58 protein-coding genes (2 of these 58 only partly in view) are annotated in these 57,536 nt (G+C 49.9%); 14 read left to right on the plus strand and 44 right to left on the minus strand.

The features are described 5' to 3' along the window. Positions 1-231, plus strand: partial view of an efflux RND transporter permease subunit gene (locus H6624_10720; GenBank protein ID MCB9084809.1) — the 3' end only. The gene continues 2,898 nt to the left of window position 1, outside the view; the window shows 231 of its 3,129 coding nt (coding positions 2,899-3,129); the start codon falls outside the window, past its left edge; its stop codon occupies positions 229-231. An 895-nt stretch (positions 232-1,126) separates the two neighbouring features. On the opposite strand, the gene H6624_10725 is transcribed toward H6624_10720, so the two are convergent. Further along, on the minus strand, positions 1,127-2,059 hold the full coding sequence (locus H6624_10725; GenBank protein ID MCB9084810.1) for a chemotaxis protein MotB: 933 nt from the start codon (positions 2,057-2,059) through the stop codon (positions 1,127-1,129). A gap of 33 nt (positions 2,060-2,092) precedes the next feature. Further along, positions 2,093-2,953 carry a flagellar motor stator protein MotA gene (gene motA / locus H6624_10730; protein ID MCB9084811.1) on the minus strand — a complete coding sequence of 287 codons (861 nt, stop codon included), beginning with the start codon at positions 2,951-2,953 and terminating at the stop codon, positions 2,093-2,095. 209 nt (positions 2,954-3,162) lie between these two features. Between motA and dsbD the strand changes: the two genes are divergently transcribed. After that, entirely contained in the window at positions 3,163-4,968 is a 1,806-nt protein-coding gene (dsbD, locus tag H6624_10735; protein MCB9084812.1) for a protein-disulfide reductase DsbD, read from the plus strand. 8 nt (positions 4,969-4,976) lie between these two features. Here the strand turns inward: dsbD and H6624_10740 are convergent, their stop codons facing one another. After that, complete coding sequence (locus tag H6624_10740) at positions 4,977-5,537, minus strand: hypothetical protein (protein MCB9084813.1); 561 nt, start codon at positions 5,535-5,537, stop codon at positions 4,977-4,979. Positions 5,538-5,710: 173 nt separating this feature from the next. Next, the gene (locus tag H6624_10745; GenBank protein ID MCB9084814.1) at positions 5,711-6,238 is read right to left on the minus strand and encodes a hypothetical protein; all 528 of its coding nucleotides are present in this window, start codon (positions 6,236-6,238) and stop codon (positions 5,711-5,713) included. Between the two features lie 123 nt (positions 6,239-6,361). Here H6624_10745 and H6624_10750 point away from each other — a divergent pair, with 123 nt between their 5' ends. The 3 genes from H6624_10750 (at position 6,362) to H6624_10760 (ending at position 9,426) form a co-directional block, all read left to right on the plus strand. Continuing rightward, complete coding sequence (locus H6624_10750) at positions 6,362-7,297, plus strand: hypothetical protein (protein MCB9084815.1); 936 nt, start codon at positions 6,362-6,364, stop codon at positions 7,295-7,297. After that, complete coding sequence (locus H6624_10755; protein MCB9084816.1) at positions 7,270-8,052, plus strand: rRNA pseudouridine synthase; 783 nt, start codon at positions 7,270-7,272, stop codon at positions 8,050-8,052. The genes H6624_10750 and H6624_10755 overlap by 28 nt, the downstream gene beginning before the upstream one ends. Before the next feature lie 156 nt (positions 8,053-8,208). Further along, on the plus strand, positions 8,209-9,426 hold the full coding sequence (locus H6624_10760; GenBank protein ID MCB9084817.1) for a hypothetical protein: 1,218 nt from the start codon (positions 8,209-8,211) through the stop codon (positions 9,424-9,426). 3 nt (positions 9,427-9,429) lie between these two features. Here the strand turns inward: H6624_10760 and H6624_10765 are convergent, their stop codons facing one another. Next, positions 9,430-10,095: a hypothetical protein gene (locus tag H6624_10765; GenBank protein ID MCB9084818.1), complete on the minus strand. Its 666-nt coding sequence runs from the start codon at positions 10,093-10,095 to the stop codon at positions 9,430-9,432. A 213-nt stretch (positions 10,096-10,308) separates the two neighbouring features. On the opposite strand from H6624_10765, the gene H6624_10770 reads away from it, so the two are divergent. Continuing rightward, positions 10,309-10,959 carry a hypothetical protein gene (locus H6624_10770; GenBank protein ID MCB9084819.1) on the plus strand — a complete coding sequence of 217 codons (651 nt, stop codon included), beginning with the start codon at positions 10,309-10,311 and terminating at the stop codon, positions 10,957-10,959. On the opposite strand, the gene smpB is transcribed toward H6624_10770, so the two are convergent. The 6 genes from smpB to H6624_10800 all read right to left on the minus strand — a co-directional run bounded on the left by smpB (position 10,904) and on the right by H6624_10800 (position 14,841). After that, the gene (gene smpB / locus H6624_10775) at positions 10,904-11,359 is read right to left on the minus strand and encodes an SsrA-binding protein SmpB (GenBank protein ID MCB9084820.1); all 456 of its coding nucleotides are present in this window, start codon (positions 11,357-11,359) and stop codon (positions 10,904-10,906) included. The two genes, H6624_10770 and smpB, sit on opposite strands and share 56 nt — an antisense overlap. Continuing rightward, a complete protein-coding gene (rsmA, locus tag H6624_10780) occupies positions 11,356-12,198 on the minus strand; it encodes a ribosomal RNA small subunit methyltransferase A (protein MCB9084821.1) in 843 nt (280 codons plus the stop codon). The genes smpB and rsmA overlap by 4 nt, the downstream gene beginning before the upstream one ends. Continuing rightward, positions 12,195-13,244, minus strand: a complete 1,050-nt coding sequence (tsaD, locus tag H6624_10785; GenBank protein ID MCB9084822.1) for a tRNA (adenosine(37)-N6)-threonylcarbamoyltransferase complex transferase subunit TsaD — start codon at positions 13,242-13,244, stop codon at positions 12,195-12,197. Before tsaD ends, rsmA begins: the two co-directional genes overlap by 4 nt. 83 nt (positions 13,245-13,327) lie before the next feature. Beyond that, positions 13,328-13,996, minus strand: coding sequence for a tetratricopeptide repeat protein (locus H6624_10790; GenBank protein ID MCB9084823.1), 669 nt, complete (start codon positions 13,994-13,996; stop codon positions 13,328-13,330). Next, on the minus strand, positions 13,993-14,271 hold the full coding sequence (locus tag H6624_10795; GenBank protein MCB9084824.1) for a DUF4398 domain-containing protein: 279 nt from the start codon (positions 14,269-14,271) through the stop codon (positions 13,993-13,995). The genes H6624_10790 and H6624_10795 overlap by 4 nt, the downstream gene beginning before the upstream one ends. Before the next feature lie 63 nt (positions 14,272-14,334). Then, a complete protein-coding gene (locus H6624_10800; GenBank protein MCB9084825.1) occupies positions 14,335-14,841 on the minus strand; it encodes an OmpA family protein in 507 nt (168 codons plus the stop codon). 225 nt (positions 14,842-15,066) lie between these two features. Here H6624_10800 and H6624_10805 point away from each other — a divergent pair, with 225 nt between their 5' ends. Both H6624_10805 and H6624_10810 read left to right on the plus strand, forming a co-directional pair. Next, a complete protein-coding gene (locus tag H6624_10805; protein MCB9084826.1) occupies positions 15,067-15,426 on the plus strand; it encodes a single-stranded DNA-binding protein in 360 nt (119 codons plus the stop codon). A 135-nt stretch (positions 15,427-15,561) separates the two neighbouring features. After that, positions 15,562-16,056 (plus strand): hypothetical protein, encoded by a 495-nt coding sequence (locus tag H6624_10810; protein MCB9084827.1) that lies wholly within the window; start codon positions 15,562-15,564, stop codon positions 16,054-16,056. On the opposite strand, the gene H6624_10815 is transcribed toward H6624_10810, so the two are convergent. From H6624_10815 to H6624_10910, 20 genes are all read right to left on the minus strand, one after another. Next, a complete protein-coding gene (locus H6624_10815; protein MCB9084828.1) occupies positions 16,049-16,285 on the minus strand; it encodes a hypothetical protein in 237 nt (78 codons plus the stop codon). The two genes, H6624_10810 and H6624_10815, sit on opposite strands and share 8 nt — an antisense overlap. Positions 16,286-16,290: 5 nt before the next feature. Next, a complete protein-coding gene (locus tag H6624_10820) occupies positions 16,291-17,508 on the minus strand; it encodes a DUF2802 domain-containing protein (protein MCB9084829.1) in 1,218 nt (405 codons plus the stop codon). 361 nt (positions 17,509-17,869) lie between these two features. After that, positions 17,870-18,412, minus strand: a complete 543-nt coding sequence (locus H6624_10825) for an outer membrane beta-barrel protein (GenBank protein MCB9084830.1) — start codon at positions 18,410-18,412, stop codon at positions 17,870-17,872. A gap of 57 nt (positions 18,413-18,469) precedes the next feature. Continuing rightward, positions 18,470-19,666: a pyridoxal phosphate-dependent aminotransferase gene (locus H6624_10830; protein MCB9084831.1), complete on the minus strand. Its 1,197-nt coding sequence runs from the start codon at positions 19,664-19,666 to the stop codon at positions 18,470-18,472. Positions 19,667-19,706: 40 nt separating this feature from the next. Beyond that, positions 19,707-20,180 (minus strand): pantetheine-phosphate adenylyltransferase, encoded by a 474-nt coding sequence (gene coaD / locus H6624_10835; protein MCB9084832.1) that lies wholly within the window; start codon positions 20,178-20,180, stop codon positions 19,707-19,709. A gap of 3 nt (positions 20,181-20,183) precedes the next feature. Further along, positions 20,184-20,735, minus strand: a complete 552-nt coding sequence (gene rsmD / locus H6624_10840; GenBank protein MCB9084833.1) for a 16S rRNA (guanine(966)-N(2))-methyltransferase RsmD — start codon at positions 20,733-20,735, stop codon at positions 20,184-20,186. Beyond that, a complete protein-coding gene (locus H6624_10845; GenBank protein ID MCB9084834.1) occupies positions 20,735-21,103 on the minus strand; it encodes a hypothetical protein in 369 nt (122 codons plus the stop codon). Before H6624_10845 ends, rsmD begins: the two co-directional genes overlap by 1 nt. Next, positions 21,100-21,453: a response regulator gene (locus tag H6624_10850; protein ID MCB9084835.1), complete on the minus strand. Its 354-nt coding sequence runs from the start codon at positions 21,451-21,453 to the stop codon at positions 21,100-21,102. Before H6624_10850 ends, H6624_10845 begins: the two co-directional genes overlap by 4 nt. Continuing rightward, the gene (locus H6624_10855) at positions 21,450-23,513 is read right to left on the minus strand and encodes a PAS domain-containing sensor histidine kinase (GenBank protein MCB9084836.1); all 2,064 of its coding nucleotides are present in this window, start codon (positions 23,511-23,513) and stop codon (positions 21,450-21,452) included. The genes H6624_10850 and H6624_10855 overlap by 4 nt, the downstream gene beginning before the upstream one ends. Positions 23,514-23,526: 13 nt before the next feature. After that, positions 23,527-24,153 (minus strand): hypothetical protein, encoded by a 627-nt coding sequence (locus H6624_10860; GenBank protein ID MCB9084837.1) that lies wholly within the window; start codon positions 24,151-24,153, stop codon positions 23,527-23,529. Then, on the minus strand, positions 24,128-25,645 hold the full coding sequence (locus H6624_10865; GenBank protein MCB9084838.1) for a glycosyltransferase family 9 protein: 1,518 nt from the start codon (positions 25,643-25,645) through the stop codon (positions 24,128-24,130). The genes H6624_10860 and H6624_10865 overlap by 26 nt, the downstream gene beginning before the upstream one ends. Next, entirely contained in the window at positions 25,608-25,787 is a 180-nt protein-coding gene (locus H6624_10870; GenBank protein MCB9084839.1) for a hypothetical protein, read from the minus strand. Before H6624_10870 ends, H6624_10865 begins: the two co-directional genes overlap by 38 nt. Further along, a complete protein-coding gene (locus H6624_10875; GenBank protein MCB9084840.1) occupies positions 25,784-27,445 on the minus strand; it encodes a glycosyltransferase family 9 protein in 1,662 nt (553 codons plus the stop codon). The genes H6624_10870 and H6624_10875 overlap by 4 nt, the downstream gene beginning before the upstream one ends. Further along, complete coding sequence (locus H6624_10880; GenBank protein ID MCB9084841.1) at positions 27,442-28,068, minus strand: hypothetical protein; 627 nt, start codon at positions 28,066-28,068, stop codon at positions 27,442-27,444. The genes H6624_10875 and H6624_10880 overlap by 4 nt, the downstream gene beginning before the upstream one ends. Before the next feature lie 4 nt (positions 28,069-28,072). After that, complete coding sequence (locus tag H6624_10885) at positions 28,073-29,170, minus strand: tetratricopeptide repeat protein (GenBank protein MCB9084842.1); 1,098 nt, start codon at positions 29,168-29,170, stop codon at positions 28,073-28,075. Between the two features lie 202 nt (positions 29,171-29,372). Continuing rightward, positions 29,373-29,798, minus strand: a complete 426-nt coding sequence (locus tag H6624_10890; protein MCB9084843.1) for a hypothetical protein — start codon at positions 29,796-29,798, stop codon at positions 29,373-29,375. Positions 29,799-29,821: 23 nt separating this feature from the next. Next, positions 29,822-30,211, minus strand: coding sequence for a flagellar export chaperone FliS (gene fliS / locus H6624_10895; GenBank protein ID MCB9084844.1), 390 nt, complete (start codon positions 30,209-30,211; stop codon positions 29,822-29,824). A gap of 74 nt (positions 30,212-30,285) precedes the next feature. Then, a complete protein-coding gene (fliD, locus tag H6624_10900; protein ID MCB9084845.1) occupies positions 30,286-31,638 on the minus strand; it encodes a flagellar filament capping protein FliD in 1,353 nt (450 codons plus the stop codon). 144 nt (positions 31,639-31,782) lie between these two features. Further along, positions 31,783-32,154, minus strand: coding sequence for a hypothetical protein (locus H6624_10905; protein ID MCB9084846.1), 372 nt, complete (start codon positions 32,152-32,154; stop codon positions 31,783-31,785). Positions 32,155-32,346: 192 nt separating this feature from the next. After that, complete coding sequence (locus tag H6624_10910) at positions 32,347-33,180, minus strand: flagellin FliC (GenBank protein ID MCB9084847.1); 834 nt, start codon at positions 33,178-33,180, stop codon at positions 32,347-32,349. A gap of 499 nt (positions 33,181-33,679) precedes the next feature. Between H6624_10910 and H6624_10915 the strand changes: the two genes are divergently transcribed. Continuing rightward, the gene (locus tag H6624_10915; protein MCB9084848.1) at positions 33,680-34,660 is read left to right on the plus strand and encodes an alpha/beta fold hydrolase; all 981 of its coding nucleotides are present in this window, start codon (positions 33,680-33,682) and stop codon (positions 34,658-34,660) included. Positions 34,661-34,672: 12 nt separating this feature from the next. On the opposite strand, the gene H6624_10920 is transcribed toward H6624_10915, so the two are convergent. The 11 genes from H6624_10920 to H6624_10970 all read right to left on the minus strand — a co-directional run bounded on the left by H6624_10920 (position 34,673) and on the right by H6624_10970 (position 50,043). Next, positions 34,673-35,887: a HipA domain-containing protein gene (locus H6624_10920; GenBank protein ID MCB9084849.1), complete on the minus strand. Its 1,215-nt coding sequence runs from the start codon at positions 35,885-35,887 to the stop codon at positions 34,673-34,675. Beyond that, positions 35,884-36,132, minus strand: a complete 249-nt coding sequence (locus H6624_10925; GenBank protein ID MCB9084850.1) for a helix-turn-helix transcriptional regulator — start codon at positions 36,130-36,132, stop codon at positions 35,884-35,886. The genes H6624_10920 and H6624_10925 overlap by 4 nt, the downstream gene beginning before the upstream one ends. Positions 36,133-36,397: 265 nt before the next feature. Further along, positions 36,398-37,504, minus strand: coding sequence for a hypothetical protein (locus H6624_10930; GenBank protein MCB9084851.1), 1,107 nt, complete (start codon positions 37,502-37,504; stop codon positions 36,398-36,400). Positions 37,505-37,507: 3 nt separating this feature from the next. After that, positions 37,508-39,712 (minus strand): hypothetical protein, encoded by a 2,205-nt coding sequence (locus H6624_10935; protein MCB9084852.1) that lies wholly within the window; start codon positions 39,710-39,712, stop codon positions 37,508-37,510. 435 nt (positions 39,713-40,147) lie between these two features. Continuing rightward, complete coding sequence (locus H6624_10940) at positions 40,148-41,278, minus strand: hypothetical protein (protein MCB9084853.1); 1,131 nt, start codon at positions 41,276-41,278, stop codon at positions 40,148-40,150. Positions 41,279-41,281: 3 nt separating this feature from the next. After that, the gene (locus H6624_10945; GenBank protein MCB9084854.1) at positions 41,282-42,028 is read right to left on the minus strand and encodes a hypothetical protein; all 747 of its coding nucleotides are present in this window, start codon (positions 42,026-42,028) and stop codon (positions 41,282-41,284) included. 264 nt (positions 42,029-42,292) lie between these two features. Beyond that, positions 42,293-43,693 carry a hypothetical protein gene (locus H6624_10950; protein MCB9084855.1) on the minus strand — a complete coding sequence of 467 codons (1,401 nt, stop codon included), beginning with the start codon at positions 43,691-43,693 and terminating at the stop codon, positions 42,293-42,295. A gap of 244 nt (positions 43,694-43,937) precedes the next feature. Next, positions 43,938-45,572, minus strand: a complete 1,635-nt coding sequence (locus H6624_10955) for a hypothetical protein (GenBank protein ID MCB9084856.1) — start codon at positions 45,570-45,572, stop codon at positions 43,938-43,940. A gap of 2 nt (positions 45,573-45,574) precedes the next feature. Further along, positions 45,575-47,419 carry a hypothetical protein gene (locus H6624_10960; GenBank protein ID MCB9084857.1) on the minus strand — a complete coding sequence of 615 codons (1,845 nt, stop codon included), beginning with the start codon at positions 47,417-47,419 and terminating at the stop codon, positions 45,575-45,577. A 354-nt stretch (positions 47,420-47,773) separates the two neighbouring features. Then, entirely contained in the window at positions 47,774-48,598 is an 825-nt protein-coding gene (locus tag H6624_10965; GenBank protein MCB9084858.1) for a flagellin FliC, read from the minus strand. 614 nt (positions 48,599-49,212) lie between these two features. Continuing rightward, on the minus strand, positions 49,213-50,043 hold the full coding sequence (locus tag H6624_10970; protein MCB9084859.1) for a flagellin FliC: 831 nt from the start codon (positions 50,041-50,043) through the stop codon (positions 49,213-49,215). Between the two features lie 521 nt (positions 50,044-50,564). Between H6624_10970 and H6624_10975 the strand changes: the two genes are divergently transcribed. After that, a complete protein-coding gene (locus H6624_10975; protein MCB9084860.1) occupies positions 50,565-51,284 on the plus strand; it encodes a hypothetical protein in 720 nt (239 codons plus the stop codon). Positions 51,285-51,317: 33 nt separating this feature from the next. Here the strand turns inward: H6624_10975 and H6624_10980 are convergent, their stop codons facing one another. After that, a complete protein-coding gene (locus H6624_10980; GenBank protein ID MCB9084861.1) occupies positions 51,318-51,707 on the minus strand; it encodes a hypothetical protein in 390 nt (129 codons plus the stop codon). 214 nt (positions 51,708-51,921) lie between these two features. On the opposite strand from H6624_10980, the gene H6624_10985 reads away from it, so the two are divergent. Then, positions 51,922-53,169 carry a hypothetical protein gene (locus H6624_10985; protein ID MCB9084862.1) on the plus strand — a complete coding sequence of 416 codons (1,248 nt, stop codon included), beginning with the start codon at positions 51,922-51,924 and terminating at the stop codon, positions 53,167-53,169. Positions 53,170-53,445: 276 nt separating this feature from the next. On the opposite strand, the gene meaB is transcribed toward H6624_10985, so the two are convergent. Continuing rightward, the gene (gene meaB / locus H6624_10990) at positions 53,446-54,342 is read right to left on the minus strand and encodes a methylmalonyl Co-A mutase-associated GTPase MeaB (GenBank protein MCB9084863.1); all 897 of its coding nucleotides are present in this window, start codon (positions 54,340-54,342) and stop codon (positions 53,446-53,448) included. Positions 54,343-54,535: 193 nt separating this feature from the next. Between meaB and H6624_10995 the strand changes: the two genes are divergently transcribed. The 3 genes from H6624_10995 to H6624_11005 all read left to right on the plus strand — a co-directional run. After that, positions 54,536-55,672 (plus strand): hypothetical protein, encoded by a 1,137-nt coding sequence (locus H6624_10995; protein MCB9084864.1) that lies wholly within the window; start codon positions 54,536-54,538, stop codon positions 55,670-55,672. A gap of 16 nt (positions 55,673-55,688) precedes the next feature. Next, a complete protein-coding gene (locus H6624_11000) occupies positions 55,689-56,777 on the plus strand; it encodes a hypothetical protein (GenBank protein ID MCB9084865.1) in 1,089 nt (362 codons plus the stop codon). 366 nt (positions 56,778-57,143) lie between these two features. Next, positions 57,144-57,536, plus strand: the 5' portion of a protein-coding gene (locus tag H6624_11005) for a hypothetical protein (GenBank protein MCB9084866.1). It continues 294 nt past the right edge of the window; the window shows 393 of its 687 coding nt (coding positions 1-393); the start codon lies at positions 57,144-57,146; its stop codon lies off the right edge, out of view.

A 57,536-nucleotide genomic window follows, 5' to 3' on the forward strand; every position in this document is an offset into this window, starting at 1 on the left:
ACGACCGCAACGACCGTCAGCGGCCTCTTCCCCACGGCCTACGGCGAGCACTTCCAGAAGTATCTCGGAATTGGGGGCGGAGATCCGTTTATCGTTCCTATCGCGTTGGCTCTTGGCTGGGGTCTTGCCTTCGGCGCCATTCTCACCCTGATCTTCTTCCCCTCCTTTGTCCGCATCCTCGACGACATCCGCTCCCTCACCCGCAAATTCCTCCTCCGCCGTAGCCAGTGACCATAGCTGTCCATAAATCCGTTCTCTAAATCCACCTCCCCATAAATTCGGACGCGGGCTCCTTGCCCTCGCCGGCATCGCTGCGCGAACGCGTCCCGCTTGCCGGAGGTCCTCATTTATAGAGATGCGGATTTGGGGAACCCATTTCTGGACCATTCTACTTCCTCGCTGGGAGGGAAAGAGTAATTGGGAAATCTACCTCTATATTCCTCCTTCTAAAGCAAATCTAAATCTGTCCGGCTGCAGTTTTGTTTTTTCGAATTTGTGGACCGGTCCTCTAGTTAGATGGCTGGCCTTTTTGTTATCCTTAGTTAATTCCCTACTCACTATCATTGTTCAGTTGCGGAAAAGTAGATGATGTTCAGGGAGGGGTCATTGAGATCCGTCTTTCTGTAAATGAAGACCTCCGACAAGCGGGACGCGTTCACAGACGAAGTCCGTGATGTCGGCGAGGGCAGGAGCCCGTGTCTGAATTTATAGGAAGGCGGATCTCAATGACCCCTTACTGGACGGCTACGTTCGCGGGCGAAGCCCAGCGATGTCGGCGAGGGCAGGAGCCCATGTCTGAATTTATAGGAAGGCGGATCTCAATGACCCCTTACTGGACGGCTACGTTCGCGGACAAGGTCCGTGATGCCGGCGAGGGCAGGAGCCCGTGTCTGAGTTCATAAGAAACCCACTCCTTGTATTCCTCTACCTACAACAAATCCTAATCTGCCAAACTGCAGTTTTGTTTTTAGAGTCCACGGAGTGGCTTTCCTATGAAAGAAGACCTCCGACAAGCGGGACGCGTTCACGGACGAAGTCCGTGATGTCGGCGAGGGCAGGAGCCCGCGTCTGAGTTCATAGGGAAGCCACTCCGTGGACTCTAAAAACAAATCAAAGATTGTTCAGATTATTTGTTGCGCCTTGCACGCCACCGCGCCCGCGGATCATTAGTATCGAACTTATCGCCCTTCTTCCGATCCGTCAGCTGATTGACAAAGTTGTCGTAGGGCGACTTGTCGGTATCAGATTTGCCGAAAACATCATCCAATTGCCGCGGCTTTCGCCCGTCTTTGGTGAAGTCCTTTTGCTTGACCTTAAAACGAATCACTCCATTGTCAACCTTCTGCCCAGGCGCAAGCGTACCGGCGACCTTGACCTGGGATTTCCCAAACACATCCACCGATCCGTGTTCCAAGGATGACTGAATTTTTTGGGAAACCAAGTCTAATCTCTGTTCGGCCACTCGACGAGCATCCCCTTTGTCCTTGGTGCGAACGGTTTGGTCAAAGATGGTGGAATCAACAAAGACATTTGAGTCTTCAAGTCCCGAGGTGATTGCCTTCAATTTCTCCATTACGTCTACAAAATGAGCTTGGGGCTCAGCCGTGCCATAGCCAAACAATTGGTCGGCGGGAATCTCAAAAAATACTTCGTCGGCATTGACTTCCACATTTTGCGCAATGTCTCCAAGCTGGTCGGCAATGTGGTGAAGAACGATTTTCTTTGATCCCATTCCCATAATGTTGGGGGTAAAATCCGTAGGTGTAACAAAGGCCTGAAAGAATTTGAGTGGCTCATTGATGAGGTCGAGGAACAACTTTTCCAGAGTCAACTCAACTCCATAGTTGGAGAAGTTGTACTCAATGATACTAGGGGTGGAGAAATAGTCTGCAATATTCTTTTTCACCTGCTCAGATTGACTGATTAGCCACATCACAAGAAAAAAGGCCATCATAGAAGTCATAAAGTCGGCAAAGGCCACCTTCCAGGAACCACCATGTGCTCCTGCGGCTTGCACGTTAATCTTTTTGATTACCACTATGGGCTGTTTTTCAGCCACGGTACTGACTCCTTAGTCCATTTACCCATTCAATTAGGCAGCTTTCTTTCCTTCTTTGGTCGCAGCATCCATCTCATCGAAGCTTGGGCGCTCTGTCGGAAAAACACTTCTCCGTGCGAACTCCACACAAACAAGAGGTGGAGCACCCCTCTGCAGAGCCACCAGGGCAGCCTTAATCACCGATAAATAACGTCCCTCAGCCTCGATGTCGTTGCCCATTTTGGTAGACATCGGACCAAAGAATCCATAACAAAACAAAACCCCCAGGAACGTTCCCACAAGTGCGGCAGCAACCAAGCCACCGATGGTTTGTACTCCCTGGTCCAGATAATCCATAGTGTGTACAATTCCTAAAACCGCGGCCACAATTCCTAGTCCCGGCAGAGCATCGGCAACACTCTGAACGGCATGGGCCGCCGCGTGTTCTTCTGTGTGAGCCACTTTGATGTCCTGATCCAAAAGATCATCCACGTCATACTGGGTGAGGTCTGCAGACAGCGTGATCTTCATGGTGTCGCAGAGAAAATCTACCGCATGGTGGTTCTTCAAAAATCCCGGATAGGCTTTAAAGATCTCACTGCTATTGGGTTCCTCAATGTGTTTTTCCACCGCTTGAGGACCATCCTTACGGAAGATCTGAAAGAGTTGAAACATCATCTGCAGAAGCTCAAGATACTCCTTTTTGCTGGGTGGCTTGCCCGTCAAGGCATGGATGGATTTGGAAATTGCCATTTTGACGGTGCCTATAGGGTTGGCGATGAGGAATCCACCAAGAGCAGCACCGAAAATGATGACCACCTCGAAGGGCTGCCAAATCACATGAAGATGTCCGCCGGCCGCTAGAAAGCCACCGAACACGCACACTACCACGACGATTGCTCCAACAAATCCCATAGCACTTCCTCTCCACTATATGTCGGCGCACTCACGGCCCGTATTGAGGGCCAACCCCCCGAAACTGCTGGATTTCAGGCCTTCGTCCAGGGCGCAATGCGTTTCCATAGCCTAAGCAGCAGACCTTTTCCTCGACCATGGTCCCGTGACTCAGGTATAATAAAACTTTAGTCCGTTAACTTTTTCGCTTCTGCGACGTATTAGTTTCTATGAGTGGAGTGGACCCTTTGGCGGATCAGCCATTTAAATCTTATGTAACGCCTGTGTTTTTGAGCCTGGTGGCTCTGCTGGCGATTCTTACTGCTGGATTGGGCGAAGCCCAGCAAGATGGGCTGATTAATAACAAGCCTCTAAAGGCAACTTCCTTTCTTGCCATCGATCCTCTGCCCCAGGGGGCGAATAGTGCTCTGCGCATTGATATGGAGTTGGCGCCTGAGTTCCACGCTTACTTGGATAAATTCAAAGTTCAGATAACCAACCCAGAAGGCCTGCAAATCAGCAAATTCAACATCACCCCGGTGGTGGAGTTCGAAGACGTGTTTACTAAAAAGATGAAGCAAGGGGTTAAAGGGATATCCCAGATTCACACAGTTCTCAATGTTCCTCCTGGATTTCCAGTCGGTCCGGTAGACGGAATTCTCGAAATCACCTATCAGGCCTGCACCAAAGAATACTGTCTTCTCCCTAAGCGCCTACCCGTGCCCCTGTCGTTTACCGTTGCCAAGGGCGATGCCGCTATTGGCGGAACCACATCTTCACAGGACGACAGTCTTCTCGCGCAAGCAAAGAGCAAGGGTTGGTTGTTTGTATTTTTGATGGTGTTTCTTGGCGGCGTCTTGACCTGCTTTACCCCCTGTATTTTTCCCATGATCCCCATCACTTTAGCTGTGATTGGAGCAACAGGAACGCATCACAGCCGCTGGCAAAACTTTCGGGTATCCATTTTCTACGTCTTGGGCATTGCCTTAACCTACTCCACTCTTGGAGTTGTCGCTGCCCTGACGGGATCCCTGTTTGGCTCCTTACTTGGCCACCCCTTGGTGGCCATGGGATTTGCTCTATTGTTTTTGCTGATGGCGCTCAGTATGTATGGACTGTTCGAGATTCAAGCTCCCGCCTTTGTTCGCAACCGACTGGGAACCCACCAGTCGAAGAGTCGGTACATTGGCGCTTTGCTGTCGGGACTGATTGCAGGAATTGTGGCCAGCCCCTGTGTTGGACCTGTGCTCATTGGCGTCTTAGCCTTTGTTGCCCAGAGCCAAGACCCGCTGATGGGTTTTGCCCTCCTGTTTACCTTTGCTCTGGGAATGGGCCAGTTGTTTTTGGTTTTAGGCTTTTCTTCCCAGTTGATTCAGAAAATACCCAAAGCTGGTCCTTGGATGAATTTCACCAAGTTCATTTTTGGAACAGCGATGGTGGCCTTAGCCCTATTTTATGTCCATCCCGTCGTTGGCGACCGCGTGTTTGATGGCCTGTTGGGCATTGCCTTGGTGGCCGTTTGTGCCTTTCACGGCGCCTTTTCTCCGATCAAAAAGCTCACCCTGACCAAAAGCCTCATTCAAGGAGCCATGATAGCCGGGATTCTCGTCGGCGGGGTGTTTTTGGTTCGCGCTGGCTTTCCCCAATATTTCGACGGCCTCAATCCAGATGAAACCCGGGCCCTTCATGAACAAGGGGGATGGTTGCCCTTTTCAGATGAAACACTTCAACAAGCACATATGGACGGCAAGCCCGTCATTGTTGATTTCTATGCCGACTGGTGCGCCGCCTGCAAAGAGTTGGAGTCCATCACCTTCATGGACAAGGACGTAATGGAAGAAGGCAAAAAGTTTGTGCTTATGCGCTTTGATGCCACCAAAATGACTCCTGAGTTTGATGTCCTCAAGGAAAAATTCAATATCCTTGGCCTCCCCACCATCGTCTTTCACGATGGCAAAACATGGCGCACGGATTTGACACTGACTGGGTTTGAATCGGGCCCTGAGTTTCTCAAGCGAATGAAGCAAGTCTTCTAGCGGTACCCCTAGAAAGCCAAGTTGATGACGCCCAAAAAGCTCATTAGATGGAAGGGTTTCAGCTCCACTTCCGTTGAGCCTGCTGTGGTCAATGACCGCTGCATGGCCATGAAGCTCCCTTCGATGCCAACGTTGAGCAAGGAGAAGAGTTTAAAATCATATCCAGAAACAATTCCGTAGTGGTACGGGGAAAAGATCACATCGGTGCTATTTTCAACTGTATTAAATTTGGAAACTCCGGCACGGACTCCCACGTAAACCTTTTTGTCTCCACCTGTGAGGAAACTACGAAACTCCAAACCAGTAAGGCTGAAGCTAAAGTCGCCATTATTGCGACCGGTTTCTTCCGATGAAACCATGTGGTAGCCGCCAAAACCATAGGAGTCCGAAATCTGGCTCCCACCTTTTACTCCATAAAGCTGATGAGTTTTGGTATTGGCAATATCAGGGACACTGAGGCCATAAACGATACCGACATAGCCGCCGCCTTGATTACCTGACTGAGCAACAACCCCTGCCGTGAGCATCGAAAACAACACTGTAAGGACCCATTTCGAAATCCCGTACACTCGGTTCCCTCTTTAGCCCCGAAGGGGCATTCGTCGAACAGTCGTCACCACCCCCATTATATGGGACTCGCCGCAAGGAGTTAATAGCGGTCCTGCAAAATGAAAGGGAATCTAGCCTAAGAGCGATATGGATCTATCTGATTTACTAGATTTAAGTGCAAAAACTGGCCACTTTAAAGGCGCTTAAGACGGGCAATTTCTCGACGGGCGTCTTCCAAAGAGGCCTTGGCCCCCATCAATTGGATCTCTTGTTCGTGAACCAACTTTTGAATCTGACTGAGCCGGGACTCATATCCCTGGAGCACCTGATTGTGTCGGTCCATCATCTCTTCAATCTTAGTCTCCTGAAGACGCCGCTCAGCCACCCGACTACTTAGGTTGGCGAACTTCTCATTCACTTCGTGAATGACGTTTTTCAAAAACTGCTCCATTCTGGAGCCAGCACTATTGAAGCGCTCAAACCGGGATTTCACTGCTGCCGTCCACTCACTGACACGACTCTCAAAATTCTCCTGCCGGGTTTCGACTTCCTGGATGCGCTTTTTTAGAATATCGATTTTGGCGACCAGAATTTGCCAATCTTCCTTGAGCACGGGGGCCAAGGACTCGATTCTGGCTTCCCGCTCCTGGTGAGGGAGGGCCGCAGATTTGTTTTGAGGCTGCAAATCGGGAAAAAGCTCCCTATTTAACTCTCGCGACATCCCTCTCCCCCGTTTTGAGCCACTTTTCTCTGGACTCATGCGTTGAACCAAATTTATCGTTCTCTTATGGCCTCTGTCACTCAATTAGCACAATTTCTCTTAAAATTGAATCCACAGAACTCTGTGGCGCGCCTGTCCTTTTACCATTGGGTAAAGAACTTCCTGGATTTGCAGCTCGATCTGCAACCAAAAATGATTGAGCAGTTTTACGACCATGCCCTACAAATTCCCTATTGGCAGAACTCCCAAAAGGAGCTGGCAGAGACTGTCCAAAATGACCTGATCACCTTTGCTCATAATCATCCCCTGGGATTTGAACTGAATGACATTCGCCATGCCAATACCTGGCAAACCTTGGAGCTCCAACAAGGGCAGGATTTTTATCAGGTCCTGCGCGACCACGGCCCCGGCAAAATGGAGGAGAGCAAGCGGAAGTATCTTGCTCTAAGTCCAACCCAAATCCTACAGATTCATGTTCTAGATAATGGTGGGTTAGACGTGTGTGTTTATTCTAACCGAGTAAAGGTTGATGGCAGTCGATTAAAGCCACTGTCTCCACTCACTCGCTTGCATTACAACTCAGCACTGGAATTGGTGCCGGGACAGACTCAGCTGTTGCAGACCTCCCATCTGACCTGGGCCCGGTTTCAAATGGACGATGGTGCCTGTCACGGACTCCTGTTTAAGGGCTACACCTTTCAAAAGGCCGATGCCTTTATGGGCAAAGTGATGAGCCAGTACCCCGAACTCTACTACGCCCTCAAGCGACTCGAACGTCATTTTATCGACCTCAAGTCAGATCCCCTCTATCAGGAGTTGGTGGCCCTGCTTGAAAAGGCCAATGCCATGGCAGCCAGCCCTCACCCCGAGGCCACTCGTCTGGCAGAGACGGCTCTCCAGAAGGGCCAGCTGGCCCTGAAGAATATTTTTCCCAATGACAAGCTGCTGACACTTCTGGTAACCAATTTGGAATACCGAATAACCGACGGGAGGCCGCAACGCCCCTCTCTCCAAGGGAAGCCAGAAGAACCATGTCCAAGCCTTCGTCCTCTCACTTAGTTCGCCTCAATAAATACCTGGCCTCCTGTGGAATCGCCAGTCGGCGAAGGGCCGACGAGCTTATTGACGAGGGTTCGGTCAAAGTTAATGGCAAGGTGGTCTACGAGCTTGGCGTTCGCATTGATCCCGAAAGAGACAAAATCACGGTGAGTGGAAAACCAGTCAGACCTGAACTCCAGAAGGTCTACATCATGTTTCACAAGCCCAAGCACGTTTTAACATCAATGGAAGACCCACAGGGGCGTCCCACGGTGGCTGATTTTTTTCGCCGTATGCCTGTTCGGGTTTTCCCAGTTGGTCGGCTAGACTGGGACACGGAAGGCCTGCTGCTTTTGACCAACGACGGAGAATTCGCACAGAAGGTGAACCACCCCAGCCAGGAAATTCCCAAAGTTTATTTGGCCAAGGTGGATGGAAAACCTTCCAATGAGCAATTGCGCAAGCTCACCACTGGGGTGACGATCATTGGGGGAAGGGTGAAAGCCCTGGAAGCCACCCGATTGCGCGGTAAAGGTACCGATCAGTACGACTGGATCCGCATTGTGATCACCGAAGGCAAGAATCGTCAGGTGCGCAAGATGTTCGAAAAGATTGGTTTCGGTGTGAAGAAGCTCCAACGCATCGCCATCGGTCAGTTGCGATTGGCCAATCTCAAGCGCGGGGATCATGTCCTTCTAGATCCCCGGGACCTGAAGAAGATATTCGATCGCAAAGTCAAAAAGGAACGCCCAAAGTCACATAAGAAGAATGCTTAAGCTTTAAGCGCCCCTCAAAAATGCCGCCCATATTTTAAGCAAACCCCTGACGCAGGCCTATGCCGCCAGTCAGAATTTGGTGAGCTGGACACAATATATTGGACTCCCAGTAAATTTAATTACTAGATTTAGGGAAACTACAACAGGGAGTGGGAAATGGACGTCCACGGACAGCATCGTCAGGGAATACTGGGTCGAGCGGCCTTATCACTATTAGCTCTTCTTATGGGAGCCAGCGCATGGGGGGCGGGGAACAATCCTTTTTACCTCACCACCGACCGGGACGAAATCAAGATCATGACTTATAACGTTCTCAACTTGTTCGACAACGTTCACGATGAGGGCAAGTCGGATTGGACTTTCCTTCCCATCAATCACCCCCTTAAAAAGGAATGCGCAAAAATGCGCAATCCCTACTACCGCGAAGCCTGTGAGCAGGTGGATTGGACACCGGATCGGATTAAACTGAAACTTGGACAGATCAAACATGCTATTTCCTTTCAGGGCCCCCTCCCCGACATTCTTGCTGTCGAGGAAATTGAAAATGCCAACATCACCCGCATGCTGGCTCAGGAGCTGGGATACAAACACTTTTTGATCACGGATAGCCCCGACGGCAGAGGAATTGACGTCGCTCTTCTCTATAACGATGACAAAATTGAATACATCGAACACGAAGAGATCGACGCCACAGCCGCCCTAAACTATCCTGGTCGCAACATCCTGCGCGTTCACTTTCGCCCACGCACGGGACGCATACTTGATGTCATAGGCGTTTACGTCAATCACTGGCCGGCGCAAATGATTTCGCCCATCAAAAGGGTGGAAGCAGCACGGGTGTTGGCTCGGGCTATCGACACGCAAACCACCAAGGTCGGCAAAGACAATTATAAAGTGATCGCCCTGGGTGACTTTAACCTCACCCAAGTCGAGACACCGAACGCCTTTCACCACGTCATCACCAACCCCTATTGGCAGAATGCTCTGGTGGATGTTCAGGACTACTCAGAGGTGCGCAGGAGTCCTTACCGCTACCAGATGCCTCCCGGCTCTTATTGGATCAATGGCATAGACTCCTGGCGCCGATTGGATCGTTTTGCCGTTAGCCAGAACCTGACTGATGAGTCTGGGATGCACGTCGTGTACGACAGCTTTCGCATTGTTGGCCCTGCCGAACTCACCCGCTCCAAGTCCTTCTCTGGCCGGTCATCCGATTTTTACGCCACCTCGATGCAGGTTCCCTTTCGCGCCAATCCCATGGCCGACAGCCCAAAAGATGCCGGGTACTCTGATCACCTTCCAATTGTGATGAAGATTAAGTTCACCGCCAATCCCAATCCCAAAAAACCCAAGCAGACTGGGGAAGAGGACTGAGAACTATTTGTCCTCAGTTTTACCCGGAGCCAATTTGGTTCCGGGTACATTCCCCATTTCCTCAAAATCCTTTAAAAATTGAGGGTCGACTCCTTCGGGAGCCTGGCTTGGAGATGTTTGGGATTTTTGCTTGGCGCGCTTCTCTTCGCGCTTTTGTTTTTCCTGATCCGACCAGCGCTTGTAGTACTGGCGGTGCTGCTCATTGAACTCCCGGTCCCTCTCACGCATATAGGAGTCAAACTCCTTGGACTGGGCTTTGACCTCTGACTCAAAATCTTTCCGTTTATCTCTTTCGTTAGCAAAAAAATCGCGCCGCTTACGGTCTTGTTCGGCATAAAAGCGCTTAGACAATTCGCGATCAACTTTGGTCTTTTTAAAATCTTCCCTCTCGCCTTTCATCTTAGCCAAAAAATCCTCGCGACGCTCTTTCTCCTTGCGAGTGTACTCGTCCCGCCACTTTTTGACGTTATCGCGATGTTGACCGCGCTTTTTGCGAACCAAATCTCCCCACTTTGAGCGCACTTTGCTGGGATGGTATTTAAGCTGTCCCATCAACTCCAACAGCAGAGCTTTTTCATCATTTGCGATGCGTTTTTCTTCAGGAATGTCCTTACGTAGATCGTCCAAGTGGGAGCGGTCGGCCTTGAGAGAAATCTCCTCGTCCAACACTGGCCGCCCCTCCTCTTCTTTACTACCGATCTGACAACCCGACAGACTGAAGGCCAGGACAAGGGAGCCGAGGCAAAAACAGCCCACTCCTAAGGAATTGAAAGGGAAAAATCTGCCGACTGACTTTTGCAGTGAGTTCATGTGGATATGATAGAAGACCTTTGGGGAAAATACAATGCAGGATAAAATTGAACTATGTGGCTTGGTAAAGGCATGGAACATACACACCCTGCGACTTTCGCCCGCCGGGGTTCATTTTTTGTCGATCGGGAATTTCAGGTCCGATACATCTCCTTGGTCCTTGCCGCCGCCACCGTTGGAGCCTTGTTAAACCTTATTCCCATTTTCTTTTTCCTCGAACAGAACTATGACATCTTCTATGAGCTGGCTTTCAACACTGCTCCGCAGGTTCTTGAACACCTGGAGCGGGAACGGTTTTGGATTCGAATATTTTCAGTTGGATCATTCCTGTCAATCGTCGCCTTCTTCGGCTTTATCGGCTTCAAGATGACCTCCCGGATCGTGGGTCCACTCAAGGTCCTGCGTAACCACTTAAAACAAGTCTCCAGAGGGAATTGGCGATTGAATCCAATTAAGGTGCGAGAGGCTGACGAGTTCCAAGATCTCATTGAGGCCTACAATTACTTCTACAGCTCCTATCGAACCATGTTACAAAGGGATTTGGACCGACTCAAGTCCCTGAGTATCGACTCAAGCAATCGGGATGCCTATATTGCCTGGAAACAGATGATTGAAGAGAGGGCCATGCAGCTTCACCTGCCCAACGCATGGCCTGACCCTGCACCGACTAGCGTGAGCGACGCATCGTCTTCTGCAACTCCCGATTCACGTCGCGCTTCTTGATCGAGTCACGCTTATCGTGTTTCTTCTTTCCTCTTCCTAAGCCAATCTCAACTTTGACTCGGCCTTTTTTAAAATAGACCTTCAGAGGGACGCAGGTGAGGCCCTTCTCCTGAATGGCCGCGGCAATCTTATTGAGCTCATAATCGTGAAGGAGGAGTTTGCGTAATCTTTCTGGCTCATGGTTGTTGTAGCTGCTCGGCTTGTAAATGGGGATATGAGCATTCTGAAGGTAGGCCTCGTGGTTTTGAAAAGACACGTAGGCGTCCTTGAGGGTGCAGTGCCCCGCGCGCAAGGATTTGACCTCGGAACCCATAAGGGCAATTCCAGCCTCATAGGTATCAAAAATCTCAAAGTCAAAGCGGGCCTTTCGGTTGTCCGCTATCAACTTGATACCACTCATTGCTGATTCTCTTTTCCAGCCCGGGACAATTCCTCAAACAGCAGACGAAACTGCCGGGGCGACAATTCCTCGGCCCTGACTTGATGCCCAAGACCTAAGTCCTGACCCACGCGAAGAGCCAAGTCCATTTCTACACCAAAGCGACTGTACTCGCCAGAGAGGTTCTTCCACAAAATCTTGCGACGGTGGGAGAACGCGGCCTTCACAAAGCGCAAGAGGGCCTGCCCACTGCAATTAGGCGCATCCTCAAGCCGATTAAAAAGCAACACCCGACTGGCCACCTGGGGTGCCGGCCAAAAACAGCGAGGCCCGGCTTCACAAACCGCTCTCACCCGCCAAAACAACTGGGCCACGACGCTCAGGAGACCATACTCCTTGGTTTTGGGGCCGGCCATAATTCTCTGTGCCACTTCTTTCTGAAACATCAAAACCATGGATTCAATGGCTAATGGCCCCAAACAGCGGTCGATCACAATAGAGCTAGATATCTGATAGGGAAGGTTGCTCACCAGCGTCGTCCCCTGAGCGAGATTCAAAGAGTTCCAGTCCACCATAAGGGCGTCTTCTTCAAGCAACTCCAGACCCTCACCCCGCCAGAGTCCCGCAAACTCCCTGTCCAACTCGATCAATAGAAGTGGAACATCCAATCCTCGCAGTCTTTCTGTCAATGAACCCAATCCAGGGCCCACTTCAACTAACGAGTTTGGCTGGCAACCTTTTACCGCCTCCACAATTCTTTTCACGATATTTTCATCAATGAGAAAGTTCTGTCCCAGGGATCTTTTGGGCGAGGATCCCAATTGGGCTAGCTTGTCTTGAATATCCTCTTTGAGACTCATGGAGAGTCCGCGGTCTTGAAATCACCAGGGTAGGGTCTTGGACTGGGACCCAAGTCTTCAGCCGCCCTCTCCCCTTTGCGCAAACGATGGATTCCCGCATAGCCAATCATGGCCGCATTATCAGTACAGTAGCGAAGAGGGGGAATCACCACTAAACAGCCCTGCTGCTGACCCCACTCTTCCGCCCGACTGCGCAAACGGGAGTTGGCACTCACACCGCCAGTCAATACCACGGTTTTGATCCCTGTCTGCTGCACTCCTCGTGTGAGTTTAGCCAATAAGACATCGACGATGGCTTCTTGGTAGGAGGCACACAGAGAGCTGATTTCGGACTTCTTCTCTTCAGCCGACATTTTAGCCAATTGATTTTGTGCTGCGGTCTTCAGTCCTGAAAAACTAAAATTTAGATTCTCTTCGTGAATCATGGCGCGAGGAAAGCTGTACTTGCTTGCATCCCCTTCACGGGACAGCCAATCGACCTGCACACCGCCCGGAAAGCCAAGCCCGGCCATCTTGGCAAACTTGTCAAAGGCCTCACCAGCAGCATCGTCCACCGTGCGTCCCAGAATCGTGTAAGAACCCAGCTCATCAACCTGAAACAAATGGGTATGACCGCCAGAAATCGCCAGCCCCAGATAGGGGAAGCCGAATTCATCAGGTGCCGAGAAATCATTGTCCTTCAAAAAACCCGCAAGAAGATGCCCCTCTAGGTGATTCACCGCGACCAGGGGAAGGCCTTTTGCCAAGGACAGGGTTTTCGCCGTCACCAATCCCACGAGTAAAGAACCCACCAGACCCGGGCGGGAAGTCACTGCCAAACCGTGAATGTCAGACCAATTCCGTCCCGATCGACTCAAAGTTTGTTCAATTAGAGGAAGAATATTTAATGTATGATTGCGACTGGCAATTTCGGGTACCACACCACCAAAAGGTTCATGAACCAAGTCCTGATTGGCTGAACACACGGCCTCCACCTGACCCTGCCAGGTCACCACAGCGGCCGAAGTGTCATCACAACTGGTTTCGATAGCTAATATGCGCTCAATTTCTGGATTGAATTCCATTCTCAGGAAATAGCACAGGGGCATACAAAAGGCGAGCTTCGGGCCCCGTCAACCACCCCTTCCCTCTATTTTTTGACGGATTTCAAGCGTGTTTTGGCTTGCTTGGCCTCTGAAGACTTAGGAAATTTTTCAATCACTTCGTCAAAAAAAGCCCTGGCATCATTGCCCATGCCCAGCTCCTGAAAACACACGCCAATTTTATAGGTGGCCGACGCGTACTTGCGTCCCTTTGGATTCATCTCGCGGTACTTCTGATAGCCAACGATGGCAGCTTTCCAGTCCTTTTTATCAAATGAATCTTCAGCCGCCGAAAAGTTGCCCTTCTTGGAAGCTGGAGCCGGAGCTGCCTTTGCCTTTTTCACCTGCTCCAACTCTTGGGAGAGCGATACAATTTGACCTTCCAGTTTGCGCAAGGCCTCCTCATAGAGCCTTAGTCTCTCATCACTTTGGGTTTTGGCTGTTTGCCGCTCCTGCAGTGCCTGTTCCTTCTCCTGACGAGCCTCGTTCAGCCTTTGCTCAAGAGTTTCAATGCGACCTCGCATATAGCGGAATTGCTCATCATAGTCCTGAAAGCGCACCTCATCCCGTGCCGCCGACTGCTGAAGATTGCTCAACTTGTTTTGCATTTCACTCTTGGACTCAGCTTCTTTGAGATCAGCCCGTGTCCGCAGACACCCCGAAAAGGACCCAAGGATGAACAAACCGACTATGCCAGATAGAAACAAATTTCTCATGGAAACCCCTCACCCGATTGAAATTTACGGAGTCGTGCGGAATTTTCCGCCTTTTCCGCATATTCTCGCGCCTGCTCGAAAAACTCGCGGGCCACTCCAAAATCATTGTCCGCATAGGCTTGTTCACCTTTGCGATAATACTCCTCAGACTTGTGCCAAAAGCCAGACGCATAGCGGGCTGCCTCAACATCCTGGGCCGCCTGTAGTGCCGTTCGTGCAATGGTGTATTCTGGAATCGGTGGTGCGCTGGCACATCGCCAGCCACCAAAGATCATGAGTACGATCAGAAGAAGTGTTCGAAAGGAAATGTCTCGCCCCATCAATTGGGCCTCACTTCCTTACTGGGGAAGCGGTACAAAGTTGGCGCGACGGTTACGAGCATGATCAGCTTCACTGTCACCTTGTGACAAAAGCTTTTCTTTTCCATAACTGATGATGGTCATCCGCTTGCCATCAATTCCCAAGCTCACCAAATAGTTTTTAACCGCCTTGGCACGACGCTCCCCCAAGGAGAGGTTGTACTCAATTGAACCGCGGCTGTCGCAGTGACCTTCAATTTGAATGGTCAGATTGCTGTTTTCCTTAATCCATGAAGCATTGCCAGAGAGAATCTTGCGAGCAGATGCAGTCAAAGTTGCCTGGTCATAGTCAAAGTTGACGGTTTGCAGACCTTGAATATTTCCACTGTCAGATCCCATGGGATCAAAAGACATGGCCTGTGAGGTCACACTGGGATCGGCACTCACATCACCTACGGTGGAGTCTTCTTTTTTTTGCTTACTTGTACAAGAAACACCGAAAACAAGAGTCAGAGAGAGAAAAATCAAGGCGACAATGCGAGACATAACGACACTCCTTCTAGTTGAGTCCCCATTCTAGGAAATCACGTGTAAAAGTCAAATGTTGCAGGTTCTTGGCCAAATACTCTTTGACGCCAGCCATAAGCCCGCTCATGTCCTGTTTACGGACATGAAACATTTCGCTGTGGCCAAAAGCCTCATTCTGGATTGGTGCCGACCTTGCACCACCTGTCTTAACTCAGACTAAACCAATTTTTGTGGAGGATATCCATGCAAAGTCTCAATACCGTCATTCTCTCTGGCTACCTTGGGGCAGACCCCGAATCGCTAGAATCCAAAGACGGCAAAACCTATACCCGCCTGAGCCTGGCCACCCACCAGGCTAAACGCAAAGGAGAAAATCAGCCGTGGAGCCTACACACCCACTGGCATAAGGTCCTAGTGTTCGGACGCCAAAGTTTGCTGTGTCAGACCCGCCTGCACAAAGGTGATCGCATCGCCATCGAAGGGATGTTGAGTTCCATTTCCAACAAGAACGCAGATGGCCAGACTTTCCGCCAGGTCGCGGTTTTGGCCAATCGAGTGAGTTTTATTGAAGTGAAGGAAAATCAAGTGGATGATGAGGATTAGAAAGCCCCGTAGTTCAGTCTGGATTTGACCAAAATGAGGGTGCCGGTAGCACCTCGATCTTGACTTTTCCCGCCCCGCAGGAAATGATTATGCTGTGGCGCATCTTATGGCGCTCTGCTTTCTGTCGGGGGAGACATGGACAAGTTGCAGTGGATCCGAGACTTAGTGCTGGCTGAACAGCAAATGGAAGAGTCGGGTGTGGTGGATTTCTCAGCCGGATTCGATCCCGGCAAGGATGTGGATCAGGCCACCATTGAGTTTATGAACGATCTCAAGGCAGCTTTCGTGGAGAGTGCCAGTGCCTTTAATCAACTCAAGGGCTCCTCGGTCGGCAACGTCAAAATCTACGGTATTTCCAAAACAAAATCGGATTTCATGCTTTTTCGCAATGGTTACAAACTGATCTTTGCTCTGCGCAAGCCAGGACTGATTGGAATTCGCTTTAATCTGATTGGCTCCAGCTTTTTGCCTGGACAAGAACCTGAGCAAGTCTCTGGCAAAGAGGATCTTCTGAAGGCCGCGTGGGGCGCCTTTGGTGAACTCAAGTGGACTTATAATGATCAGCTAATCAACCTGGATTACCTGGTTCGCTATTATCTGAGCCGCTTTATTCGTGAAAGCTCTAAATAGAAATATCAAAGCGCCCACGACCGGGCTCCGCTAGTCGAAATGCATAAGGGCGGACGGCCGTAACGACCAGGTCAATGCTTTGGCCAAGCCGAAATTTTTTAGCAGTTTGGTTGTGAACGCGGATTAGATCTCCCTGGAAACGCACAACCATGGAACCGTCCCGTTGCAGCTCCACCACCTGTGCTTCCACCACGTCCCCGGGATTAAATTGAGGAAGAGAAAACTTCATGGCGACTAGCCTAGATAATCATTCACGTTGATTTTGGGAAAAGCCACCTCACGCACCCCTGCCTCTCTAGGACGTAGACCATTCTTGTCCCGCGGCTCGCCTTCTGGTTCCAACATAGTAAATCGGGTCTGGGCTTCATCCGAACTTGCTGAGGGCTTTTGCAGGTCAAAGCTCGGCACCCCACCCACCTCCTCGTTCTTTGCCAAAGTGGTATTGAAGCTCGGCTCCCCAGGCATAATGATTTCCGGACCTTCGTCTTCAGGTTGGTCCTCGTCCCGCGTTTTATCCAAGTCCAAGACAAAGGATTCACTGATCTCAGCCGGTACGTGGGGCTTGATAAGCGAATTCACATCACGCTTTTCAGCGACTTGTGCTTGAGATGGTTCCTCGATAAAACTATCAACCGACTCGTCTCTTTTGTCGTGAAGAAGGGATGATGCCTTGCTCATCAATTTATCAGTCACCTTGCGTGCCGCCTCCATCAGCTTACTGGCTTCAACGGACTCCTGGGCTTCTTCAATCTGCTGAGTCTCGTAGCTGCGACAGGCCTCGCGGAATTCATTGCCCAGCTTTTGGAGTGACGCATATTCCTCCTTGGGAACATCAAACACCGCCGAGAGATCACTGCCGCGATATTCAAAATCCTCAGCTCCGTCTTCGAGGATTCTCTCGTCACCTGATTCTTCGACCTGAGGCACTGGCTCCTCGATTCGTGCCCACTCCGGAAGAGCATCCTGATCAAACATCAGGCGGTCCTTGTTCACTTTGGCAATGAACTCAATCTCACCCATGGGAAGATCCACCGCTTGGGCGATCTCAGCCAAACTGGCCCCTTCATGGGCCATACGAGCAGCGCGCACGTATTTGATGGTATTTTGTCTCTCAATAATCTCCTCATGGGGAATTTTGTCTTGAAAGATCTCGGCCATTTCTCGGCTGCGTTCGATGGAGTGATCGACTTGATTCATGTGCTTTTGCGCGTCCTCAATTTTTTGCTGAACCTGACGAGTCTTTTGCTCAAGAAGAGCCGTCAGCTGTTTCACCTGAACATCGGTACGGTCAGACAAGTCCTCAAGCACAGCAATCTTGCTCTGCAAAAGTTGCAAGCCACGACTGAGGCGAGGATCATCTTGTGGAGGCTTCTTGAGTTTTGACCACAAGATATAAATTGCCAGTCCCAAAATCAGATTCACCACGATTTGCAAAAGCATGAGTGAACTCACAGCCACGTCCTTTCGTTCAAATTGATCCCTCTTTGGATCAATGCCGTCGGCCGCTTAGTGGAGTTCACCTGGAAGAAAGATGGCAGCCGCCTTCCTCTATAATAATGAAGGTCGAGGCTAGCCGCAACACGACACGAGAGAACTCCCCGCAAGAAGTCCAGCTCTCTGTAACAATTCAATTGTAGTTTTTGAATTTCAAGACCTTGGCTCAGTCTTTTTTGGTCAATTGTTTACGGCGACCTTGGTCGAGGGTTAGGTGCCTATCTACTTTTTTGGATGCACGGTAATAAAAAAGGAAGGGTTGAACCCTTCCTTTTCTATTACCGTGCATCCAAAAAAGTAGATAGGCACCTAACCTACATCAGAACCAAGCCTTCGCAGCAATATTGAAGTTCAAGGCCTGAAAACCTTCAGCCTCCACTCCGCTGTCGCTCGAGGACTCAATCGACATCCAGCTACCTTCAACTCCCAAGGAGAAATTGTCGTTGAGAAACTTGTCGTAGCCAAAGACAAGGCCAAAGTGAGTGGGGCTACTGGAAAAGGTTGTTCCCACATCCAGTTTTGTCGTACCAACACGCAAGCCAATAAAAGCGCCGTCGGCCACACCCTCAAAGTGGAAGGATCCCTCGATACCATAAAGGGCATAGTTGAAGTCCACTTTACTGCCGCTTACGTCTTCCTCTTTTGAAGACGTTAAAAAGTAAGCGCCAAAACCAAGCTCACCATCCAGGCGGGCTCCGCCAATCACTCCGTACGCTAAACGCGAAGATGTGTCATCCGCGTTGGGCACACTAAGTCCTGCTGTGGCTCCAACATATCCCTTGGCCTGAGCCAATGCGGGCGTAGAAGTAAAAACCAGGGCCATTGCCATTCCTGCCAAAACCAAAAACCACGACTTTTTCATTATACCAGACTCCTTGTTGTTCTTATTCTAATACCGATCTCAATCAAAACCCTCTAACTAATCCAAACGGTCAATAAAGCTCTCGATCCGCATCAGGGCCTTTCCTAACACATCCTGATCAAGGGCAAAACTCAAGCGCAGAAATCCGGGAGCGCCAAACTCACAGCCTGGAACAGTGGCCACAAGCTCTTCCTCAAGCAACACTTTGGCAATCTGACTGCAGTCATCAAGGCCATGACCCTTAAATCCGCGACCACAGACACCACGAAAATCAGGGAAGATGTAAAACGCACCCTGAGGTTTTAAGACTTTCACGCCTTTCATTTTGCTAAGGCTATCGTAGACAAAATCACGGCGGACCTGCAGCTTTTTGAGATAGGGAGCCAGAGCGTCCTTGCCCATCTTTAGTGCCGCCAGAGCTGCTATTTGGGTAAAGGGGCTGGCACAGCTCACAGACTGACTCTGCAAATTGGTCATAGCTTTAATCACCTCTTTGGGGCCAACTGCCCAACCCAACCTCCAGCCAGTCATCGAATAGGTCTTAGACACTCCGTTAACAACGACAGTCCGATCCACCAACTCTGGTGTGGTTTGAAGGATATGAGGAGCCACGTCGCTGCCATCAAAAATCAGGCGATTGTAGATGTCATCACTGAGGACGACCACCTGCTTGTGTTTTTTTAAAACCTCTCCGATCTGTTTCCATTCCTCCATGGTGTAAACGGAGCCCGTTGGATTACTGGGAGAGTTGAGGATGATTAATTTGGTTTTAGGGGTGATGTGGCGCTCGAGCAGCTCCGCCGTCAGCTTGAATCCTGTTTCAGGACCGCAATTGACAAGCACAGGCTTTCCCGCGGCCAACTCCACCATAGTGGGATAGCTCACCCAGTAAGGACCGGGCACTATGACTTCGTCTCCGGGATTCACCAAGGCCTGAAGGGCAGCATAGAGAACAAATTTGGCACCAGTAGACACCGTCACCTGATCAGCATCGTAATGATGACCCAGATCCAAGATCGTCTGTTCGCAGATCGCCTGGCGCAACTCAGGCAAACCATTTGCTGGAGCGTACTTGGTTTGCCCCGATTTTATGGCTTCGATACCTGCTGCCTTGATTTGTTCAAAAGTGTCCCAGTCGGGCTCACCGACTGTCAGGGAGTACACGTCGTGGCCTTGTTTCTTTAGTTCCTTGGCTTTTGCCGCCAAGGCAAGCGTGGGAGATGGTTTTAAGCTGGCAACTCGATCAGCTAACATTTTGGGCCTGGCCTTTCTAGGATCTGTTTTTGGTCCTCAATTAAATTCTTTTTTTCAATGCATCCGCCACCTGTCCTGGTACCAGATCCTGAAGGGATCCCCCGTTGACGGCGACTTCCTTAACCATGCGAGAGGAAACGTAATTGTATTCGGGTCGTGTAAAGACAATCATGGTTTCAATCTCAGGTGCCAACTTACGATTCATATTGGCCATGGCCAGTTCATACTCATAATCCGAAACCGCGCGCAGACCGCGCACAATCACCTGAGCTCCAGAGCGCTTGGCATAATCCACCGTTAAACCAGAAAAGACTTCAACCTTTACCCCAGAAGTACCCGACAAACACTGACGGATCAGCTCGGCCCTTTCCTCGGCTGCAAACATATAACTCTTTTGCTCTGATTGAGCGACTAAAACAACCACTTCAGAAAACAATGGTTGAATGCGCTTGATGATATCAAGGTGCCCATAGGTGATGGGATCAAAACTCCCTGGATAAACGGCCCGAACCATATTTCACTTCTCCGGCATACTGAAGAACGAAACATTTTTATCACCAAAGCTACGGCGATCCAAGAAATTATAGGGTGGGTAATTTTCGCCAATAGGCTCTTGGTGACTGGATTCGATGACAATCAGTCCCTCTGGGGTCACCAGAGGGAATTGAGCCAAAATCTCCATTACAGGATGGGCTATTTTTTCCGTAAAAGGAGGATCCGCCAAGACCACATCAAAAGGAGCACCATCCCATTTTTTTACAAATTTAAAGACATCGTCTTTTACAACTTTCACGTCTTCATTAATGCCAAGTGTTGTGAGGTTTTTCTTAAGAATTTGTAGAGACCTTCCACTTTTTTCTACAAACACCACCTCCGCCGCCCCCCTGGAAAGGGCCTCAATACCCAGATTTCCCGTCCCGGCAAACAAGTCCAAGACCCGGGCACCCTCGATATAAGGTGCAATCTTGTTAAAGAGGCTCTCCTTGACTCTATCCGTCGTAGGGCGAATATGCCCGGCCTGAAAGCTCACCAGCTTCCGACCCCTATATTTTCCGGCAATGATGCGCATTAAGGTGCCACCTGCTTGATTCGCACGAGAAAGCCCCGAATCTCCTGACGGTGCTGATCGGAAAGCTGAAGAAAGTGAAACTCCGTCAATCGCTGCACACTACGGTTCTTTTCTCCATCGATCAAGGTTCGGTCGTAATTTTTAATCACCCTCAATGGCCCGGCGATCACCACTTCCGTCAATGGAATTGTAAAGCTGGCTTCTGGAAGGGACGACGCCACCTTCAAGATAATGCCCGTGGTGTCCACTATCATCCCGCGCTCGGTAAGCTTAAGGATCTTCATGGTCACCACCTTACCCTCACGCTGAACATTCAGATCAATGGGGTAAGGAGAAACCTTTTTGCGAACGACGGGTTGGCTGTTCATTGACACAGTCTCTCAGCGGTTTCAAATATGACAAAGATGTCATCAAATGGTTTGGGCACAAACATATCCGCCCCAATCGATTTGGCTGCTTCCAGATTGTACTCACCGGAATAGGCGGAAATCAAAATAACTTTTGCATTGTGATCGGTACCAATCTCCTTCATGACCTGAGGGCCACTCAACCCCGGCATGAGGACGTCTAAAAATACCAACCTGGGATTTTCGCGCCGCCAAACCTCAAGGCCCTGGGTTCCATTCTCGGCTTCCAGCACCTCGTGGCCCTTCATCTCTGCCACACGTTTTAGCGCCCGTCGCACTAGAGGTTCATCGTCGACTATCAGAATTCTCACTCCTCATCTCCCGCCTGGGGAAGCCGAACGGTGAATTCGGTTCCATTTTTTCCATCACTCCACACCCAAATGCTACCGCCAAACTCCTGTACCACCTTGCGACTCATACTTAAACCCAGGCCGGTTCCTTTGCCTTCGGCTTTGGTGGTAAAGAACGGGTCAAAAATGCTCTCCTGAATTTCCTCGGGAATGCCCTTCCCTGAATCGCGCACGCGAAAATCCACGTAGGGCTTGCCATCTTCCATACCCGTTTCGGTGGAAATCCACAAGGTCCCCCCATCTTCCATGGCCTGACAGGCGTTATTGACAATATTAAACACAACCTGCTGTACCAACTGAGGTTCGACTTTGACACTCGTGTCGTCTTCACTCAATTCAATTTCCTTTATAAAGGGATTCATGGCGGTCTTAAGTAAAGGCAGAGTTTTGGTTACAATCTCGTTTAAGCCCACCACCTTCAAAGGCATGGCGTGACTGCCACGGGAGAATTCAAGAAGGTTGCGGATGATGGACTGACAGCGGGCAGCCGCCTTCTCTACCTCAACCAGATCCGAATACAGGGAGTTCCCAGGAGTCCGATCATGAAGTAGGATCTGGGCCGTGGAGCGAATGCCAGTCAGTGGATTATTCAGCTCGTGGGCTATGTGCCCAGCCAAGTGGCCGACGGCAGCCATCTTTTCATTTTGTACCATGCGACTTTGCAGATCATGGGCCCGCGTGATGTCCAGATAGTGATTCACTACTGTGGTCGGATGGCCTTCGTCATAGAGGCGAATAGGATAAGAATGAACCTCAAAAATTTGGTTGCCCTTTTTCACCATGGACTGCTGTGGGCCTGGCCCCTCAAGCGCAGCCGGTACAGGACACCCAGAGCAAACGTCTCCCCGTCCCTGAAACTGCTGATAGCATTTATGAGGTCTCTCACTCTGGTTGGTAAATGTCTTGTTAGATAGCAAGAGGTTGAAGTCCATATCCACAATGGCCACGGGGTCATCAATGCCGTCAAAGGTCTGCTCCCACAGGTGAGAAGTATTGCGCAGTTCCTGCTCCAACAGAATTCGATCAAGGGCAATGCTCAAGGGCTGAAGACGGGCGGACAGAAATTTAATAAACTGCTCCTGGGCTCGATCTTGTAGGGAGTGTTCAAAAAACATCACCGCCACTTCAAACTTGTCGTCCGCTAAGGGCTTCTTTCCCGAAGGAAGAGGAATGGCCAAGACCTTGCCAAAGGGTCTTGAAAAGGCATTGGCCAGGTACTGACTGTCCGCCTTTTCATTGAGCCGCAATCGCAACCCCTGAGGCCAAGGATTCCTTGCGTGGCTGATGTGAACTTTTCCGGCCCGAATGTGTAAGAGACGGCGGTTTTGGTTGCTAAGCACGTAGGCCAATATGGGGTCACGAACCTGATGAAAGGGTTTGGTTTCCTCCCTTAGCAATTCCACCAATTCCTCAACAGCCACTAGCCCTGCTAAATCCTTTACAAAGCGGATCAGACGACTGATTTCCGTGACTTTACTCTCTGCCTCTGACTTGGACGACTGAAGCTCCCGGGTTCTCTCGCGAACCAACTCCGTCTGTCCCGAGGTCAGCTCTTCCAGGTCTCTGTTCTGCGCCTTAATCCGCCTTACCAGGCTGGTTCGGTCTTCCTGCTTTTCTTTTAGGCGGATTGATTCAAAAACCAGAGCCGACAGCTCAACCTCTGAGCCTCCAGCAGATATGACTCCATAGACCCCCGCTCGATTCACAGCTTCGCTCAATGCCTCGGGACTGTCTTCATTCAAAAGAAGAATCCGAGGCACATCAGGGCGAAGTTCCCTGGCGCTCGCCAAGAAATCTACCGCCGAATCAAATCTCCCGGAGCTTATGGCAACAGCCAACGAAATATCAGCCTCACCCAAGCGAACCAAGGCCTCATCGAATCCACTGATGCGAACAATCTGGGCCGGCTGAACTTGTCGGGAAATTTTTTGAAAGGTGTCCAAAGAGGGAGCGTCTGGCGACTCCTCCGCCCAGAGAATTCGACTTTGGGCTAATGCCTGGACAATATTATCTTCGGCCATGTTCCTGGCAGACTCAGTGCTCCAGCTCCTCGTCTACCATTTTATCGACCCGGGATAAAACCTCAAGCCATTTATCGAGAGCGTTGCTCATCTCATACTCTAGATAGTCAGCCAACAAGACCTTGTCATTGCTTTCAAATGCGGAGTACAGAGTGCGGACGACATCGGCAAATTGAAGTTCAGCTCGGCGCCATTCTTCTTCTGCCACTCCGACTTCAGCCCAGTCCTGACAACTCTTTTTAATCAGGAATAGGGCATCAATTAACCAACGACTGGAGTCGAGTATTTGTGAGAGCAGCTGATGCCCCTTTTGAAAGTCACCTGTCTGCATATGGCCAGCCGCCAAAACCGAGCTCTCCTTGATCTTCGGGATGTAGGCTTTGGCTGTCGTCACAGTCTGTCCCAATAACTCCTTGGGGCGCTGAGTTTTTACCTCAAGCCTCTCCACTCCGGCCAGCTTCTCCTTGGCAAATCTCTCTTCATCGCTCTCATCCAAAAACATGCCATTGACTCGAATTTCACAAACCACCTCGCCCACCTGCCACAGACGGTCCTCGATAGCACGAATCACATCGGCAAGCGATTCACACTGATCAAACTGGCTCCTAATTTCCTCAGCTGACCAAGTTGTCGTCTGCATGACCTTCCTCCAATCCGTGAATTCCTATTCCCTCACGTCCCATGTAAAGACTGGCGACCATTTTAAGGGACTCAAAAATCCGCCGAGTCTGTTCTGCCAATTCCACAACAGATGACGGGCCAATGCGAATCTTTTCAGTTTCAAACCAGGAGATTAGGGGATCTAAGTCGGGGACCATGCGCCGAACGCTGCCCATTAGTCCGTCCACCTGACCAAGAATTTCTGCGGCGACAGCTCGTGCCCCTTCATTGTGAATCACCTCAATTTGAGCAATGGCCAGCTCCGCCAATTCGTAAATGCGGTGAAAACCATGAACCGCCAGAGTCGATGGTGGTGCGGGAAAATCAGCACCCAGGTAAATAGCGCGAATCAAATCCCAAGAGAACTCCGTGTTGGCTGAGATCCCGCTGTGCTCAAACCAAACTGGACTCTCGCCTGTGGCAAAAGCTACGTCACCTTCCGGGGTCAGGCCTTCCAACAAGTGCCAAATCTCCTTGGCCATACTTTCAGGGTTGGGGGCCTGGCTACCGCCGACCAAAAGAATCCGGGAACCTGGCTCTTTGGGGCCAGTTTCCCAAAAGTTGACTGTCGGAAATGAAACGTTCAAACACTCCACCTGCGCCAGGGAGGCCATTTGCATGACCACACTATCGCCACCAATTACTATCCGCGCCGAGGACAGGAGAGGGAACAGTTCGCTCAATCGCGTTTTGCCCACGAGACTGTGGACGCGCGAGGAGCAAACCCCCTCCAAGATTCTTTGTCCAATCAAAACTTCACTGGGACTGCCCACTAAAATAATTCGCCCCTGCCACCACTGCAATAATCGCCTGCACGTCGCTGACCACCGCTCAGCGCTGAGAGTCTTATGTGAATCGCTAGCCCCTACATGGAGAACTAAGTAGGGATCGCGGGTGGGAATTTCATGAGATTCAAAAATTCGGTCCTTTTGCCCAGGGTTTCTCTGATAGTCCAAGAGAGTCCAGTCACTGTCCTGAACATCCACTTCAGCAACCGAAGCAAAGAGCTCAGCCAGGTGAACGCGATTGTGCCGACCGACACCAACTTGAGCGTAGAAGTAAGCACTGGCGTCATCAGGAATAGCCAGAAATCCATCATCAAAACGGGTGTAACCTCTGACCACCGTGTTCTCCCGACTAAGGGAGCGGGAGAGATAACTGGAGAATGGCGAAAAACTCAGGTTAATAATTTCATCAAAGCCAATTTCCCCTAGCCGATCGACCCATTCGCTCAATCTCCTAAGAGAGGCACCAGTACTGGTGCGAACGCCGTAGACCGGTTCCAGGAGATGGGCCGTGTCCATTTGATGAACAGTGCACTCAATGCCCACTCCCTCAAGTGCGGCCGCAAAGCGCTTTCTGACCAGCAGGTGTACCTCGGCCTGGGGATATTTTCTTTTTACCGCGCGAATCGTTGGCCAGGACTGATAAATGTCACCGAACCGAGCGAGTTGAGTAATCAGAATTTTCATTTTTTAACTGCTCCCTGATGAGCTCTTCGAGCATTCTAATTTTTTCCACTTCCTTGGTGTAGCCACGGGTCTCTACAATTTTTCGACCCGACTCTTCTAGCTTCTTTAGGGCTTCGCGCAGTTCGCCTTCAGCTTTCTTCATAACATCTCCATTGATTGGCTTTGCATTGAGCGAATGAGTTTCATTCGTATCGTGGATTTGTGTTTCACTTCTTCAAGCATCCCTCGGATGCGACGCAGTCTGGCCAAATCCGGTAGGCCGTCTCGTTGAGCTCCGCCCAAAGAGGACAAATAGGACAATAATACACGACCGCTGTCGTCCCGATCACACTCCTCATACAGGAGATCGATCATGCCCTTCAATGCCACCTCGCTATCACGACTGCTCCCCAACCTGCGACTTTTGTTAAGTAAGCCACCAACCACGTTTTCCGTGAGAGTGGCTTCTCTCTCCAGAGCCAACAGACTCTTTTTGATATCTTCTTTTTTGAATTTTGGATGAGCCTGGGTGACCGACATATAGAGACGACGGCCCTCGCTGCCAAATTCACCCACAGGCCTGAGGTGTTCCTTTTCCAGCATCATTTTCCAGGTGGATCGTTCGATCCATCGCTTGATCGTCGCCACTCCAGGGCGATCGCCAATGGCCTCGGCCATCCAATAGCCCGAAGAGGAAAAGTCACTTACTAAAATTTCGGCCTCCGAGGCGAATTCGCGGGTCAATAGCAATAAGGATTTTCTATTGCCGTTCAAAAGTGCCTCCGCCGCTAGAGCAATGAGCTCCGGCGACAGACGGTCACCACAGCGGTGGCTTTCAAATCCACAGCTCACTGAGTGCTGGCAGGGGGCACAGGGTTCCTTGCTTTGAACAATGAGATTTCCCTTCCGATAAATTCCCGTTTTTCGATAGTCGCTACTCCCCAAACTGATTTCCAACACCGGACAGTCCGTCGCTGATGCCAAATGCTTGATGCTGGTGTCTCCCGTGAGAAGCAAATCAGCCCGGCATAGCAGGCTATAGGCACCTGCAAAACTACAAAGAGCTAATTCAGCCTTTACGGATTTCTGCAGACAGAGTTCCTGAAGAGCCAAAAGGGATTTCTCCTCAAAAGGAGCTCCGAGCAAATAGAATCGAGCCTGGGGGTTTTTGACCTGCAAAAGCCGCAAAGACTCACTCCACGCCTCAGTTGACCAGTTCTTCTTTGCATCACTGGTTAAGGCCTGGACCAAATATCGGGGCCCTGAGTGGCCACCGAAAATGAGTTCAGCCTCTTCCCGACCTTCCTGACTCTCAGCCAGACTGTAGCGGTTGACTGGACTCACTCCGGCGCCATAGCAAAAGATATCGCTATAGTGAAATATCTCCTTGCCACCAGCAGCCACATAATCGTTAAGGTAATTAAACCAGGTGGAACCAAAACTCGGCACCCCGTTGCGATTCAGGATCAGTCCTGCTTTTTCACGCGCATCAAGGGCCCCACATAGCCAACCACTCAACCTGTTTTGGGTGACGTTGATCAGGCGGTCGAACTTCTCCTGATTTAGCTCATCAATCAGGTCGCGAAGCATGAAATAGGAATCAAAGAAGGGACGATTATATTCACCCAGCCCTTTTTGCAACTCGTCTCGTTCAAAGTAGTGAAAGGTGGCAAAGGGCATAAGCGGCTTTAGCAGGGCCGAGCCTCTATTAACGAGAATATGAATTTCGATTTCAGGGTTGGATTTGCGCATGGACTCCAACAGGGGTAGTGCCAACAGCGTGTCACCAATGCGCAACAGACTCACTAAGAGTACTTTCATTTAATGAGCTCCCTCAGTGTTTTAATAATAAAAAAGTCCTGATCCGAAATCTCCTCTGGGCCACCAGAGTCCATAGGATCAAATATGCGCCAGTTAACCGGAACCTCATTGAGCCACAACAAAGGCTTCTGACCCATGGAACTGAAGCTGGGATGAGAGGCCAACTGCAACCGAAAACCGCTGAGCGTTCGACCAAGGAGTTGCTCCCTGATTTTTTCGTACCACGCTAAATTCAAATCAACCGAGGCTGGATGACTGAGGATCGAATACCTGGCCGCTAACAATCTCTGAACTGAGTGATCCTCGGTGATGGCACTCTCGTCGTTGCCGGTCAGAATAGGAGTATCAAACAATTCTAATGGAAAGAGCTTTTCGGCAAACTGCCGACAGCGCTCACTTTGTTCAAATATTACTATCTGCTTTGTAGGATAACGCTTTCTCAGCAGAGCCACGTGATAACCAGCCCCGAGACCAAGAATAACCAACCCCTTGCTTTTTGTAATCTGGTCACGATGTCCGGCCAACCAACGTTCGGCCTCGACTTTGGGATCTATCCGGGAGCAAAGGTACTTCTCACCGATCCGCAGAACCCGGTCACCAGACTTGGCGTAGAGCTCTTCCATGAATTCAGTTAAACCTTTCTTTTTGCCTCTTTAACTCTCCATCCACCATGCTCTTGAGAGTCAGGGCCTGGGACGAAGTTGGTTCAAGGAGCAAAGTTCTTTCTAATTCAATCGAAGCCTGGCGAAAACGGCCGGAACTATATAGAAGCTTCGCCAGAGTTAAGCTTTTGGCTGCGTCCTGATCACGGCGCTGAAGATAGTTCTCCAGTCGATCAATGAGCTGAGCCATCCGGCCATCCTTAAGTGCCCATTCAATGGCCAGATTCAAGGCCGTTTCATTCTCCGGATTTAGGTCCATGGATCTTTCCAAATTACCCCAACTCAACTCCAGGTCGCCAAACTGACGGTGAACTAAAGCCAACCCCACCCAAGCCTTGTCACTGGCCGGGTTCAATTCCACTGCCTGACGAAAACGGGAAACGGCCCGTTCCAGGTCCCCCCGTTGAATCTCTAAAGTTCCGTAGTTCACCAGCAAGGTGTCGGAATGAGGATTGAGAGTGTAGGCCCGATTGTAGTTTTCTTCGGCTGACTCGTAATCGCCTGAACGTACCTGAATGTTGCCCACATTTTTGAAGATCTCAAACAGCTCAGGCTCCTCACCACGCAGCCCCTCTAAGGCCTGAAAGTAGTGATTGAGGGCCTCTTCGTCTTGTCCCATCTCATAATAGACCTCGGCGGCCCTGAGGTGATTCTCTGTGTTCTCTTCGATTCGCAGCAGCTCCGAATAGCATCGGGCGGCCTCATCCAAGTGCCCTTCACCTTTGAGGGCATCACCCATCCACTTGATTGCCAGTTTGTGCCTGGAGTTTTTGGCCAATACTTTGCGCAACAAACTTTGAACCAGACGATACTCGCGGGCCTGAAGAAGAATTTTTGCATTATTAAGGAGCTCGGGCTCCTGGCAGCTCTGCGCATCGGAAGGGGCAGCAACGGGGGGACTCTCCTGCTCCCTGTCAAAGGCCTCAACTGCCTCAACGGACCGAGTGATCGGAAGAGCTCGCATCTTTTCCTCTTTAATGGGAAACCGCTGGACCTCGTCAGTCGATTGTTCGTTCTTGATTGAAAATGATCGTGAATGACGTTCGGACTCAAGTCTAGACATGGGAAATCCCTCCACCAATTGAAGGGAGCAACTCCAGTGCCATCGCCAGGAACCAATTCAGGCCTAAGTGAAGTCAATTTGATGACGGAGATTTGACTCTTACAATAAGAGAGCGTCAGGTTTTTGGCTGGGCTTATGAGTCAAACCCAGCCGTTTGGGGAAGATCAACTGAAGGAGTGCGCACGATTAATCAGTTTGCGGCCTATGCCTTTTCGTCCAACTGACTGGAACCACCACCAGAGTGATAACCCTTCATAGCCTTTCGCGCGGCACGAACACTCGAAAGTTCCTTGATGATTCCCGACTTGGTCTTCTCAATGATCGAAAGAATCTGAAGATCCTGAGCCAGGATTCGGGTTACCAGTTCATTCTTGTAGGAGATGGCCTCTAGCATGAGCTTCTTGTCGCTGTCGGAAACGCCAACCTGTTCGATTGGTCCGGTATTGGACTCCTCAATCAACTTGTCAATCTTATGAATCATTTCAAGCAGAGACTCCCGGGAGTGATAAAAGCTCTCCAGATTGTCAAAGTTGCCCTCGGCAAAGTTGAGTAACTCGCACTCATTGAGGCGATAGAATTTCTCAAGATGACAGTTCTTATCTTCTAACAGATCGATGATTTCTTTCATACGCAACCCTCCTTGGCAGTCCCCTACTTAACCTGTTCTTCCCTTTTTAATTTTTCAATGGCCTGTACCCAACCCTCGTGTAACGTCTGCAAGACTTTGAGAGCGTGATCCAGGTACTCGCGATTACCCGTAATATTGGCCTGTGTCAGCTGATCGGTGATGAACATATACAGCTGCTCCAAATTCTTGGCCACCTCTCCCCCAACTTCATGATTGAGGGTGTTGTTCAGCTCAATAACGATGTCGAAAGCCCGACCAATATTGGCACCCCGTTCGGCGATGTCCCTTTTGTCGATGGCAATCTGCGCCCTTTTGACGTACTTAATGGCTCCCTCGTACATCATCAAGAGAAGCTTTTCGCGGCTAGCACTTTCAATAGATGTCTTTTTGTATTGCTGATAACCGTTCTTCATTCTCGTCCAAGACCTTTCAACATATCCATTCATACCCATCGGTGTTTCATTACGAAACTTAACTCAACTCAGATCTAACCCCCGATTTTTAGACCAGCCCCGCCGGCACCCATGGCCGCCAACTGTCCACCCTGGGCCTTCAGTCGAGACATGGTCTCCTCCAGGTTGGCAAACTTTCGTCTAAGGTTGGCCTCTTTGCGCACTAACATTTTCTCTTTGTTTTCAATGTTTCCATCCACCCGGCGAATATTGTCCTGCAGTGATTTCTTACGCAGAGCCAAAGGACCAAAGGTGGTGTTGGTAACTGATGTCAGGGTCGCCTTTAGGCTTGGAATGAACCCCACATTGAATCCATCTCCGGCAAAAAACTGCTGAACAGCTGCCGGGTCCTTGGCCAACACCATATTGAACTTGTCCTGATCGAACTTCAGCGTTCCGCTGCGGGTGAATTCAATGCCGATTTGATTAAGGCGGCGGATGGGCCCCTCAATTCCCACTTGGCTGTTTTGCACTAATCGACGCATGCGGTTTTCGATACCCCTGAGCAGACCATCACCGCCGAGAGTTTTCGTTGTATCTGTGTTGGCTTCCAATCTGTTTTGGGCCTGAATAAAAGAGAAAACCTCATTCATGGCCTTAACGAATTCGTCGACCTTGCCGGCCACCACTTCCTGATCCTCTTTAACGGTTACGTTAACTTGACGCCCGGGGGAGGCCTGCTTGATCTCCAAAGTCACGCCGGGGATGATATCGGTCACCGTGTTGTCGTCTATGGCAAACTCAAATCCGTCGACTTTGATCACACCGTTGCGCGCCTCGCGCTGGTCATCAAAGTACAAATCCTGATCGCCATCCAAAAAGTAAAGAGTGGGATACTGGATCTGATTATCTCCCCCGACACTGTCTCCGGAAATCATCAGGCGATAGGGATAATCGGGATCATTGCGGTCGTTGATCACTGCGGCTCTCACACCGACACCGGAACCATTAATGGCAGCTGCCGCCCCCTCAAGAGTGTTATTGGAGCCATTGATGTAGACTTCCTTGTCTCCATCGGGTGTCTCAAAGCGAAAGTAACCGACACCAATTTCGGTTCGATCCTTATCGGGAAATCCATTGGTCACAGCCGAAGCTTTTTGCGCTAACTCCATGACCTCGATATTCCAGCTGCCACTAACGCTAGCTGATGGGTCCACTGAGCCCTGAATGATGTTAGGATCACCGGAAAGAACTTTGATGTCATTGAATCCGCGAGTAGAGGCCAGCGTACCAATGGAGGCATTGATCTTGGAGAGTTTCTCCTCCAGATCCGTGACCAAACCAAGACGAGTCTCAATCTTAGTCTTTTTCGCCTCTAGGTTTTTGATTGGAATGCGTTCTGCTTCCACCAATTGGTCCACCAAATTAGGTGGTAAACCAGAAGCCATTCCTCCAAACGTAATCGCCGGCACCACAGTCCTCCTGACACGGGTGAACGAGCCGTTCTTTCATTATCACCTGGAACGAAGAAAAAATATGAGTCAATAATATGGCTTAGACTAATGGGCTAAAACCCGCTACCAGTCTGGGTTTCACATGGCTTTGTCAAGAATCTGACCGGTCTTTTTTTCCTGGTTTGCGAGAACTTGCCAGAGGTCTGCCTCGGTCAGGCGGCGAATGGTCTCGCCATTAGGACCTTCAAGCAGGACAATGGAAAAATTTTCCGACTTGACCAAACGAACACGTAGAGAACTGGCCGATAATCCAGGCAGCCCTTTGATTATCTCCAGAGCCTTGGCCAACTCCTCGTCAGTCATTTGACGATGGGGATGCTCTTCCCCTCTCTCCTGACGACCATTTGGATCGCGGTCTCGACTTTCCTCCAGGACCATTTCTTTCGGTTGGTCCGTCTTGATGCGAGCATCGAGAGCAGAGATTGTTGGGAGGATAGATTTTATGTTCATACGACCCCCCTATCGGCACAACTGTGTCTCAAACTAAGGCTTTCAGGGCGATTTTGGCCCTTCGTCCCCTAACCGCTTTACTTTTGCTGCACCCAAATTAGGTACCCCAGAGGGCAAATGATCAGCCCTCTGGGTAGGTAAAGCACCGGAAAGACCAAAGGAGTCCGGTCTTTCCGCTTCTTATAGTCTCGATTATCCAATCAATTTCAGTGCGGCTGCGGGCGTCTGATTGGCCTGTGCTAACACACCAATCGAGGCGTTCAACAGGATGTTGTTGCGCGAAAGTTCCGCAGAGGATTGCGCCACATCTGTGTCCCGAATCCGCATATTTGCAGCCGAGAAGTTCTCAACCGCCACTCCCAGATTCTCAGTAGTCGAAATCAACCGGTTTTGAATGGCACCCAGATTTGCTCGGTGACCATTCACTGTTCTTTGCGCTGTTTCCAACACTTCAAGAGCCTCACGGGCACCTGCTTTGTCGGAAAATTCAAAGCCATCCACTCCAAGTTCTGAAGTCGTGGCGACCTGCGCACTGGAATCAAAGTTGATTCTGTCCTGGAAGTCATCGTTACCAATGTCCACTTGAAAGGAGAATTCTTCTCCTGAACCATCCAATAATTTAGTCGAGCCAAAGCGCGTGGACTCGGCGATACGCTGAATCTCAGCTTTGAGCTGCTGCACCTCTTTATCGATGAAACCTCTTTCTACGTCACCCACAGTATCGGATGCGGCCTGCACACCCAACTCCCGCATGCGAGTCAGGATATTGCTGATTTCACCCAATCCGCCCTCTGCCACTTGCACCATGGAAATACCATCGTTGGCATTGCGTTGAGCCTGGGTGTAGCCACGAATCGTGGACTTTAATGTTTCACTGATAGAGAGTCCGGCAGCATCGTCAGCTGCTTTTGTAATTCGGCTTCCACTCGCTAGTTGAGTGAAGCTCTTGTCCATTGCCCTCTGACTGCGCGACAGAGTGTTCTGTGCAGCAATAGAGGAGATATTAGTTGTTACCGTAAGTCCCATGACGGGCCTCCTTTTGTCACTGTGGGAATCCCTTCCCATTTCACCGGGGCTCTACCTACTGAGCACATCAGTGAAACCGGCCATTCCTTGGCCAATTGGTTGAACACGTTGGAGCAAAACCAGGTTTGCGATCTTTCTCAGACGAAGGTCCTGTCCGCAGTCACTCAGACAAGTCTTCTTGAAAGGTTTGCGACCTTAGTACTGCTACCTGCTTGCTAATCCTTTCGGCCAGGTCTGGCTGCACTTGAGTCGAGTCCAGTAGAACTAGACCTAAGGCCGATGTGAACTAGACCTTGGTCATGATGAAAGAACCCAATGCGAATTAAGGAGGACTTAAGCTCTGCGGCGTCGAGCTCGACCCAGCCCCTGGTCCAACTGGAGTATAGCCCAGTTGATTGGGCGGCAAACCGCGTCGGGATAGGGCTTTGCCGGATCTCTTTGACAGATTTGCTGACCCGGGACATAAAAAATATCCAGGGATGTTGAGGGGGGTAGAGATATGGATATCTTGAGGCGAGTCCTATATATAAGCGCGTTTTTGTCACTGATTCTGTCTGGCCACCTGGCGGGAGCGGCACCAAAGGCACTTGTGGTTCTCATCCCGGGCTTTGGCAGCAGCATTCTCCATGAAATACCACCCCATGATCTTCCACCGGAGTCCGTGTCACCTTATTTTTCTGCCACTGTGGCGGGTACCATGATCGAGGCGGGCTATGATGTTCTCGCTCTCAAAGGCATGGGAAGTGCCGCTGATTTCGCAGTTAACGGTGGGCGGGCCATCAGCCAAATTAATGAGTACATGCTTCGATACCAGGGCAACCCTCCTCCTGTTTATCTCCTTGGACACAGTATGGGAGGTCTACTGTCCCTTTATGTGACCAACGAAATTGGCTTTGAAGTCCCAATCAAAAAAATCATTCTTTTGTCCACTCCCCTCAGGGGTTCAAAAGTAGCCAATAAGATCGCCAACGGCATTATCCCCTTACGTTTGGCCGAGAAGGCGGCAGAAGCCCTGTCCGGGATAGTAGATTTGCGTGGCATTGTGCAAATGACCACTCCCAAGGTAGATGCCTTTATTGCCCAGTTGCGACTGCCGGCTGGAATCGACATCAGAGCCTTTTCCGGTGTTCAACCGCGCAACAAGTTGATTCTCCCCTCTTGGGACGCCCCTATTCAAAGCCCCCTGTACATTCCGTTCGCTAAATTGGTGGGCGAAGATTCCGACGGCGTGGTGGGACTCAGTTCCAGCTTGCCAAAAACCATGGCTATTCCCTCGATCGGTAAAAATCGTTTGATGGTCCAGAGCGAACCTTTGGTGGCAGAGCTTGACCATGAAGAGCAGCACATGGACTACCGGGTGATTGAAGATCTCTTTCAAACCGATGAGGTCGACTTTATCGACCAAAAACAACGGGAGTTCTACCAACACATGATCCGCTGTTGGGAACTCCCATCTTGTATGCCAGTGGGGAACAAGTAATTGATCCCGGATCTACCTGTCGAGGTCTTGCTTCCGACTTTTGATCATCTTTTTTAGCAGGGATTGGTCAGCTTTCTTCAAACCCTCGAACTCCAAAATGAGATGGTGGTGCCTTTCGAACTTCTCCAGCATGGAATCCAGCATTCCTTCAATGGCCCTTTGTGCCAGTCCGTGGCGGGCACCAAACTGAATCAGCGATTTGCGTTTGATGTTGTCATCCTTGCCATCCAGCTTGAGGGCCATTTTTCGATCCTTGTAGATGTAGGTACAAATGAGGTCGTAAAAGGGGGTCAGTTGCGCCCTCCCGTTACTGTGATCCCTTTGCAAACTCACGTTTTTTCCATGAAGGTCACCGTTACCGATGAGATAAGAAAAGGCATAGACTTGAATCAATGCCAATAGATCAAGCAGAGGGGCCGTCGAGTATTTCTCTAGAGCCTCGGCGATTTGCCGATAGGAGATGCGGTATTTGTCGGCGGGATAGAGATCGAGAAGCTGACAGGCGTCTTCCTGATGGAGCATCTCCATCCCTCCCTGATCAGATGGGCGGCGGTCAAACCTCTCGATGAGTAGACCAAGATTTTTATTTTTATCTTTGACCAACTTGGCCTTGTTTACTTGAAGACCACACTTTTTTGCCAACTGCAGGCAGGCCAGCTCGTTCTGTAGAAGATTGGGTTTACCCTTAGGATTGAGCTTAAGAATATAGGCCTTGTCTTTTTTAGCGATATTAAGGGGAAAGCTGATCATTGCCGCTGAGATCTTATCCTGAACTCCAGCCAGTCCCTCACTCGTACTTTGCACGACATCAACCCCGAGGCTGTCTTTAAACAGCTGATAAAAATCCACCTCCGAGAGCTTAAGCGGAGTCGGCCTTGGCGGGACCTCGCCTGTTCCCCGCACATAAACGTCACCCACGCAGCGATCACCAATAGCAGCCAGTAATGTAAAGAGATCGTCCTCTGAGGTCTTAAGACCTTTGATGAGCGCTTTAAGCCTGAGGCCTTCTGGCAAGAGACCAGCAAAAAATGGCGGGAGATTAACCCCATCATGACGATAGCTGCTTTGGCTTTTGGGCATGGCAAAACAAATACCCATGTCGTTAGGATTGGACAAAAACATCTTGTCGTAAGTGAACTCACAGCCCTTCTTTGTTCTCCGAAGTTCACCAGCCAAGTCCTTGCCTTTGAAGACCTGAAGAGTCTCGATGTCTTTGGGGGAACTCATGACTTCGTTTCCTTAGACAGAGAACTGGCAAAAACAATTTGCAGCTCAAGGCCGAGTGCGCCCATGACGGCTAAGACCTTATCGAGTTGCACTCGCGGTTTACCCGACTCCAATTGGCTGACAAAGTTCAGGCTCACACCTGCGATGTCGGCCAATTGAGTCTGGGTCAGGTGACGGGCCTTTCTCTCGTCCCGGATTGCCTTGCCCAATTGAGGTATCTCAGAAACTTGGATTCTGTGGTTCATTTTCATATGATCGTAGGAAAATATTAAAAAATCAAGGCCAAAACCATGGTATTTTGCATATTTTTACTATGATCGTGTGAATAATGTCCAAATCTACCGACAAAACAGGCACTTAAACACGCCATTCCCTCACCCATGGGAATAGCTTAAAACCTGGCCTCATTAATTGCTGATCCATAAAACCGCATGCTGCCATTATCCGGGAACAGGTCCGACTTCACTGATAACGGATTTTATGGACCAACAATCGAGCAGGCCGGTCGGATCACCTACCCTTAGAGGTTCCGCTTCCTTCATTCCTCTTGGCGCAGGTGTAGCAGTCTTTGGCCTTGAAAATTGCCTTTCCGAGAGCCCTAAGCTCAGTCTCTTTAACCTCTTCGATCGGCTTGGTTCCCGAGCACCTGTCTACATAGAGTTCGCCGCTTTCACGCCAAGAACCTCGAATCAAGTAATACTTAGAAGATACCTCTGCAAATTCGTAGCTATTCGCGTCCAACTCACGCAGGACTACTACAGGCTGCTCCCATGGATCCACTGAGCCAGATAGGTGCCGACGTTCAATGCTCCTTTTCACAACTGAATTGTGAAGTTGCTTTTCGAGATCCAAATATATCTCGATCTTGTCAAACATGATCCAATTGACCATTTTCCAAGGATAAAATGGGAACCTAAATCTCGATGCATTTAACTTTCCTGGTCTCTTTCCTTCGGTGATAGAAACATTAAATATCCTCCCGATAAAGACCGCTTCTCCAGGCGTTGCAGCAGAGCAAGGGCTAAGCCTGTAGGTTTCTGATCGATACCGATCCACGTACGATCTCCAGTAATTATCAAACGAATCCTCACTATTTGTAGAACGATACTTTTTCAAGACCACATTCAGATCATAATTTTTGTAATAAGGATATCGCTCCTCGTAAATCGGTCTACCAAGCATTTTTGTCGATCTCTTAGCATCCTTAAGCAACAGGGTTGGACTACACCGGTGAACAAAGTAGGAGCCGTCCTTCATCTTCGTTGCATGGACCAGATATGTGTCATCGGATTTCGGGAACTTGTATGAGTCCTTTACTCCCGTTCTGATCGGAATCGCATTGTATGGCCCCTGTGGGCGAGCCTCGCCCTTCCAAATCTTAGTCTCATAAAACCCAACATTCTCGTAGGCCTCATCGGGTTTAGTACTCGACTTCATCGAGGGCGAGTCCATAATAGTGACCGGAAAGCCAATCCTCCCTTGAAAAACAAGGTCGTAGTCCAGCTTCTCTTGCAGACACTTAGCATCAGCAGGCTCTCCCTGAGAAGCTAAACCTAAGACTCCAAATGCTGACAAAATTAAAAACGGATAAAGTCTTAAGAAATTCTTTGCCGCCACTATCTACTCCCAAGCATTCACTGACATCATGGTTTCACTAATCACCGACGATACCTCGGATTTTTGCATATCCAATGGGCTCTCAGCCTCATAGTGATCGCGGACGGTCTTTTCCACGATCTTCTTCAGCAACCACAACTCTTTTCTAGCTTGGTACTTCTTGCCTCTCTCCTTAAAAAAGAGATATTTATCTACTCTATGGTTCATCTGCTCTCTGATCAATCGAATTAATCTTCGGTTTCTCACCCGAAATCCCGAGTCCGGGATATGATCAATTGCCGTTAACAGCCCCTGTTGCTTAACGTCTAGGCGAAATGTTACATCTCCAGCCCTTGTAAGCTCCAAGGTATCGATCTCAAGCAGATTGGGGAAAACTAGAGATACTGGTGCAACACTTAGATCCATAGGTCTACTCCACCCACCAACAAACACTTGAAAGTTTGGCACCAGATAATTGTGAAACACCATCTCTCCTCTTCCGTTTCGCGCGACAAATTCAAACTCCGATTCCGGATAGGCCATCAGATCACCATGAGAAACTTGAATCGAGTCGACAAGAGAAAATTCTCCATCTCTACCCATGACTCCATTAACAATGACCAACTCGGGGTCGTACCAAGGCCACTTGAGGTATCTGAGCATCGCCCCATAACTAAATGGATCAATCCACATGTCTTCAAGATGTCCCCCTCCCTTTGATGCCATGATCTGAATGACATTAGGTTTTGGCTTGATCTGGTCCGGTAGATCCACTTCAAAGCCACCTGCAGATTCATCTACAAACGGGGCGCCTTCTTCGTCAGTATGAAATTTTGCTCCAAATACGTGAGCTAGCTCGTGCACCAAAGTGCCTGGAATAAACTTTCCTGTCTCTAAGCTATTTTGCAAATTTGGCGCTACCAACAGTCCCTCAAACCCGACGTTAGAAAACCCCATTTCTCCGAATCCATGACTTAATCTGAAATCGAGGTCTGAAGCTGTCTGAGAATGGTACTGCATATAGGATCTGTCAACAACACCCGCGATAAAGACATTTTTTGTGCCCCCATGATCACTTTTAATTTTCTTGGCGATCAGACTGAGCTTGCTCATGTCCCACACAAGACTATCCGCACCCTTCGCGTCCTTCCCCGCTTCCCGATAGGTTGCTCCAAAAAAGGTTACACCGTTATCCGGTATCGGAAAAATCTTCTGAATCAACTCCATTTCCTGCTCTAAAAAACTATAGGAACCGGGATGAGGAGGTAGATAACAAGACTTGCCGAGATCAATCTTCAGACATGGGTCCATCGTCAATGGGTTTAAGGCAACTATACTGTAGAGCCCGACAAGAATTGGCTTAGTTTTATGGACGATAATTTGCCGATGGCCATAATTGTTCCCTGTTCGCACTTCCTCGATAGTATAGTTTGCGACAGCACTAAACTGAATTTGGCCCCGTCCAGCTCCAAAGATTGCTGGATCAAAAACCTTTTTGTAGTGATAGGATTCCCACCCAACTTCGCCAGTGAAATCTCCCGGGGACAGTTCAACTGTATCCAAAATGGTAACACTATTGTCCTCGTGGATGTAGTCAACCCCAAAGGTCACAACCGGCTCTGGTGCTTCGGGACCCAACACCTCTGGCGATGGCATAGTGCCGTACAAATGAATGTCGGCCTCAACCGAAGCCGCTCTTCCGGCTATGAGCGAAATCGGGTAGTTTGCCTCCATATTTGCCCAGACGTGATTGCTCTGATCTTCAGGGTTGTAAGCATACTCGTCGTATGGGCCCATGCGAGGGTTTAAAACAATCTGCTTAAAAACGATACTCGATGAATCGACAGATAGGTCAAAGGAAGGGTATGGAGATCGACGCTTCACCTCAAGAACCACATTGACGTCAAATCCTTGACTTGGATCAATCACGTGATTGTTTGAATACCACAAATCCAGGGTCGTAAACAAAATGGCCACCGCTCCCTCTGGGATTCGCACCCTCTGGGGTTCCGGACCGATCTCAAAGTCATACGGGATGTCCACCGGCTGAGTCCATACCGGGCTCACAATAGTACCCAGCCCAGGATACAAAAACGATCCCTCACCATCGACAAAAACCGCCCCAACTCGACTGGACTCACTGGCCGCAAAAGGCCACGGCATATAGCCCCCATCAACTGACAATGCGATCTCATCGCCGTCACGGAGGTCAATCTGGTAGTCCCCCACCACAGAGACCTAAGATAAAGCTTGGTTGACTGAGAAGCATAGAGGTCCCAAAAGGTCGTCTCCAGGTAGGTCCCCGTAGGAACTATTGGCACCTTCACAATATCCGTGAGCAATTGAGCCCTCGCTCCCCAACTGAGCAAAGAGCCAAAGAGGACACACAACAAGAATCTGGGCCTAAACAGATTGAGCACAAATACCCCCCTCATATGAGCCAACGTACTACTGAAAGGAATTCTGGATCTGGCTTTTAAGGATAACCGATGGGCACCGAAAAAAAAAAAAAAATGAATTTTGTACTAAAAATAAACACTATTTAAATAGGGTTAAATGTGTTTTCGGGCCAGTGAAAAAAAGCAACGGGAGTTCTACCAACACATGATCCGCTGTTGGGAACTCCCGTCTTGTTTGCCAGTGGGGAACAAGTAATCCTGGGGATTACTTGTTCTTGGTTGCGCTCTGTTCTGTTTTGTTGCAAGACCAACACCTGGACGCCCTGAACAACGGAGCCCCAAGATTCCTCAATTCTTCTTTGCTCACGGATTCGATAGGTTGCGTTCCCGAACAACGGTCGATATAAAACTCGCCGTTCGCATCCCACGCCCCTCTCACTAAATAATAGCTCGAATCGACTCGTGCAAATTCATAGCTGTCCCTATCAATTCTTTTGAGCCGAAAAAATGGGTTCCGCCATGCGAGAGGTTGCTTCTTTCCCGACCCTACCTTCCATCCCCCTGGGTCAGGTCCTGGACGCAAATCCAATTTGCTCAAAAAACGACCCTCGACATCTTTGTAAAGTTCTAAATTGGAAAAATCGACACCGTCAACTAGGGACCATGGATAAAATGGATTCTGATACCTTGAGGATTGTACTCCACTAGAACTTCGCTCTTCACCAAAGTTTTTCTTTATCTCGACCATAGCTTTTCCAACAAAGACTACATCCACCTTGCTCTGTTCTGCACAAGGAGCGACAGAATAATGCGTTCTACGGTACCGTTCCACGTAGGACTTCCAATAAGAATTTATTTCTGGCCACCCATCAGTCTGGTTGTTTCGCTGTTTAAATATCAATCCCAAATCCGCCAGCTTATAGTATGGATTACGTTCCTCATAAATCGGCCTACCAAGTGTTTTGGTGATTTCCTCGACCAAACTAGCTAACTTTGTTGGACTACAACGATGAACAAAGTAGGAGCCGTCTTTCATCTTTGTTGCATAGACAAGATAGGTGTCATCGGATTTCGGGAATTTGTATGAGTTCTTTACTCCTGTTCTGATCGGAATCGCATTGTACGGCTCCTGTGGGCGAAACTCTCCCTTCCAAATCTTAGTCTCATAAAACCCAACATTCTCGTATGCCTCATCGGGTTTAGTATGCGACTTCACGAAGGGAGAGTCTATAACAGTGACCGGAAAACCAATTCGCCCCTGAAAAATGAGATCATGTTCCGCTTTCTCCTGCGGACACTCATTATCAGCAGCCAATCCCCGAGAGACAAAACCCAAGACTCCTAATGCTAAGAAAATTAGAAACGGACAAAATCCGATGAGTTTCCTTGCCGCCATTTTCTACTCCCAGCGTTTTACTGACGCCATCGTATCATTTATGACCGACAACACCTCAGACTTTTCCATATCCAATGGGAATTCAGTTTCATAGTGATCGCGGATAGTCTTCTCCACAATCCTCCTTAATAACCACAACTCCTTCCTCGCCTGATATTTCTTACGCCTCTCCTTGAAATAGAGGTACTTCTCCACCCTATGGATCATCTGATCTCTGATTATTCGGATCAATTTTCGACTACCCACCCAAAACCCAACGTCAGGAATGTGATCAATTGCAGCCTGCAAACCCCTCTGCTTGACATCTAGTCGAAAAGTGACGAATCCCGCCATTGAGACTTCTAACGAGTCTATCTCAGGCAAATTTGGGAAGCTCAGAGAAACCGGAGCCACCTCCAGCCCAATGGGGTCCATCCGACCGCCAGCAAACATCCGAAAATCAGGGTGGAGACTATTTTGAAGGATAACTTCTCCCTCCAAGCTCCTGGCGACAAACTTAAACTCCGATTCTGGGTAGGCGAATAGATCTCCATGAGTGACATTGATCGAATCAACCATAGCAAATTCCCCATTTTTGTCCATAACGCCATTCATTATGACCAATTCCGGATCGTACCAGGGCCATTTCAGATACCTAAGCATGGCCCCATAACTAAATGGGTCTATCCACAGATCCTGCATTGTCTCGCCATCAAAGAAAGATTCCATAATTGAAACCATTTCCAGTTTATCAACAATTTTATCGGCCATTTGGACGTCAAACCCACGGACTCCTCTCCTCTTTTCCCTTGAGTACGATTTCACTCTTGGATCATCTGAGTGAAACTCAGCTCCAAACACATGCCCGAGTTCATGAACTAAACTTCCAGGCACGAATGCCGGTGGAGTTCGGCTGTCCGTGGAACTGGGAGCAACAAGCAAACCCTCAAACCCAACGTTTGAGAATCCCATGTATCCAATCCCTTCGCTCGATTTGAAATCGGGGTCAGATGCCGTCTGAGAATGGTACTGCATTTAGGATCGATCGACAATTCCTGCGACAAATACATTTCTTGTGCCCCCATGATTACTCTTAATCTTCTTGGCGATCAGACTGAGCTTACTCATATCCCATACAAGACTGTCTAAACCAATAGCATCCCTTCCTGCATTCCGATAGGTAGCTCCAAAGAAAGTCACCCCATTATCTGGGATCGGAAATATCTTCTGAATCAGGTCCTTCTCCTGCTCCAAAAAGCTATAGGATCCTGAGTGAGGAGGCAAATAACAGGAAAGGCCCACGCGATAGTCAGGGCAGGGGTCCATCGTCAATGGGTTTAAGGCAACTATACTGTAGAGCCCGACAAGAATTGGCTTAGTTTCATGGACGATGATCTGCCGATGGCCATAATTGTTCCCAGTTCGCACTTCCTCGATAGTATAGTTTGCGACAGCACTAAACTGAATTTGGCCCCGTCCAGCCCCCAATACTCCAGGGTCGAAAATCTTGCTATAATGAAATGTCCCCCAACCAACTTCCTCACCAAAATCTCCAGGGGACAGTTCAACTGTATCCAAAATGGTAACACTATTGTCCTCGTGGATGTAGTCAACCCCAAGGGTCACAACCGGCTCTGGTGCTTCGGGACCCAACACCTCCAGCGATGGCATGGTGCCACGCAGGTAAATACTGGCCTCAATGGAAGCGGCTCTTCCGGCAATGAGCGAAATCGGGTAATCTGCCTCCATGTTAGCCCAGAGGTGATGACTTTGGTCATTGGGATCATAAGCGTACTCGTCATAGGGACCCATGCGAGGGTTATTAACAATCTGCTTGAGGACAATGCTCGACCAATCGACAGATAGATCGAACGATGGTGTAGGGGACCGACGTTTCACTTCAAGCAGGACCTTTACGTCAAACCCTTGACTGGTGGGGTCGGCGACATGGTTGTCGAAATACCATAGATCAAGGGTCGTAAACAGTAGGGCTACCGCTCCCTCTGGGATTCGTACCTTTAAGGGCTCAAGACCAATCTCAAAGTCAAAAGGAATGTCTGCTAACTGGGTCCAAACCGAATATGCTTGAGAGCCCATTCCCGGGTACAAATAGTTACCGCCGGCATCGACAAATACGGCTGCTAAGCGAGACGAATCAGAAGGCGCATAGGGCCAAGGCCTGTACCCCCCGTCAACCGAAAGCGTAATCTCATCGCCATCACGGAGGTCAATCTGGTAGTCCCACCACAGTGATCTAAGATAGAGTTTCGTTGGCTGAGAGGCATAAAGATCCCAAAGCGGGACCTCAAGATAGGTCCCCGTAGGATTGACCGGCACCTTCACAACATCCGTGAGCAATTGAGCCCTCGCTCCCCAACTGAACAGAGTGCCAAAGAGGACACACAGCAAGGACCTGGGCCTAAACAGATTGAGCACAAATACCCCCCTCATATGAGCCAACGTACTACTGAAAGGAATTCTGGATCTGGCTTTTAAGGATAACCGATGGGCACCGAAAAAAAAAAAAAAATGAATTTTGTACTAAAAATAAACACTATTTAAATAGGGTTAAATGTGTTTTCGGGCCAGTGAAAAAAAGCAACGGGAGTTCTACCAACACATGATCCGCTGTTGGGAACTCCCGTCTTGTTTGCCAGTGGGGAACAAGTAATCCTGGGGATTACTTGTTCATCATCAAAAAGCTGGCAGGATTCATGGGGCTATTGGGCAAAAGCTGTGAGGTCATGGCCTTGGCCTTTTGACCGTCTTCGATCAGCTTGAGTACCATGCCGGCCAAAGCCTCGTTCACTTCGCTGGTAACTTCAGGAAGCTCTTCTTTAAAGGCATCCTTTGTCACTTTGCCCAAGATCTTACTAAAGATGTTGGCCATCACACCTTTATTGAAGTCGGCGAAAAAGCCTTGAGCCACTTCCTTAGCACTCCAGAACATCCGCTCGCAGTACTGCTCAGAAGGTGTTCTTTGGGAGCAGGTAAAGCCGATCTTCTTCAAAGAGGCCGCCTCGTCCCCAGGAACATACTTATAGATGCGGTAGCTGAGAAGACTATTCTTAGGGTTGTACTTGAGGCTAAACGTGGGGTTGGCTTCAAAGACTTCCTTAGCTGTTCCACGGATATTGGGGCGGATCATGGTCAGGCCCAACTGATGAAATCCCACCTCAACATTAAAGGTGCGGATAAAATCTGTGACCTTTTTGACCACTTTCCAGTCGCCCACTTTGGACTGCTCAAGCTCACGCAAGCGAAGGTGACCGCGCATGCGCAGACTCTCATTGGGAAGCTTGTAGCTCATACCCGTGATGGTGTCGCCGTCAGAGCTCGACTGGTGACCAAAGCTCATGACCACGTCGAGTTCGCTGGGACGGTTAAAGTCCTTTTGCGTTTCAATCTGCAAAAGGCTCAGGTTATCTCGCTGCTGACGTCCAGCGCCTTCGTAAACCACCTTGCTAACTGTCGCAAACTCAGTCTCAAGGGCCTTATCCAGATCCTTTTCCACCGTGACGATTTCCCAAGTGCGGGGATCGCGCTCGGGGGTCTTCAATTCGCCAGGGGCTGCCATCAACATGAGATAGCGGGCTTTAGTGGCGTTTTTGGCTTTAGGCTCCACATGCAGGCTTCCCATAAATCCCAAGGGCCAAAAAAGAGCATTTTGCGACAGGATCTTTTCGATCACGTTGCCGTTGCTGCGATCGGCCTTTTCCTTGAGATTCCAATAACGGAAGGCCAAGCCCTGATTGAATTCCTTGCGGAAGATGGTGGCCGGGAACTGGGCATCACCTTTAACAAATTTCGCTGCGTCCTCTGGCATTTGCCGCACAGAAAAGCGGGCAAAGGGGCCGAGGTCCATAAAGCCCATGGAGATCCCTTGACCCAAAAAGTCCATCTTAGGCTCAGGCTGCTTTTTAACAAAGTCCTCGCTGAGGCTTCCACCGGCCACCAACAAAGAGGCCTGATCGGCACCCTTCATCTTGGACTGCATGCGCAGAACTCCGGCAGTGAAATAAAGGTCAAACAAAGACAAGGATCTCAACATTTGGCTGAAGTATCCCTCGGGCTGAGGCTTTTTAGGCAACATCGAGTTGTTGCCTGAACCATTCAGCACTTTGTTTGACCAAATGCCGTAGCCGGCAGAAGAGGCAAACAAGTTGGCCATGGTGCGCACCTGCTCTTGAGAACCCTGGCTGGTGACAAACAGTGTGTCGGCACGAGGACCCATATCAAAGGCAGCACCATAGGCAGGAGCTGACACCAACGAAAGAGAGAGAACTGAGGAAAATAAGATATTAATTGCTTTCATGATTAACGTCCTCCCTTTCCAAGTTGAACATAAACGGCATAGGTCTCAAGTAGTGAACGATAGTAGGCATCACGAGGGAAGAAGTGCTCGTAATACTCTTTGACGTTCTTGGGTGGCTTGTAAACCTGATTAAAAGCAATGTCCCAGTGGGTCCCACGGGTCTCACCGAGATCAACGAAGTTAAGACCTTCCAAGCTTTGCTTGGCAATCAACTGACTGCGCGGAGTATTGGGGTTAATGGTCTGACCCAATTCTCTGTTCAAGTCGTCCATCTCCTTGGAGCTCAAAGAGTGGCTCAAAGGACGCTGGTCGAGGACAAAGCTCTTGGTGTCGAGCCAGGCCACCTGGGTGTCAAACAACCCGCCGGGGACCTCTTCGAAAGCCCCAAGTGATGTGGCGTGAAGGAAAATGTTATCGAGACTGAACTGAGTCCACTTGATGCCCTTCTCAGTAAACTGAGGAACGACTTGGGGAGGCAGAACCGGACCGAACTCATCGTATCCACCAGGAGCCAGGAAGTCCTGAACATTGGTGAGGATGGACAGATTGAACACCGTTAGGTCTTCTTGGTCCAATTCCTTATTGTTGAGATTCTGCAGCATCCACTTCACCCGCGTGTAAGGAGTCATATCGTAGACACCCTTAAACACTTCCAACATCTGTTGGGTGTGAATGAAGTTTTGCAGATCACCGACCATGGCGCTGATGTCAACACCAAGCGAGCCCAAAAGCTTTTGCACACCAGGGCTGTCTGCCAAAGAAAGAGCAAAACCAGCAGCCTGTGAAAGATAAGGGCCGGCCATTTTCAGGAAGTCCTCTTGGCCTTGCTTGAGTTTGGCAATCAGTTCATCCTGATTGTCGGCACCTACGGCCTCCATGATCATGTTCAAGCCCGACTGGGCAGGAACTGCACCTTGGGTCACGCCACCAATAGTGAAGATGGCTTTGGTGCGCTTGCGGATGTCCTCGTGCTCCTGAACCAAGTGGTGAGCAATGGGCGTCCCTTTGGAGTAACCAACAAAGATGAGTTTTTTCTTACTGTAATCGCCGGGCAGACGATTGATCCACTTGGCCAGTTGTTCGGCCACGTCAGAGTTATAGCCCATGGAGTTGCCGAGCTCGTAGCCCATGGGGTGAACCACGTCAAAGCCGAGGGGCTTCTGGTTGCGGGAGTAAAAGGTGACGGGGTCTTCGTACTTCACCTGGTCAGTTCCTTGGATCTCCTCACGGGGACGATCCAGGGGGCGACCATAGTAGGAGTTGGCCATTTTAACCAACTCAGAGTAACTGTAGTCCTTCATGGTGTGGCTACCAAAACCAGGAATCACCACCATCAAGGTGTCGCTTAATGTGGCGAAGACTTCTTTGCCGATTTCTGTATCAAGGTAGTTAAGTCCTTCTCTGAAATCTCTTTGCGCCTGAGCGGTTTGCGATTTGCCTTCTAGATCCTTAACTAGATCCGATGCGGCAGACCGATTCCAGTTGAGCTTGGCCGTGGCTTTAAGATTTGAAGCTTTTAAGAAGGAGTCTCTTTTTGACATCAGTTGCTCGCGCAACTCAATCGCCTTGAGTGTTGTCGGAGCCTGAGTCACCTGTTGGTAGACCTGGAAAAACTCCTGATCGGTAAAATAGGTGGACTTTTCATAGCGGGTGGCAATTTCGCTGTCGCTGTAGCCCTGTGCTTTGAGTTGTGCTTTGAGATTCCAGGTAAAAACCTGTTGAAAGAGTTTTTTCCACTGAACTTGGGCCCTGTCGGTCTCATTGGAGCTGATCAGGTCAGCATGAGAGTAAGTGGCGGGCGCCAAGGCCAGGAGAAATGCGAGTAAACAACGAAGAAGTTGAGTCATTCCGTACCTCGACCTGGGGGTTGGTTGGGTTATGTATAAATTTCCGAACCTCAAATACTTAAGCAAAGTACGGGCCCAATTTCTCATTTGGCGAAGATTCATTTGTGTGCGGATTTCAAACCCTTAGTGGTTTGTAAGAATTGGATGACGCCCTGTAGGATGAACTTCCTTCAGGCAAAGGCGAAAAAAAACCCTGGGGCTTGTGGGTGACCCCAGGGCGGGCTTAAGAGTAGTAACGTCTGTGGGCACTACTCCGTAAACCTTCATAACCTCTTTTAATTAAAAGAAACTTTGAAAGCTCAGTGGCTCCAGAGAGACGTGGCTCTCTGGCTCCGATGTCGTGTCTATGGATTGTTACAACAGCTTCAGTGCTGAGGCTCCGTTTTGGTTGGCCGAGGCCAAGACCGAAACCGAAGCGTTCTGCAACACCTGGGCTGATGCCAACTCAGCTGATTCATAGGCCACGTCGGCATCTCGAATGCGCGATTTGGCGGCTGAGAGGTTTTCGTTTTGGATATCCAAGTTACTGACCGTCGTATGCAGTCGGCTTTGGACCGCACCAAAGTCAGCACGCAGATTTCCAAGTTTGACGATGGCTTCGTCCACAGCTTCAAGTGTGGAGCGGGCCGAATCTTTATCGTCGACGGCCACACCATCAATACCCAAGGTACTGGCCGTGGCGTCGGCGGCAATTTTATAACGAATGACGTTTTCATCCCCTGAGAACGGACCAACATGGTACTCCAGTTCTTCACCGGAACCGTCCAAAAGAGTTTTGTTACCGAATCGAGTCGACTTGGCGATTCGATCGGCTTCGTCTTTGAGCTGTTGGGCTTCCTGGTTAAGGAATCCTCTTTCAACTTCAGACACGGTGTCTGAGGCTGCTTGGACACCCAACTCGCGCAGACGAATAAGGATGTTGTTAATTTCGTTCAGTCCACCTTCAGACACCTGAATCAGTGATCCGGCGTTGTAGGCATTGTTACGGGCCATGCGAATACCCTGTAACTGACCGCGAATGTTTTCGGAGATGGCCAAACCGGCAGCGTCATCCGATGCCGTGACGATACGACTTCCCGATGCTAGAGCTTGCTGAGCATGCTCCATTCGGTGCTGCTGCTTCGTCAACTGCCGCTGAGCGGAAATCGACGCAACATTTGTGTGAATCCTTAAGCCCATTGTATACCTCCCAACAAATCGTGGCTCCTTCCGAGTGGGCCCACGCTTGTACGCAGACTTCCTGGGTTTAAAGAAGTCCCCTAGCCCCACGGCTAGACGTACAACGGCGGCAATCCTTGCCTGGGTTGTTATTATTCAGTTGTTATGTTGGAAGTGCTCAAAGCCAAAAGGGGTGACTGTCCCTTTTGTCTTTGAGTCTTGAGGAGGTTTCGCTTTCAGTGACTGCCGAAATAGAAACCACGCCAAGGTACTCCAACGTGTTCACGAAACTTCTCGGCTTTGGTCTAGGAAGCTTTAGCCTTTGGTCTAGGTTTTATTAGACGCTGTGCATCTTGTAATTGAAATCACTCACGGTCGGTCGCAAAAAAATTTGTTAGGTACCAAGTCCCTTTTTCCGTTGCGTCGCAACATTAATGGCTTCCGGAGGCCCTTATGTTGCCCCGCAACGGAAAAAGGGACTTGGTACCTAACACCTAACAAAAAACCCCGGAGTTCTCCACAAACTCCGGGGTTAAAGAAATACGGGTGCATAGCCCGCCCATAATTGGGTTTTCCAATGCACTTGCTGAAATCCAAAGAGGAGGTGCGAACTCTCCTCGGGATGATTTTTTAGACTAGTTGGGAATCAATCGCACGGCTCGCCCTGAATCCTGGTTCGCCTGGGCAAGCACCGCCACTCCCATATCTTGTAGTATTTGTGACTTGGCCAATTGACTCACTTCATGGGCAATGTCCGCATCCACAATCAGTGAGCGGGCACTCTCCATGTTCTCTTCCTGTCCGGCCAAGGCATCGATGGTAAATTGGAATCGGCTTTGGGCCGCTCCAAAGGTACTTCGCGCATCTGCGACTTTAAGAAGAGCTTCGTCAATAACCTCAAGCGAATCCACTGCATCGTCTTGAGACGTGATTCCAACTCCTTTAATGCCGACCGACTCTCCCGTCGTGTCCGCATCCAGTTTGAAATCCACCACGTTCTCTGGACCTTTGAAGGGCCCGACGTGGAACTTAAACTCCCGCCCCGATCCAGTGAGCAGCTGTTTGTTACCAAATCTGGTCGACTGGGCAATACGATCAAACTCGGCAGAAAGCTGCTGGAATTCCTTGTCGAGAAACTCCCTTTCCTTCTCGCCGACCGTGTCACTGGCCGAATAAACGGACAGTTCGCGAAGTCTTATCAATATATTGTTTTGCTCGTTGAGGCTTCCCTCAGCGGTTTGGATCATGGCTACAGCGTTTTCTGCATTAAAGCGACTCTGCCTTAAACCACTGATTTGTCCGCGCAGGTTCTCACCGATGGCAAATCCAGCCGCATCGTCTCCTGCCTGCACAATGCGCTTTCCAGACGCCAGGGCCTGGAGCGATTTCTCGGTCTGTCGTTGGTTTTTGTGGAGATGTCGCTGCGCAGTGAGAGAAGCCACAGCCGAACTAATTCTAAAGGACATAATTACACCCTCCTCGCTAGCCTCCTCCCACAGAGGCCTGGAGCGGTGCCCACAGACGTCATAGTTTCTATTTCAGCAGTCCTGAGACCTATCGGTGCTGTGCGTTATGACTTGAGGGATTTTTATTGTGGCGCGTTATTTTCTCAGATTGAGATGAATGGAGGTCGGATCGCCTTGGGTGCTTTCTTGGCGGAGACACGACGAAACTGATCCGACTGGAGATGGTGCCAAAGGTCTACAGAGTCGTGAACTGAGCACAATTAAAGGAGGCACTACTTCAAGGAAACCCTCTTCTGCATATCAACCAATTTTAAACTGGCCCCTTTAATTGAGGTTGTCTGTTTTGAAAAAGCCACCCGACCTTATATTGTGCCGTCACACCAACAAGAGTTTTTGGTTTTTGTCGAACTTGTGAACGTCCTGCGAACTGAAAATGCGAAGCACCGTGAAAGCCAGAACTATATTGAGAAATTATCAGTTCCCCTCTCTGTAGGAGGAAAAGACTTTGATAAAATGAGGGCATGAAATTTTTAAGCGAAAACCAAATGCGTGACCTTAAGGATTTTCAACTCACCTGCCGCCAGTCGATATGGGGACCAGTTGGGTTGACGATTATTTTTATAACTATTCCGGCCACGATCAAAACCTTCGTTGACGACTCGACTATCTTTCACATCTCGATTGCTGCAAGCATATTTATGGCCATTCTTGCCTGGCGAATTGCCAAAGCGGCAGTGTTCCCCAGCAATTGGGTCCTCAAGGCCGATGAGCAGGGACTTTATTTGAAAATTCGCTCCTACTTGAATTTTCAATTGGATCCGGATGACAAAGTGATTGTCCATATCCCCTTTGACGAAATTCATGGGGCCGAAGAGATTACGGAACATCATCAAACCAAGAGTTTTTTTGGCCTTACTAAGACTGAGGGAAGAGTTCATCTCAATTTGATCTTGAAAACAAATGCGGCGGAAAAAATCATTCCCATGATTCACCAGGAAGTTTACCGCCAACCACCGGAGCACAATAAATTGGTGGAGCGAGTGAACCATCTTCATGTGCAAATTCAGGTGCCGGCGCCCGATATGGTGCAAATCCCCTGGGCAGATCGCAACACGCGAATCAATCCTGATCTAAAGATGGTGTTTAATCTGCTCGCCAGCCATGGCATCCAGGTGAATGTGGAGGAGGATTCCAAGAATGAATTTCCTCCCGGCGATGACCTTTATTCTGAATCAGCTTGAGACGTTTGAAATGAGATTCTAGCCGACCCGATGTTAACCAACAGACTTCTTCAATTGAAGTCCGCGGGTCGTCTGGTTTTCTTCAAACTGCAATTGGTACTGGTAGGCTGCAATGGCCTTTTGCCGAACCTGGTCTCGCCGCTTGCGGTGGGCCTCCAGGCTCTCGATCTTGCCAGCGGATCGGCGGGTGGACTTGCGATCCGATTTATCTCCCTGAAATTGCTTGAGAAAGTCAGCTAAACGAGCGGCGGCCCCACCTCCATCCTGGTCGGTGGATGTTCCTGGCCCTCCATCACCCATGTCGGCGACAGTGACCGGACCGGTCCGGCTTTTTTCCTCTTTGAGACGACGGTACTCCAGTTCCCTGTCCAACTCCTCGTCGGCAGGGACCACGACCATCGGCCCAAGGCTCGCAATATCCACGTTAGAGCACTCCCTCTATCGAATGAATCGGCGCGTCACTCGGATTAATTTAACGCTTTGCGTAAAAAATGAGGTATAATGGAAGTGTCTGAAAATTGAGCGTTTTCTGAGACAGTCTCAAATCTTTGGGGGGACCTAAGTCCTTAAGTTCACGTCGATTAACACCGAAGAAAATTAGGCAACATCTGACCTACGGCGAAGCCGCAGAGGGGCTATGGTTCGGCTTAAGACGACGGCATTTGCGTTGATCACCTTGGCTGGAGTATCGATCGGCGCGAACAACATGACTCGCTATCAACAAGGGCAAAAGGCCCTTGATGACAGGGGCGAATACTGTGAGTGGATCAGTTCGTCTGATCAGACGGATTCTGTTCCTAAATTTTATCCCACAGCGAATGAAGGCGTTTTGTATCCCACTATTGCGGAACAAGCCTATGAACACCTGTGGAATATTTCGCAGAAACTTAAACCCTATCGCAGTCGCAAGGTGACCTTTACCTACTTGCCTCAACCCGTGCAGTCGGCACTCAGTAAGACACTGACCAAGCACCAAAAGCGCCTGCGCGAGGTGAAAGACACTTTATCTTTGCTGGTACAAAACGCCCATGAATTAAAGACTAGCAAAAGTGAAGACGAAGCCGAGCGCCGTTACCAGGAATGGAAACTGGATCAGGAATTACCTGACCAAATCACCCGCCTGAATGCTGAGCGCAGCGAATTGGAAGTAATCATTGGCGACCTTAAGAAACTGCGCATGGACGATATGGAAGCCTATCGGTTTTTTCGCCAGGCCTTTGTTGAAGACGCCGCTGTAGAAGGCCTACGTCTTCCCTATCTGGCCCTTGAATTGGAGTATCATCCAGGGCTTTTGGAAGAGAGTGTTTCACTCTATCCGGTGTGGATTGAAGGCCAGCAGATCACCCGAGGCTCAGAAGAACCCTATCTGCGTATCGCGGGTAGTATGGTACCTGAAGATCTTGGTCGCGCTCTAAAAGATAAAAAATTGCCCAAGCTCTTCTTCTCTCACAGTGATTTGATGCAGACTCCACCTCCATCAGGCGAGAGCATGGGCGAAGCCAGACCACAAAAGCACGCACTGGCGTCAGTTGAATTTTTATCGCCGTATCGATTGCTCATCAAAGGTACACCTTATTCTAATCGCCAACCCGGAGCCGCCCAAGGAGACAAGCTCGATCTGCAATTTACCAGTGCCGCCAATATTGCTGTGGATGGCCTGCTGGATCTGGGTTGCATGGCCAACTCCCGCTGGGCGCGACACTTGATTCGCGATACCGAGCAGTTTCTCACCGATCCGAGCACCAATAAGACCTATACCTATGAAGAAGTGGACGCTCACAACTTAAAAGTATTAGAGACACTGAAGAGCGTGAATGGTTCTGCCCGACGCTCACTGGCCCATGCCGGGCGGCCTCCGTTTTGGGAGCGGTTTCTCGCCTTTTAATTCGAGCCTAAAAAAATTGGCCCCTTGTTTATTGAGCCACAAAGTCCTTTATCAGTGAAGTTGGTCCTTTGCCGACCATTCTCCACAAATCCTCACGCACCTTTTCGGCCGCAGGCTCGTCTTCGGGTCGCGTCAGTTTCCTGCCGCGCCTCGGATACGCCCTGCGCGACGGTGAGGATTCGGATTTCCGGGAATGGCTCGGCAATCGGACCAATTTCCGGACAAAGGCACCACACAGTTTTGTGGCTCAATAAACAAGGGGCCAGTTTCAATAATTCACAGCTGATTTTCTATCAATAACTGGCGAAGGTCTTCGGGTGATTTTATGCGGTCCGCTTTTTTGCGAAATGCTTTTTCCCACTGGCCACGCAAAAGAGCAAAGGCCTCGTGGCGCAACCGTAAAGGGTCCTGTCGATGGTTCGGAAGATCCAAATCCTCGCCCCGGGCCCTGATGGCTTGAGCTAATTCCTCAACACCAACACCCTCAGTGGCTGTGGTTTTAAATATCCGCTCCGTCACTTTTTGATTGGCGTCGGCGGGGAAGTAAAACTCGATTTCACGGGCCAGACTGTCGGCTCCCGGACGGTCGGCTTTATTGACGACAAACAAATCAGCAATTTCCATCAGGCCGGCCTTCATAGCCTGAACCGAATCACCAGACTCTGGAACTAAAACCAAAGTCACGAGATCAGCGACGTGAAGAATGTCGGTCTCTGTTTGTCCCACACCGACGGTTTCAATTAGCACCACATCAAACTTCCACAGATCAAAAGCCCTGAGCATCAGGTAAGCCGAAGCACTTAAGCCGCCAAGACTCCCCCGAGAACCCAGTGAGCGAATAAACACTCCCGGATCGGCAAAGTGCTCAGAGTAGCGAATCCGATCGCCCAGGATAGCGCCACCAGAAAAGGGACTTGAGGGATCAACAGCCAACACGCCCACCCGTGCCCCGGCTTTTCTCCACGAACTAATGAGTTGTCCCACCAAGGTGGACTTCCCTGCTCCTGGTGGACCGGTGATTCCCACCCGCAAGGCCGACTGGGGAGGATGGAGGAGAAGGTCATTTTCCAAAGCCGAGGCACCCTTCTGTTCCAACAAGGTTAACAGGCGAGCCAGGTCGGCAAACTTGCCAGCAGATGCTTTTTCAATGTAGGCCCCGATTTGGTCACTCATCCTGGTTCTTTCTTTAACAGCTAAGTCTATGGAAATCTTAAGGTTTTCACGGCCCTCTGTAAAGGCGTCTTATTCTTGGACACGGGCGGATAGAGCCCTTTCTGGGGGGATCCAAAAGGTCGGTGATTTCAAATATTTACAAGGGCCCTCAGCGGCACACTCTTCGCCTTATAAATAAGCAGGAGATAGATTTATGCAGGGTAATTGGAAGTATGTCGTAATTATTTGTGTTGTGGTCCTTGGCGGCCTGTTTGAGTTGATGAAGTCAGCGGACTTTGCCGACAACCAGGCCAACCTCACACCGGCCGAACTGAAGGCTCTGGATTTTCAGCCTTATGCGCGCAAGAGCGGCGACAGCCAGGTCAACGAAGGACAAAAAACCATCAAACGTCTTGAGGAAATTCGCACTCGTGCTCTTCAGGCTCGCCAACAAAACACGGACCATCAGTTCCCCCAGGAGCACAGCTTTAACCAAATCCCTCCGGCACCTCCTGCTCCTAAAAAGCCAGGCAAGGTTTCGACTGTAAAAAACAAGAAAAAGAAAAAGACGGCTAAAAACCCGCACAAGAAGAAAACGGACGAAGAAAAGCCACCCGTCGCTAAAAAAGACGACAAAAAGAAAGACGAAGAAAAGCCTGAAGAGACGACAGAGGACACTGACTTTTTTGCCGGCGGCGGAAACTCCACTCCTGATCCGGTCATTCCTCCCGTGGGCGTCGGTGCTGACCCCAACAAAGAGGAAGTCCCCAATGCCGATGAGTGGGTACGCCGAGTGTTGGCCCGCCCCAGCCTGGAAGAGACCACTGAGATGATCAAGTACTATCAAAGTAATCTGATCACCGCCGAAGTCTTTTACTATGTGGTCGAACAAATGTTTGCAGATTCTCAGGAGAGAATGCGCGAGTTGGGGATCATGGCCGGCAACGCCACTCCCAGCTATCGTAGCTTCACCATACTGGCTCAATTTCTCCAGGATGAACCCTTTGGGTCCTCGCTCAGAACCAAGGCCAATCAGGCCTTGGATCGTTACACCCAATTGGCCTATCTCAACGTGCTTGAGTCGGTCATGCGCTCACAGGAAAGCCCCGGCATTCGCGAAAAGGCCTTGAGCCTTCTCGTTGATTCGGCCCGCAAGAACCTGGCAGCCGCGGCTAACAATCCGCCGCCTCCAGGCCCAACTGGGCAAAGTACCGGCAGTCCATTGGTTAAACGTTACAGCGATATTCTCAACACTCTTGAGCAAATGCTTGGCAGCGGCACGGAGCCAGCCCAAGTCTCAACGGCCCTGCAAAACGCTGTTGATGGTTTAAAAGGCATCCTAAGCGCTTAATAAATCCGGGGGGATTATGAAATCGCGAATAAATCTAGTTGTTGTATTGCTATTCATAATTGCTGCACCCTCGGCACTGGGCGAATTCACGGTGGACCGGGTTCTCTTGCCGGTGGCAGACGTCATCTACGAGATTCACAAAAAGCACAACACCTTTCCCACCCAGCCCAGCCCCACTTCGACCAAACTGGAGAGCCACGAACAAGTGGCTGATCGAGGCCTGGGGCGCTGGAAGGTTCAGCCCGGAACAGATATTATCTATGATGTGGGTCTAGATGGAAAAAAGCCCACCACTGTCGGTCTCAGTCACAAGATTACTCACACCCGCAAACACGATGTCCAAGCCAAAGCCTTTCACCAAACCGGGGTTGAGATGCCCGACAAGTGGGGCGCCGGGGCTTCTCATCAACTCAATGTTGATGACCAAACCCGAGTCACCACCGGAGTGACTTATGAGACCATTCCTCAGCTAGATCAAAAAGTCGTGGTCGGTATGGCTCAAGTGGAACAAGTGATCACCGGCGAAGACAAACTTCACCTGGGAGCCAGACACCTCGTCGGGTTGGATTCTGGAGACAATCGCTACAACATCGAAGCCAGCTACACCCGTAAGCTCGGTGCCACTCGTCCCAAAGAGCGTAAGCACCGACCTTGGATCTCGATACTTCACTCCCGGCGGAAACTCGAAGAGGGTGGACTGCCATTTGGTGAAGAACCTAAAATCTACGCCGACCTGGTGGAGTCCTACCTGGCCTTTGCTGACTCACTTGAAACCAGCCCCGACGCCAGCCCCTCTTACATGAGTGATCTGGTCGCATCGAACAATATGAAAGGCAAACCCCTCGGCCTGAGCTTTAACGAACATACTGCCCGCGAGTGCCGAGCCGATTTGGTGTACGCCGCCCGCGCCCATGCCTTGATGTATTATGAGAAGATGAAAGACAAATACCCCTTTCACAATCTCACTGAAAAAATGGACGTCTACGGCCCGCGCCTTTCCCATATCAGCGGCTCTGATTTCTCCGTCGCCAAAAAATGCGTCGACCCGAGTGACGCCACCCCCACCAGATCAACCGCCAAAGGAATTGCTCTGGGCACCCAGTAGTACCGGGCAAACTGGCCACCTTGATTTTTGACCTGGAAAACCATTGGCCGCCTTTATTCGAGAAAACAGTCTGATTGCCGAGCCATTCCCGTGAATCCGAATCCTCTGCCGTCGCGCAGGGCGTATCCGAGGCGCAGCGGCAAAGCTGATGTGCTCCGAAGACGCGCCTGCGGCCGAAAGGCGCGTGAGGATTTACGGAGAATGGTCGGCAATGGACTGGTTACACGGAGAAAGAACTTTCCAGGTCAAAAATCAAGGTGGACCGTTTGCAATCAGGAACATCTACCTCCTATAATGACTCTCGTGAAACTACCTTATTACCTCCCCCTAATAATGCTCATCGTACTCCCAGCCTGGGGATTAGAGTTGCCGAAGGGCTTGGATCATGAGGCTCGGGTGGAAGTGGTGCGTCTGGTGGGATTGGGGACCAGCAGTAAGCTATTGACCAATCCGTTTCCCCTGGGCGGTTATCCCGGCCTGGAAGTGGGTATTAGTCTTGAGTTGGTGAATACCGCTGATTTGTCTCGGCTGGGGACTGGAACTCAGCGGGACGAGCGGGAGTTCCGTTATCCGCGCATTTCCTTTGGCAAAGGGCTTTACAACAATCTGGATATTTTCTTTCACTTTATTCCTTTTTCGGAGGATAGCCAGATCAGTGAATACGGTGGGATGTTCCGCTGGTCTTTTTATCAGGCTAAATTTCTGCCGATTAATTTGTCGCTCCTCATGCATGGAAGTGTGTTGAACATGAATGACTCC

It is taken from the genome of Pseudobdellovibrionaceae bacterium (assembly GCA_020635075.1).
Classification (GTDB): Bacteria; Bdellovibrionota; Bdellovibrionia; order Bdellovibrionales; family UBA1609; genus JADZEO01.

What these genes read in the sequence shown, in the direction of transcription:
- rsmA (MCB9084821.1), bottom strand. Translation starts at nt 12,198, where the DNA reads ATGAGTCTCAAAGAGGATATTCAAGACAAGCTAGCCCAATTGGGATCC.
- H6624_10940 (MCB9084853.1), bottom strand. Translation starts at nt 41,278, where the DNA reads ATGGCGGCAAGGAAACTCATCGGATTTTGTCCGTTTCTAATTTTCTTA.
- H6624_10870 (MCB9084839.1), bottom strand. Translation starts at nt 25,787, where the DNA reads ATGAAGAAAGCTGAAGGCGAACTGCGCGAAGCCCTAAAGAAGCTAGAA.
- H6624_10925 (MCB9084850.1), bottom strand. Translation starts at nt 36,132, where the DNA reads ATGAACCACAGAATCCAAGTTTCTGAGATACCTCAATTGGGCAAGGCA.
- H6624_10795 (MCB9084824.1), bottom strand. Translation starts at nt 14,271, where the DNA reads ATGATCTTTGGTGGCTGGCGATGTGCCAGCGCACCACCGATTCCAGAA.
- H6624_10815 (MCB9084828.1), bottom strand. Translation starts at nt 16,285, where the DNA reads ATGAAGTTTTCTCTTCCTCAATTTAATCCCGGGGACGTGGTGGAAGCA.
- H6624_10830 (MCB9084831.1), bottom strand. Translation starts at nt 19,666, where the DNA reads ATGTTAGCTGATCGAGTTGCCAGCTTAAAACCATCTCCCACGCTTGCC.
- H6624_10985 (MCB9084862.1), top strand. Translation starts at nt 51,922, where the DNA reads ATGGTTCGGCTTAAGACGACGGCATTTGCGTTGATCACCTTGGCTGGA.
- H6624_10965 (MCB9084858.1), bottom strand. Translation starts at nt 48,598, where the DNA reads ATGGGCTTAAGGATTCACACAAATGTTGCGTCGATTTCCGCTCAGCGG.
- motA (MCB9084811.1), bottom strand. Translation starts at nt 2,953, where the DNA reads ATGGGATTTGTTGGAGCAATCGTCGTGGTAGTGTGCGTGTTCGGTGGC.
- H6624_10880 (MCB9084841.1), bottom strand. Translation starts at nt 28,068, where the DNA reads ATGGAAGAGCTCTACGCCAAGTCTGGTGACCGGGTTCTGCGGATCGGT.
- H6624_10915 (MCB9084848.1), top strand. Translation starts at nt 33,680, where the DNA reads ATGGATATCTTGAGGCGAGTCCTATATATAAGCGCGTTTTTGTCACTG.
- H6624_10885 (MCB9084842.1), bottom strand. Translation starts at nt 29,170, where the DNA reads ATGTCTAGACTTGAGTCCGAACGTCATTCACGATCATTTTCAATCAAG.
- meaB (MCB9084863.1), bottom strand. Translation starts at nt 54,342, where the DNA reads ATGAGTGACCAAATCGGGGCCTACATTGAAAAAGCATCTGCTGGCAAG.
- H6624_10945 (MCB9084854.1), bottom strand. Translation starts at nt 42,028, where the DNA reads ATGGCCGATAAAATTGTTGATAAACTGGAAATGGTTTCAATTATGGAA.
- H6624_10995 (MCB9084864.1), top strand. Translation starts at nt 54,536, where the DNA reads ATGCAGGGTAATTGGAAGTATGTCGTAATTATTTGTGTTGTGGTCCTT.
- coaD (MCB9084832.1), bottom strand. Translation starts at nt 20,180, where the DNA reads ATGGTTCGGGCCGTTTATCCAGGGAGTTTTGATCCCATCACCTATGGG.
- H6624_10770 (MCB9084819.1), top strand. Translation starts at nt 10,309, where the DNA reads ATGGAACATACACACCCTGCGACTTTCGCCCGCCGGGGTTCATTTTTT.
- H6624_10790 (MCB9084823.1), bottom strand. Translation starts at nt 13,996, where the DNA reads ATGAGAAATTTGTTTCTATCTGGCATAGTCGGTTTGTTCATCCTTGGG.
- fliS (MCB9084844.1), bottom strand. Translation starts at nt 30,211, where the DNA reads ATGAAGAACGGTTATCAGCAATACAAAAAGACATCTATTGAAAGTGCT.
- H6624_10975 (MCB9084860.1), top strand. Translation starts at nt 50,565, where the DNA reads ATGAAATTTTTAAGCGAAAACCAAATGCGTGACCTTAAGGATTTTCAA.
- H6624_10970 (MCB9084859.1), bottom strand. Translation starts at nt 50,043, where the DNA reads ATGTCCTTTAGAATTAGTTCGGCTGTGGCTTCTCTCACTGCGCAGCGA.
- dsbD (MCB9084812.1), top strand. Translation starts at nt 3,163, where the DNA reads ATGAGTGGAGTGGACCCTTTGGCGGATCAGCCATTTAAATCTTATGTA.
- H6624_10910 (MCB9084847.1), bottom strand. Translation starts at nt 33,180, where the DNA reads ATGGGACTTACGGTAACAACTAATATCTCCTCTATTGCTGCACAGAAC.
- H6624_10755 (MCB9084816.1), top strand. Translation starts at nt 7,270, where the DNA reads ATGTCCAAGCCTTCGTCCTCTCACTTAGTTCGCCTCAATAAATACCTG.
- H6624_10855 (MCB9084836.1), bottom strand. Translation starts at nt 23,513, where the DNA reads ATGGCCGAAGATAATATTGTCCAGGCATTAGCCCAAAGTCGAATTCTC.
- rsmD (MCB9084833.1), bottom strand. Translation starts at nt 20,735, where the DNA reads ATGCGCATCATTGCCGGAAAATATAGGGGTCGGAAGCTGGTGAGCTTT.
- H6624_10800 (MCB9084825.1), bottom strand. Translation starts at nt 14,841, where the DNA reads ATGTCTCGCATTGTCGCCTTGATTTTTCTCTCTCTGACTCTTGTTTTC.
- H6624_11000 (MCB9084865.1), top strand. Translation starts at nt 55,689, where the DNA reads ATGAAATCGCGAATAAATCTAGTTGTTGTATTGCTATTCATAATTGCT.
- H6624_10845 (MCB9084834.1), bottom strand. Translation starts at nt 21,103, where the DNA reads ATGAACAGCCAACCCGTCGTTCGCAAAAAGGTTTCTCCTTACCCCATT.
- H6624_10745 (MCB9084814.1), bottom strand. Translation starts at nt 6,238, where the DNA reads ATGTCGCGAGAGTTAAATAGGGAGCTTTTTCCCGATTTGCAGCCTCAA.
- H6624_10920 (MCB9084849.1), bottom strand. Translation starts at nt 35,887, where the DNA reads ATGAGTTCCCCCAAAGACATCGAGACTCTTCAGGTCTTCAAAGGCAAG.
- H6624_10760 (MCB9084817.1), top strand. Translation starts at nt 8,209, where the DNA reads ATGGACGTCCACGGACAGCATCGTCAGGGAATACTGGGTCGAGCGGCC.
- smpB (MCB9084820.1), bottom strand. Translation starts at nt 11,359, where the DNA reads ATGAGTGGTATCAAGTTGATAGCGGACAACCGAAAGGCCCGCTTTGAC.
- fliD (MCB9084845.1), bottom strand. Translation starts at nt 31,638, where the DNA reads ATGGCTTCTGGTTTACCACCTAATTTGGTGGACCAATTGGTGGAAGCA.
- H6624_10905 (MCB9084846.1), bottom strand. Translation starts at nt 32,154, where the DNA reads ATGAACATAAAATCTATCCTCCCAACAATCTCTGCTCTCGATGCTCGC.
- H6624_10805 (MCB9084826.1), top strand. Translation starts at nt 15,067, where the DNA reads ATGCAAAGTCTCAATACCGTCATTCTCTCTGGCTACCTTGGGGCAGAC.
- H6624_10890 (MCB9084843.1), bottom strand. Translation starts at nt 29,798, where the DNA reads ATGAAAGAAATCATCGATCTGTTAGAAGATAAGAACTGTCATCTTGAG.
- H6624_10955 (MCB9084856.1), bottom strand. Translation starts at nt 45,572, where the DNA reads ATGAAAGCAATTAATATCTTATTTTCCTCAGTTCTCTCTCTTTCGTTG.
- H6624_10860 (MCB9084837.1), bottom strand. Translation starts at nt 24,153, where the DNA reads ATGCAGACGACAACTTGGTCAGCTGAGGAAATTAGGAGCCAGTTTGAT.
- H6624_10825 (MCB9084830.1), bottom strand. Translation starts at nt 18,412, where the DNA reads ATGAAAAAGTCGTGGTTTTTGGTTTTGGCAGGAATGGCAATGGCCCTG.
- H6624_10960 (MCB9084857.1), bottom strand. Translation starts at nt 47,419, where the DNA reads ATGACTCAACTTCTTCGTTGTTTACTCGCATTTCTCCTGGCCTTGGCG.
- H6624_10865 (MCB9084838.1), bottom strand. Translation starts at nt 25,645, where the DNA reads ATGAAAATTCTGATTACTCAACTCGCTCGGTTCGGTGACATTTATCAG.
- H6624_10810 (MCB9084827.1), top strand. Translation starts at nt 15,562, where the DNA reads ATGGACAAGTTGCAGTGGATCCGAGACTTAGTGCTGGCTGAACAGCAA.
- H6624_10875 (MCB9084840.1), bottom strand. Translation starts at nt 27,445, where the DNA reads ATGAAAGTACTCTTAGTGAGTCTGTTGCGCATTGGTGACACGCTGTTG.